Here is a 56764-nt window from a genome sequence, read left to right as displayed (position 1 = left end):
TCGGGCTCGTCGGTGACCGCGGTCAGCATGTCGAGCCGGTCCGCGGCTGACGGGTCCAGACAGCGTTCGGCCAGGCCCATCACCCCGCTGAAACTCCAGGGGTAGCTGCCCGCGTCCCGGGCGATGTCCAGGGCGTCGACGACCGCCCGGCCCAGCGGCTCGGACCACGGCACCGCGCAGACCCCCAGCATCCGGAACGCGTCGGCCAGACCGTGCGCCGCGATGAACCCCGCCACCCAGCGGGCGCGTTCCTCCGGTGGCAGGACGGTCAGCAGTTTCGCCGTGTCGCGGGACGAGCCGCACGGCGCGCCCCCGGGGTCCTCGGGCGCCGCCCCCGGAGCGCCCAGCAGGGCCCGCGCCCAGGCGGCGTTCCGTTGCCGGACCGCCGCGCGGCACCACGCGTCGTGCAGTTCGGTGCGCCAGCCGTCCGCCACCGGGAGGGCGGCGATCTCCTGCGGAGTACGCCCGCCGAACCGCTCGGACCAGCGGTGGAGTGGCGCCGATTCGACCAGCTGCCCCAGCCACCAGGCGCGTTCGCCACGCCCCGCGGGAGCCTTGACGGCCACTCCGTCGCGTCGCATGCCCTCGTCGCAGCTGCCCGGCGGCGTCACGACGAGGACCGGACCGGACCGTCCGCGACGGGCCGCACGGGGGGCCGCCCCCGGGGAGAGGGCGACACAGGCGTGGGCGCGGGCCGCCATCCGCGCGGCGAACGCGGACCCGGGCAGCGTGGAGAGGAGTTCGGCGGCGGTGGCGCGGACGGTGCGGCTGCGGTCGGACAACGCCCCTTCCAGGAAAGGCTCGTCGGCGGGCGAGAGGCCCTCGCGCAGGGTGTCGAGGAACAGCAGCCGGTCCTCGGCGTGCTCCGCCGACCAGCTGCCGGCCAGCAGCTCCCGGCCGGCGTCCGGCGCGTTCCGCCGCACCGAGGCCAGTAGGGCCACCCGCTCCGCGAACAGCCCTTCCTCCCACAGGCGCCGCACCGCGTCGGGGGCGTCCGTCCCCGGCGTCGCACGGGCACCGGTGCCACGGAGCGCGAACTTCCATTGGCTGTTCAGCTCCGCCAGCCAGCGGGCCCGCGGACCGGCCAGCGCCAGTGCCGCCGGACGCAGGTCGGTCCGGGCGCGGGCGGCGTCGAGCAGGGCGGGCAGCAGCGCCTCGGGGGCGCGGTAGCCGCGGGCTCCGGCGGCGGCCAGCCACTGGGGCAGCAACTCGGTGAGGTCGGGCGCGGTGCCGCGGCGGTTGTTCCCGCCCGTATGGCCGCGGTCCGCGAGCAGCAGTGCCAGACGGCGGCGGGCGGCCGGCGGTATCACCGGCCGCGGGTCGTCCGGGGCGGGTGCGGGGCGGTCGGCCGCGGGCGCGGGCCGCAGGGCGGCGCGGCGGCGCACCGTGCTGACGGCCGCCGCGTCCAGCAGCGCCGCGGCCGCACTCCGTCCGGGCCGCACCGCCACGGGCGGTGTCCGCCGCTCCGTCCCCAGCAACGCCGCGCTCACCAGGGCGGACCACGGGGCGGCCGGGGGCGGAGGAGCGGCAGGCCCGGCGGTGGTGGAGGTGCCGGTCGAAGGCGGTGCGTCCACGCTGGTGGCGGCGGCTCCGTCGCGCTCCGGTGGGATTCCTCGGGGCCTCGATCCGGGGGCGGGGCCAGGGGCGGTCGGTGCGGACGAAGAACCGGAATCGGTGGGTGTCATGCCGTACTCCAGGAGTCGTCGGGTGAGGGTGTGGGGCTGGAGCTGTCAGATGGGCGCAGGGGCCGGGGCGGGGCCGACCGTCCGGTGGATTCCTGGCGGTGTGCGGGTACGGGGTCCTTCCGGCGTACGGGTCAGGTGGGGTCAGGAGGTCGGAGTTCGGGGGGCGGGTGCTCAGGCCGTCCCGGGCTCGTACTGCTCGGTCGGGTGGGGCGACGGGGCGGGGCGGCGAGGTTGCGAGGGTTCGGCGCGGCTTCGGGGTGAGAGGCCCGGCCCAGGGGTGCCTGGGGCAGGAGTCCTGGCTCGGGTCGGCCTGGGCCCGGGAGGGCCCGGCCGGTGAGGCTCCGGCTGGCGAGCCCTCCGTACGGGGGCCGCCCGAGCGCAGGAGCCTCTGAGCGCAGGGAGTTTCAGGTGTCCGGGCCGCCTGTCCGGGCCTGTCCGGCCCGCGAGGCTTCTGGTCCGCGAGCCCTCGGCCCGGGACCGCCCGAGCCGGGGACGGCCCGGACATGCGCACTCCGGGCACCCAGGAGCCCTGTGTACCGCCCGGTTCGGCACAGCGAGCCTGCTCCGGGCGACCCGGCCGCGCTATTCGCGGCCCGCTCCGCCGAGCCCTCCTGGTCACAGGGAGACCGGGGTCGGGTCCCAGGTGGTCAGGGGGAGGAAGCCGCGGTGGCCGCAGGTGCCGAAGACCGTGAGGGGGCGGCCGCCGGATATCGCGGCCAGCCGCCACAGGCCCGGTCGGCGCAGGCCGCGCGGGTCCAGCGGCAGCGCGGATTCGCCGTCCGCGTCGGCCAGTTGCCACCCCGCCCCGTCGTCCACGGGAACCGGTACGACGTCCGCGAGCACCACCGGCCAGGAGCCCAGCCAGGGGTCGTCGCGGAGCGCCTCGCCGTACGCGCACAGTGCGGCGTCGACACCGCACCCCGGCGGCACCGTCCCCGGGAACGGTGGTGCGTGGTGTTCTCCCAGGACGGCCCGCAGAGGTCGGGACCCCGGGTGGAAGGCGAGGTCGGCGTCGAGCAGCAGTCCGGGCGGGAGCGTCGGCTCCAGAGGGCGGCCACCGCCGGAGAAGGAGAGGAGGAGTGCCATCCGGCCGGTCCGCTCGCCCCGCAGATGGATGCGGCGGGCAGTCAACCTGCCCTCGTCGGTGTCCTGTTGGGACAGCACCAGCCAGCGGTCGCGCACCGGCGCGGCCTCGGGACCGGTCAGCAGCTCGGCGGTGCTCGTCGTCAGGCCCACACGGGCCCGGACCGTCGCGGCGAGCGGCGGCGGCAGCCGCTCGACGGCGAGAAACCCCTGGTCGAGGAGGTGGAGCAGGGCGGACTCCTCCAGCAGGCGCGACGGCCAGTCGCCACCCGAGTGCGGCAGGGTGCCCAACTCCCTCACGATAGCGGCGAGTCCTGGAGCCTGGGCGTCCACCATGCGGGCGGCGGTCTCCTCCCAGGAGGTGTGGCCGGCGTCCTCCGTGGCGGCGAGCCCCGTGCTCAGCAGGTCCTCCAGGCGCTGCTCCAACTCCGTCGCGCCCGCCGCGATCCGGGCCGCCCGCCGTGCCGCGCGCCGAGCGGACTCCGTACCGTCGGACGTGCGCAACGGCTTCTCGCCGCCCGGCGGTGCGGCCGCCCGGCGGTCGGCCGGCTCCCGGCGGCCGGTCAGCCACTCCTCCGCCCAGGGCGGCGGTGTACCGGCCGGGACCGTTCCGCTCCCGGCGGACCAGAGCAGCAGCAGCCCCAGCGCGTGCTTGCACGGGAACTTACGGCTCGGGCAACTGCACCGGTACGCCGGGCCGGTGAGGTCCACGACGGCTCGGTACGGCGCCGGACCGCTGCCCTCGCACAGGCCCCATACCGCGTCGCCGCCGGTGCCCGCTCCCGACCACGGACCGGGCCCGGCGAGCCTGCCGCCCACCTTGCGTGATGTCGCGTCAGGCGCGAGCGCGAGCACCTGCTCCGCCGTCCAGCGTTCCCCCTGCTGATTCATGTCACCGACGCTACGGCCGACCACTGACAATCGGCCGGACAGCGTGGGAAAGCGCAGGTCAATAGCGGTTTCAGGGGCGTTGTCAGTGGTCGGGTGCAGAGTGGGATCCAGCAAGCGGCCGACGGCCTGCCGGGCGTCGGTGGCAGTTCGTTCGATGAGGGGGAGCCATGTCCGCGGACGGGTGGAAGACGGCGGAAGCAGCGGCGGCGCCGGAAGCCGGCGGGGGGCGCGCGACACCGCGTGAGCGGGCGGGCGGGCGCGCGGCGGACGGCGGGGGAGAGGTGCTGCGGCCGCACGCGGAGGAGACCTTCGCGGACGAACTCGCCGCGCTGGCCGCCGCCGACGACCGCCCGCGGCCGGAGCGCTGGCGACTGTCGCCGTGGGCGGTGGCGACATACCTCCTCGGCGGCACGCTTGCCGACGGCACGGTCGTCACACCGAAGTACGTCGGCCCGCGCCGCATCGTGGAGGTGGCGGTGACGACGCTGGCCACGGACCGCGCACTGCTCCTGCTGGGAGTGCCGGGGACCGCGAAGACCTGGATGTCGGAGCATCTGGCCGCCGCGGTCAGCGGCGATTCCACCCTGCTCGTCCAGGGCACCGCCGGCACCCCGGAGGAGGCGATCCGCTACGGCTGGAACTACGCCCGCCTCCTCGCCGAGGGCCCCGGACGGGAGGCGCTGGTGCCCGGTCCGGTGATGCGGGCGATGGAGCGGGGCGCGACCGCCCGTGTCGAGGAGCTGACCCGTATCCCGGCCGATGTGCAGGACACCCTGATCACCATCCTGTCCGAGAAGACGCTGCCCGTCCCGGAGCTGGGCGAGGAGGTGCAGGCGGTCCGCGGCTTCAACCTCATCGCCACGGCCAACGACCACGACCGCGGGGTCAACGACCTCTCCAGCGCCCTGCGCCGCCGCTTCAACACCGTCGTCCTGCCGCTGCCCGCCACCGCCGAGGCCGAGGTGGAGATCGTCTCCCGCCGGGTCGGGCAGCTCGGCCGCTCCCTGGACCTGCCGGCCGCCCCCGAGGGGCTGGACGAGATCCGGCGTGTCGTCACCGTCTTCCGGGAGCTGCGCGGCGGTGTGACCGCGGACGGCCGTACGAAGGTCAAGTCTCCCTCCGGGACGCTCTCCACGGCCGAGGCGATCTCCGTGGTGACCAACGGCCTGGCGCTGGCCGCCCACTTCGGGGACGGTGTGCTGCGCCCCGGCGATGTGGCCGCCGGGCTCCTGGGCGCCGTCGTCCGCGATCCGGCCGCGGACCGCGTCATCTGGCAGGAGTACCTGGAGACGGTCGTCCGCGAGCGGGACGGCTGGAAGGACTTCTACCGTGCCTGCCGGGAGGTGACGGTATGAGCGGGCCCCACGGACCGGGGGCGTCCGGTCGGATGAGCGGGCGCGGCTCCGGCGCCGCCGGTTCCACGGAGCCGGTGCTGCTCGGGGTGCGGCACCACGGGCCCGGTTCGGCGCGGGCGGTGCGCGCCGCACTGGAGCGGACCGCGCCGCGTGCGGTGCTCATCGAGGGGCCCCCGGAGGCGGACGCCCTGGTGCCGCTCGCCGGGCACCCCGGTATGCGACCGCCGGTCGCCCTGCTCGCCCACGTCCGCGACGCACCGGGACGGTCGGCGTTCTGGCCGCTGGCGGAGTTCTCCCCGGAGTGGGTGGCGCTGCGCTGGGCCCTGGAACGGCAGGTGCCGGTCCGCTTCATCGACCTCCCGGCCGCCCACTCCCTGGCGATGCCGGAGCCCGCACCCGAGCCCGTACCGGCGCGGGGCGGCGAGGCCCGGCCGGACCCCGCCGCCGGACGGGCGCCGGACGGCCACCGTCCGGGCGGGCCCCCGGACGCCGCAGAGACCCGGGGGGCCGTGCCGGGGCCGGCCGGAGACCCGTCCGCGACGGCCGCACCCGGGCCCCCGGGGCAGGGGAGCACCGGCGGTGAGGCCGCCCCGGGGGCGGCCGGCGACGCGCTCCGGACCGATCCGCTGGGCGCACTCGCCCGGGTCGCCGGATACGACGATGCCGAGGCGTGGTGGGAGGACGTCGTCGAGCACCGCACCGCGGACGGCGCCGGGGAGGCGGACGCCCTGGCACCGTTCGCCGCCGTCGCCGAGGCGATGGCCGCCCTGCGCGAGACGTACGGCGACGGCGGGCGGTCCGACGACCCGGTCCGCGAGGCCCATATGCGGCTGCGGATCCGGGCCGCCCGGCGGGAGTTCGGGGACCGCGTCGCCGTGGTCTGCGGTGCCTGGCACGTCCCGGCGCTGACCCGCCGCACGACGGTGGCCGCCGACCGCCGGCTCCTGACCGGCCTGCCCAAGGTCAAGGCCGAGCTGACCTGGGTGCCCTGGACCCACCGCCGCCTCTCCCGGCACAGCGGGTACGGCGCCGGTATCGCCTCACCCGGCTGGTACGGCCACCTCTTCCGGGCGCCCGACCGGCCCGTCGAACGCTGGCTGACCCGGGCCGCCGAGCTGCTCCGGGAGGAGGACCACGCCGTCTCCCCGGCGCACGTCATCGAGGCCGTACGTCTCGCCCAAGGGCTCGCCGCGGTCCGCGGCAGGCCGCTCCCGGGGCTCGCCGAGACCACCGACGCGATCCGCGCCGTGATGGGCGACGGCTCCGACGTCCCGGCCGCGCTGATCCACGACCGGCTCGTCGTCGGGGACGCCCTCGGGGAGGTGCCCGACGACGCGCCGGCCGTCCCCCTGCAGCGCGATCTGACCCGCACCGCACGCACCCTGCGTCTCAAGCCGGAGGCCGCCGAGCGCGAGGTGGAGCTGGACCTGCGCAAGGAGACGGACGCCGGGCGCAGCCGCCTGCTGCACCGGCTGCGCCTCCTCGGCATCCCGTGGGGCGAGCCGGTCCGGTCGCGCACCACCACCGGTACGTTCCGTGAGACCTGGCGGCTGCGCTGGGAGCCCGAACTGTCGGTGAAGGTCGCCGAGGCCGGGATCTGGGGGACGACCGTCCGGTCCGCCGCCACCGCCAAGGCCGAGGCGGACGCGTCCGCCGCCACCGTGCTCGCCGGGGTCACCGCCGTCGCCGAGAGCTGCCTGCTCGCCGGGGTGTCCGATGCTCTGCCGCAGGTCATGCGCGTGCTGGCGGACCGCGCCGCGCTGGACACCGACGTCGGACGGCTCGCCCAGGCGCTTCCCGCCCTCGTCCGGGCCGTCCGCTACGGAGATGTGCGCGGCACGGACGGCGCGGCGCTGCGTGAGGTGGCCGCCGGGCTGACCGAGCGGGTCTTCGTCGGACTGCCGCCCGCCTGCGCCGGCCTCGACGCGGACGCCGCCACCGAGATGCGCGGCCACCTCGACGCCACCCACCGGGCGGTCACCCTGCTGAACCGTCCGGAGGCCACCGGGGGAGGGGCCGGGGGCACCGGAGCCGACGAGGTACCCGAGGGGGGCAGGGGCACCGAAGCCATCGAGGGCACCGGACTCCCCGAGGGACCCGAGCGCGCCGACTCGAACGGGTCGGCCAAGGTCCCTGGCCTCAACACGGGACCCGCTTCCTCCGGACACGCAGGTACGGACGGAGTGCTCAACACCGCTGATATCAAGGTGAGTTCGAAGGCGGCCGGACACACCCGAGCGCCCGCACCCCTCACCGACCTCGCGCCCACTGCGGACACACTCCCCGTCGGGCCGTCCCCGGCCCTCACCGGGCCCGCCACCCCAGGTGTGGCCTCCGATGTGAGCCCCGGTGACCGGTGGGCGCGGGCGCTGCGGGCGGTCGCCGGGCGGGAGGGGGTGCCGGGGCTGCTCCGGGGGCGGGCGGCGCGGCTGTTGCGGGACGACGGGCGGCTCGGTGACGAGGGCGTGGCGCGGCTGATGGGGCTCGCCCTGTCGCCCGCCGCGCCTCCCGCGGACGCCGCCGGATGGATCGAGGGCTTCGCCGGCGGCGGGGACGGCGACGGCATGCTGCTGGTCCACGACGAGCGGCTGCTCGCCCTCGTCGACGACTGGCTGACGGGGGTACCGCCGGAGGCGTTCACGGACGTTCTGCCGCTGCTGCGCAGGACGTTCGCCGGGTACGGGCCCGGGGTCCGCCGCGCCCTCGGCGAGCTGATACGCCGGGGCCCCGCCGCCCTCGCACCACGAGCACCGGGGCGCGGCACGGGCCCGGACGACGCCGTACCGGTCCCCGGCTTCGGTCCCGGGCTCGACCGTGACCGCGCCGCCGCCGTCCTGCCCGTCCTCCATCTGCTGCTCGACTCCGCCCCGTACGCCGACGACCCTTTGGGGAGGGCCTGTTGAACGCCATCGAGCGCACCGATCCGGCTGCCACGACCACCAGCCCCACCATCCTCGGCCCCACCACACCCGGCCCCGCCGCGCTCGCGCCTCCCGCCCCGGCGGACGAGCGGCTGCGGCGCTGGCGGATGGTGCTCGGCGGCGGAGAGGGGGACGGCACCGGACGCGAACTGCGCGGACAGGACCGGGCGATGGACGAGGCGCTCACCGCCCTCTACGACCAAGGCGGTGCCGACCGGGACGGCGCCGGACGGGGCGCCGGCGGGCGGCGCGCCGCCGGACTCGGCGCGTCCGCGCCCGGCATGGCGCGCTGGCTCGGTGACATCCGCAGGTACTTCCCCACCCCGGTCGTCCAGCTCATGCAGCGGGACGCCATCGACCGGCTCGGCCTGTCCGCACTGCTGCTGGAGCCGGAGCTGCTGGAAGCGGTGGAGGCGGACGTCCACCTGGTCAGCACCCTGCTGACGCTCGGCAAAGCCATGCCCGGGACGACCCGGGAGAGCGCACGGGCCGTCGTCCGGAAGGTCGTCGCACAGCTGGAGCGACGGCTGGCGGCACGGACCCGCGCCACCCTCACCGGCGCGCTGGACCGCTCGGCCCGCACCGCCCGTCCCCGCCACCGCGACATCGACTGGGACCGCACCCTCCGCGCGAATCTCAAGAACTACCTGCCCGAGCACCGCACGGTCGTCCCCGAACGGCTGATCGGGTACGGCCGCGCCGCGCGGTCCGCGCGGAAGGAGGTGGTGCTCTGCCTCGACCAGTCCGGCTCGATGGCCGCGTCCGTCGTCCACGCCTCGGTCTTCGGCGCGGTCCTCGCCTCGATGCGGAGCCTCGACACCCGGCTGGTCGTCTTCGACACCTCCGTCGTCGATCTCACCGACCGGATCGACGACCCGGTGGACGTCCTCTTCGGCACCCAACTCGGCGGCGGTACGGACATCAACCGCGCGCTCGCCTACTGTCAGTCCCGCATCACCCGCCCCGCCGACACCGTCGTCGTCCTCATCAGCGATCTCTACGAGGGCGGCATCCGCGACGGGATGACCGGGCGGGTCGCCGCGATGAAGGCGGCGGGGGTGCAGTTCGTCTGCCTGCTCGCCCTGTCCGACGAGGGCGCGCCCGCCTACGACCGGGAGCACGCGGCGGCTCTGGCGGCCCTGGGCGTACCGGCGTTCGCCTGTACGCCGGACCGGTTCCCGGATGTCATGGCCGCAGCAATCGAAAAGCGCCCCCTATCCATAGCCGACATGCCGGAGCAACGGTGACGGGTCGTACGGACGGACCTTGCGGCCGGCCGCCGCTCCGGGCAAGGTCGCCGTATCGCCCACGACGTGAGCGGAACCGCGGCCCGCGCGCCGCGACCGTTTCTGTCCTCCCGCGGAGCACTCACCGTTCCGTCGTTCCGTACGCCCTGTCCGCGCACGGGCGGTGTCCGGGGGAGCGGCGCGGCGGGCGCGGCACACCCACACCCCGCACCTCCGGATTCGCCGGTTCCCGCCGCCAACGGGACGCCGGAGAAGCCCGGTTGTGCGCCTGAACCGTCGGCGCCGGGCTCTGCCGCGCGGGGCGGGTCAGGCCAGTTCGTCAATTCCAGAAGCGAAGGATTGTCACCATGCGCCATCCCGTTCGCCGTTCCCTGGCCGTGGCCGCCGCCGCAGCCGGTCTGCTCGCCTTCGGCGCCACCGCCGCCCAGGCCGACAGTGACTGGCGGGGTACTGACAAGATCGGCAGCCAGGTCTTCGCAGCCGCCGAGGACGGCGGCCGCGTGGTTCTGCCGCCGGTCGGCGACTGTGACGCCGGGCCCGGCGAGGTCTGCCGCACGTACCCGGAGCTCCCGTCCGGTTACTCCGTGGTCAAGCGGGCGTCGCTCCCGTCCGGCGACGAGGGCCAGGTCGTCCCCCGTCTTCCGGTCGAGGGTGGCGAGACCCCCCGCCTCCCCGCCGATCCGGGCGAGGCTCACTGCTTCCCCAGCCAGAGCGGCCGCGAGATCTGCTTGCCCGCCGGCTGACATACCGATCCGGTACGGCGGCGGCGTCCGCCGCACTCCCGTCGGCGTGACTGACGCGCCGACGCCCCGAAACCGCCGGGTGGTCCTCTGTGGGGGAGGATCACCCGGCCTCGGTGTTTCCGGTCCGGGCGGCACGGCCTCTGCCGCGCGGCAATTCCCCTGTGTGCATGAGGGATGGCCGTCGCCTGTTGCCGCTCGCCCCTCGGCCGGCCCGTACCTGCTGCGGGCCTCCGGTCCGCATACTGCTGCCAGCCCCTGACCGCGGCCCTATCCTCCGTTCATCATTGACGTACTGTCATGAACCCGACGGCGTGGGCATGGTCGCCGCATGAGGGAACTCGCGGCGCACATACACAAGGAACGCGCGTAGATCCCGAGGGAGATCGAGAAAGGCCGTGGGAGCCCCGGCCGAACGCCGCGCCTTACACGTATCGATCCCCCTGGCCGCGCCCCCGTTCAGCCTCCATTCCCCGGTAAATCGAAAGCCGTTCGTACGTCATACCGGACATGGCGGAGGAACGTGACAGGAGCGCCGAGGGGACTTGCGGGTGCCCTGGCCCCTCGTGCAAGGATCGGGACATCGCTTGATCACCCGTGACGAGAGCGACGCCGTGGCCCGTGCCCGGTGTCCCCGTCCTTCTGGGAAGGCCCCCTCCGTTGTCCGCTGTGTTCGCCGTGTCTGCCGCCGTGCGCCTGCCGCGCACCGTGGCCGTGCGGCGTGCGCTGCTGGCGGGGCTCTTCCTGGTGGGTTTCGTGGCCCTCGGCTTCGCCTTCGGCCCCGGCGCCCACGCGGACGACCGTACGCGGCTGCCGGGTCAGCTCTCCCCGGCGAACGTCGTCGCACCGACCGGTGATCAGCCGTCGGACCAGCCGTCGTCGCAGGTCCGGGCCGTGCCCGGGGGCCGCACGACGGCCTCGCCCGCCGAGGCCACGGCCGAGGCGGCGGCACCGGTCCGGGCCGCCACCCGGACCGCGTCGCCGGACCACCTGGAGCACTCCAAAACCGCGGTCACGCGGGAAGGATCCCGGGCGGGCGCGGCGACCGAACGCCGGGCACGGACCGCGGCCGGCGACCTCGCCGACGCCGTACGGCCCACCGCCGAGCGCACCGTCATCGACCCGGTGACCGGTCTCGTGCGGCGGCTGGGCGACACGGTGGACGCCACGCTGCCGCTGCCGTCCGGAACGCACCCGGGGCACCCCGGGGACGGCGGTCGGCCGCAGCACGGTGGTGCTCCGCACGGCACGCCGCAGAGCCCGGCGCACCGCGTCGGACCTGCGAAGAAGGCGAACCTGCCGCAGAACGGCGGGAAGCGGGCGCACGGCGCAGAAGGGGCGCGTGACGCCTCTCGTGCGCCGGGTACGCCGGGCCGGGACGGTGCGTCGGCGCCGCTCCCCGGGGTGACGTTCACCCCCGCCTCGCCGACCACGGGCGACGGCCACGGGCCCCGCGGTGATCAGCACGCCGCGTACGTGGCGGAGACCGCGTACACCGGGCGGGTGCCCGGCGGTACCCACCGGACGCCGGACGCGCCGACGCGTCACCGGCCCCACGACATCCTCGAATTCCCCGGCTAGGGCGGACCGTTCCGCGTCCTTGTGACCTGCCGCGCGGGGGCGGCACAGGTCTGCCCGTTCACTCCCCTGAATTCGAAGGATCCCTTCCCATGCGTATCGCCATCCGCCGTTCCATCGCCGTCGCCGCCACCGCCACCGGGCTGTGGGCCCTCGGCACCGTCGCCGCCAACGCCGCCGAACTGCCCGCCGTTCCGGAACTGCCCTCCGTCGGTTCGCTGTCCGACGCGGGCAAGAAGGTGACCGGCACCGTTCCCGCCCTGCCCGCCGAGAAGGGCCTGCCCGCCGGTCTGTCCGACGCGGCGGGGAAGACGCCGCACGTCATCCCGGCGAAGCCCCGCGTCCCGGCCGGTCTCTCCAAGGCGGCCAAGAAGACGACGCGTTCGCTCCCGCTGCAGCACGGCGCCCCGGCCGGTCTGTCGAACGCGGCGGAGAAGACCCCGCACGTCATCCCGGCGCAGCCCCGTGTCCCGGCCGTCCCCGGCCTGACCGACCTGGCCGACCTGACCGTCCTGTCGGGCGTTCCCGCGGTCCCGGCGCTCCCCGCCACCGACGCCCTGCCCGCCACCGACGGTCTGGGCCCGGTCCTCAACTCCCTGGGCGGCATCCACACCACGATCGCCGAGGGTGACCAGTACGGGCGCCTTCAGGAGGACCTCAGCCGTGCGGTTCCCGGTGCCGAGCTGACCGACCCCGCCAAGCTGACGAAGGTCGCCAAGGTTGCCAAGGTTGCCAAGGTGACCAAGATCGCCAAGGTGACGAAGCTGACCAAGGTCACCGAGCTGACCGACCTGGGCACGCCGGCGAACCTGACCGACCTGGCCCAGCTCACGGACCTGACCGACCCGGTTCCGTCCGTCCCGGCGCTGCCCACGACCCCGGCCGTCCCCTCGGTCCCGTCGATCCCCGCGCTGCCGGCGCACTCGACGGTGCCGTCCGTCCCGGCGCTCCCCGGTAAGCCCGCGCACGGCGCCACCGGCTCCCTCGTCAAGGGCGCGCTCGCCCTCGTCGTCCCGGTCACCCAGCAGACCGTCAACGGTGTCACCCCTGCCGCCGTGCAGAGCATCGTCGTGACGCTGCTGCCCGCCGGCACCGTGCCCACCGACCTGACCGACGCGGCCGGCATCCCGGCGCTCCCGGCCGGTGTCCCGGCCGTCCCGGCGGTCCCGGCCTCCGTCCCCTCCGTCCCGGGCATCCCGGCCGGTGACACGGTGCCCTCGATCCCGGCGCTGCCCGGTATCCCGGCCGGTGACACCGTGCCCTCGATCCCGGCGCTGCCCGGCGTCCCGGCCGGTGACAGCGTCCCCGCCATCCCCGCGCTCCCGACCCAGAGCGTCTGACGGCGGTGACTTCGCGACGCACCCCCTGCGCGGGTGACGTCGCGCCGTGAACAGCCGGGTGGCCCTCTGTGGGGGAGGGCCACCCGGCTTCTTCATGTTTCCGGCTGCCTGTGGGGCCGGGCCGACGGCGGCGGCCCGGCCCCACAGGCATGTCCGAAACCTCGCCCGGCGCACGTCCGGGGCCTCGCGCACGGACAGCCCCGGGCCCGGACGTCCGCCCCGGGTGACCGGCCCGCACGCGGACGTCCCTGACGCCGCGGCCGCCCGCCGTCCGTCGTGACCTCGCCCTACGACGCGGGGACCGCCAGGCGGTCCCAGCTGACCCGGCCGGGGATGCCGTCCGCGTCGTCGCCGGAGAATCCCAGCTTCCGCTGCCAGGCGGCGTACGACTCGCGGTCCGCGTCGGTCCACTCGGGGCCCGGACCCTGGCGGTAGCGGCCGCAGCCCTCCGCGACCAGGCGTTCGCCCATCGCCGTGATCACCGCGCTGCGGGTGCCGGAGCGGAAGAAGTCCCGCCCGGGGAACGGCTCGTGGGCCGAGGGGGCGTCCCCGCCGCCGTCCGTCCCGCCGCCCTCCGTCTCCCCGGCGTCGGCCGGACCCGCCAACCGGGCACGGATCCGGGCACGCAGCGCGTCCATGGTGAAGCCGCGCGGGTCGACCTTGCCCGGCTGCCACTCCAGATGGCCGATGACGGAGCGCTCGCCCCAGCCGTGGGCGCGGCACAGCGCCGCCGACGCCCGGACGATCGCCTGGAGTTGGGCCTCGGGCCACGGGTCGTCGCCGTCGCCGAGGTTGATGCATTCGAAGCCGTAGAAGTGCGGATTGCCGTCGGTGTCGGCCTCGTTGTCGTGCGGCGGCTTCTCCTCGGCGACGACGGCGCGCAGGACGTCGCCGTCGCCCGGCCCGGCGTGGTTGGCTCGGCCGTTGCCGACGAGGTGGATCTCGCCCTTCTTGTCGATCACGCCGTGGCAGAGCGGTCCGGGCAGGTCGGAGCGGCCCTCGTAGCAGAGCGCCACGGAGTTGTCGGTGCCCTTGGTGGCGGTGTGGTGGATCATCACGCCGTTCAGCGGGCCCCAGGCGCCCTGGGCGTTGCGGTTGTGGGTACGCCAGTCGCGTACCTCATGGACGGTCAGCCCCTCGTCGCGCAACGCCTTGAGCAGGCCGGACGCGGTGAGTGGTGTCGCCATCGGATTCCCCCATGCTGTCGTCGTGGCCGTCGCCGCCCGTCGTGGCGGAGCGGGACGGACGGTCCCGGCGGCCGCGCGCCGGTCGTCGTACGGACGGCGGACCGCGCGGGCACCCGGCCCCGGGCCGGGCACTCCCCTTGTACCCAGGTGGGCGGCGGGTAGTGCACCAGGTCGTCGTGCGCCGTGCACGGTGTCGTGCGCCGGTGCGCCCTCCGGGGCGGCGGGGGTGGCTGGAACGGTGCGCGGATTCCGTGGCGGACGGCCGTTCGGGCGGTGACGTGAGGCGTTCCACAGTGACGCCTCCGGCCGTGGCGAAACCCCCGGTCCAAGGCGTCCGTACGGGTACTGCCTGCGATTCTGTGACCGTAATCACCGCTCCAGCGTGAGCTGTGATTTAGGGCCGCACCGCCTGCGGCGATAACCTGCGAGACGGACATGCCGCGTATTCGGTCACCGTGTACGCCTCCCCTGTGACAGCGCCGTCACGTTGCCCTTCGCGGCACGCCCATCGCAGAGAACGACCCGCGATCACTACGGCGATTCTGAGAAGACAAGGGACGGACGCGCGTGGACCTGTTCGAGTACCAGGCGAGGGACCTCTTCGCCAAGCACGGTGTACCGGTGCTGGCCGGTGAAGTCATCGACACGCCTGAGGCAGCCCGCGAGGCGACCGAGCGTCTGGGCGGCAAGTCGGTCGTCAAGGCGCAGGTGAAGGTCGGCGGCCGCGGCAAGGCCGGCGGCGTCAAGCTGGCCGGCACCCCCGACGAGGCGGTCGAGCACGCGACCAACATCCTCGGGATGGACATCAAGGGCCACACGGTCCACAAGGTGATGATCGCGGAGACCGCTCCCGAGATCGTCGAGGAGTACTACGTCTCGTACCTCCTCGACCGTACCAACCGCACCTTCCTGGCCATGGCCTCCGTCGCCGGTGGCATGGACATCGAAGAGGTCGCGGCGACCACCCCCGAGAAGCTCGCCAAGATCCCGGTCGACGCCAACGAGGGCGTCACCAAGGAGAAGGCCCAGGAGATCGTCGCCGCGGGTCAGTTCCCGGCCGAGGTCGCCGACAAGGTCGCCGACGTCCTGGTCACCCTGTGGAAGACCTTCGTCGCCGAGGACGCGCTCCTCGTCGAGGTCAACCCGCTGGCCAAGGTCGCCTCCGGTGAGGTCATCGCCCTCGACGGCAAGGTGTCCCTGGACGCCAACGCCGAGTTCCGCCAGCCGGAGCACGAGGCCCTGGAGGACAAGGCCGCGGCGAACCCGCTGGAGGCCGCCGCCAAGGCCAAGGGCCTGAACTACGTCAAGCTCGACGGCGAGGTCGGCATCATCGGTAACGGTGCCGGTCTGGTCATGTCGACCCTGGACGTCGTCGCCTACGCCGGTGAGAACCACGGTGGCGTCAAGCCCGCCAACTTCCTCGACATCGGCGGCGGCGCCTCCGCCGAGGTCATGGCGAACGGCCTGGAGATCATCCTCGGCGACCCGGACGTCAAGTCCGTCTTCGTCAACGTCTTCGGTGGCATCACCGCCTGTGACGAGGTCGCCAACGGCATCGTCCAGGCCCTGGAGCTGCTGAAGTCCAAGGGTGAGAACGTCAGCAAGCCGCTGGTCGTCCGCCTCGACGGCAACAACGCGGAGCTGGGTCGCAAGATCCTCAGCGACGCCAACCACCCGCTGGTGCAGCGCGTGGACACCATGGACGGCGCGGCCGACAAGGCCGCCGAGCTCGCGGCTGCGAAGTAAGGGACGAGGTCAGACACCACCATGGCTATCTTCCTCACCAAGGACAGCAAGGTCATCGTCCAGGGGATGACCGGTGCCACCGGCATGAAGCACACCAAGCTCATGCTCGGTGACGGCACCAACATCGTCGGCGGCGTGAACCCCCGCAAGGCCGGCGAGAAGGTCGACTTCGACGGCACCGAGGTGCCCGTCTTCGGTTCCGTCGCCGAGGCGATGGAGCAGACCGGCGCCGACGTCTCCGTCATCTTCGTGCCGCCGAAGTTCGCGAAGGCCGCCGTCGTCGAGGCGATCGACGCCGAGATCGGTCTCGCCGTCGTGATCACCGAGGGCATCGCGGTCCACGACTCCGCCGCCTTCTGGGCGCACGCCAAGACCAAGGGCAACAAGACCCGGATCATCGGTCCGAACTGCCCCGGTCTGATCACCCCCGGCCAGTCCAACGCCGGCATCATCCCGGGCGACATCACCAAGCCCGGCAAGATCGGTCTCGTCTCCAAGTCGGGCACGCTGACCTACCAGATGATGTACGAGCTGCGCGACATCGGCTTCACCTCGGCCGTCGGCATCGGTGGCGACCCGGTCATCGGCACCACCCACATCGACGCTCTGGAGGCCTTCGAGGCCGACCCGGAGACCGAGCTGATCGTCATGATCGGTGAGATCGGCGGCGACGCCGAGGAGCGTGCGGCCGACTTCATCAAGGCCAACGTCACCAAGCCGGTCGTCGGCTACGTCGCGGGCTTCACCGCGCCCGAGGGCAAGACCATGGGCCACGCCGGCGCCATCGTCTCCGGCTCCTCCGGCACCGCCCAGGCGAAGAAGGAGGCCCTGGAGGCCGCCGGCGTGAAGGTCGGCAAGACCCCGTCGGAGACCGCCCGTCTGGCCCGCGAGATCCTCGTCGGCTGACGCCAAGCCTTCCGGCACCACCGGGCCCGCACCCTTTCAAAGGGTGCGGGCCCGGTGGCGTTTGCCCAGGTGGGCGGGGGACGGAGGCGCGGCCGGTGCCTGGTGCCCGGTGCGTGGTGCCTGGTGCGTACGGTGCCGCTCCCGGGCCGGCGGCCGTACGTGCGGCGGGGGCCGGTTCCGTACGGCGTCGGGTGCCGGGCCGGGCGTCAGCCGTGCGGGCCCGGGGCGGACGGGGGCCGGGCGGGTGGTGTGGCCGACGGGGCCGCGGGCGGGTGGACGGACCGGGGAGCGGCCGGGCCGCGGGTGGTGGGCGCCGGGGCGGGCGGGGCCGGGTGGGGCGAGGCGCCCGGTTTCCGCGGCGGGTCGGTGGCGGGGGCGGTCCGCGGCGGGGCGCCCGGGGCTGTGTCCGGTGCGGGCCGGGGGCCGGGGTGGCCGCCGCCCGGGGTGGGGCGGGCGGGCTTGCCGTCCTCGTCGTCCCCGCCGTCGTCCGCCGGGTCGGGGCCGTAGTCCTGGCCGGACGCGTCGCTGCCGGGGTCGTCCCGGTCGTGCGCCGGGCCGGTGCCGGGTGACGGGCTGTCGTGGGCGGGCCCGGCGGCCTCCCGGGGCGGGCGGTGGCTGCTCGGGGCGGTGGCGGGACGGGCGGGCGTCCGGGGGTGTTCCGGGGACGCGGGCTGTTCCGGCCACACCGCGGTGACCAGCGCGAAGACGGTGGTCGCGGCGAGCAGTCCGGTCAGCCCGAGCGCCCCGTAGGTCAGCCGGCGCACACTCAGGTCGCTGCCGCCGCGCACCTCGTCGGCGGGGGGCGGCGCCACCGGCTGCGCCGCGGCGAGCCTGGCGAGCCGGTCGTGCAGGATCGCGCCCTGCCGCTCCGGGGACGCGTCGGACAGCTCCAGTTCGGGCATCCGTTCCGCGACCGTCGCCCGCGCGTGGGCCAGCCGCCCGGTCGCCGCCCGGGTACTCGCCTCGACCTCCAGGGCGGTCGCGCCGAGCCCCAGCCCGACGCCGTCGTGCAGCAGCAGCACCCGCCGGTAGGGGGCGGGCAGCTCCAGCAGGGCGCCCAGCAGCGCCCGGTCGCCGGGCCCGGTGGGCGGCGGCGCGGGCGCGGTGGGCGTCGGGCGCTCCGCCGTCCGGTGGCCCGCGCGCAGTCCGTGCCACGGCGACAGGGCGTACTCGTGGGTGGCGGCCCGTACCCAGCTCACCGGGTCCGGGGCGCCGGCCGCCTCGGGCCAGCGCTGCCACGCCAGCCGGAACGCCCGCTCGACCGCCTCCTGGGCGCGCCGGGGCCGCCCGGTGAGCAGGTACGCCTGCCGGATCAGCGCCGGTGCGTGACGGTCGTACAGCGCGTCGAACGCGGCGACGGCGGCGGCGCCGGGGTCCCGCACCGGGCCCGGACCGGTCCGGACGCCGGGCCGTGGCGGGGCGATGGTGACGACCGGGATCTCCATGGTGTCGGCGGGGTCCCCGGCGAGGACCGGCAGCTCGGCGGTGTCGTCGAGCGAGGTGTCGCGGGGCGGGGCGGGGCGCCCGGAGGCGGCGCCCCGGTGGTGGCCGGGCCGGGCGTCCGCGGGGGACGGCGCCGGACCGGGCCGCGGGTGGTGGTCCGCCGGTTCCGGGCCCGCCCCGGGCGCCGCGTCCGTCCCGTGGGGCGGCGGGGCCGGGGTCCGCCGCGTCCGGGGGCGCCGGGCGGGGGGCTCGGGGTGCCGTCGGCGTGGGTGCTGTCGTTTGCGGTGACTCATGCCGTCCTCTCCACGCGGCCCCGGCGCCCCGGCGGTACGCGGCCCGTCCGGGCCGGTATGCGGTGCACCGGATTCGCCGATCGAAGTCGCCTCGGGGTCGCTCAGGGGATCGTGCGTAATCCGGAACACAAGACAGTGTGAAAAACCAGATAAGCGGATCATGTGCGACACGTCGGTCATTTGGTCACTACGCGAAGGAATCGGGTGTTGTTGGCAGCATGGCGCCGTGAGCGAGCTGACCGACCGTGGCCCCGGACCGTTCCCGACCGGCCGCCCCGCCGCGCGCCGCCCCTCCGCGATCGGCGCGGCCTTCTTCGGCGGGGCGACGGCCGCCGGGCTCGGCCTCGGCGCGGTCACCGTCGTCGTCCTCCTGCTCTGGATCGCCTCGCCCTACCCCGGCGGTGACCCGGAGGAGGCCCTGCACCTCGCCGCCGGTCTGTGGCTCCTCGCGCACGGCGCCGACCTCGTCCGCACCGCCACGCTCGGCGGGGCACCGGCCCCGGTGGCGCTCACCCCGCTGCTCCTCGGCGTCCTGCCCCTCTGGCTGCTCCACCGGGCCGCCCGCCACGTCCTCGCCGGACCGTACGGCGACGGCCCCGCATCCGCCCCGCCCGCACCGTCCGACGCCTCACCGGGCGCCCGGCTGACCGCCCTGCTCACCGGATATCTGCTGGTCACCGCCGGTGCCGTGGCCTATACGTCGACGGGCCCGCTGCGCGTCGACCCGCTCAGCGCCGCGCTCTGGATCCCCGCCGTCACCACCGGCACACTGGCCCTCGGCGCCTGGTACGGCTACGGGTTCCCGGAGACCGCGCCCCGATGGCTGCGGGCCGTCTCGGGGGGCGCGCGCGGGGAGGCGGTGCGCCGTGCGGCCACCGCCGCGACCCTCGCGCTGCTCGCCTCCGGGGCGGTGCTCACCCTCGTCGGCCTGGTCCTGCACGCCGGCGACGCCCGGCGCGACCTGCTCACCCTCGCACCCGACTGGGTCGGCCGCGGCACCGTGCTGCTGCTCTGCCTCGCCCTGCTCCCCAACGCGGCCGTCTGGGGCGCCGCGTACGGCCTGGGCCCCGGCTTCACCGCGGGCGCGGGCGCCCTCACGAGCCCGCTGGGCACCTTCGCGCCCACCGCCCTCCCGCACGTCCCGCTCCTCGCGGCCCTCCCCGAACCCGGCCCCGGCACACCGCTGACCTGGAGCGTCGCGGCCGGGCCGGTCCTCGCGGGCATCCTGCTCGGCCGGTACGCGGCCCACTTCGCGACCCGGCCGGACGCCGCGGCACCCTGGCGGCGCCGGACCACCCTCGGCGTGGCGGCCCTCGCCGCCCTCGCCTGCGGCGCCGCGACGGCGGTCCTGGCCGCGCTGGCGGGCGGCGCCCTGGGCACCGGACGCCTCGCGCTCTTCGGCCCGTCCTGGTGGCTGACCGGCCTCGCCGCCACCGGCTGGACCGCCCTCACGGGCCTCCCGTCCGCCCTCCTGCTCCGCGCCTGCCGCCACCACTCCCAGCGCAAGCGCGCCCGCACGCGCCCCGGGTACGGCACACCGGACGCACCGGGAGCCGAGGGGCGTACGACGGGAACGGAGGGCGCGGACGGCTCGGCGAGCGCTCCGGCGCCGCCCGGACCGGAGGGGGACGTCACCGCACCACCCCGGCCGGCCGGCCCCGGCACGGCACCCGCGCTCCCGTCGCCCGCCGGACCGGACGGCGCCGGGGTGCCCGCGCCCGCCCGGAGGCGCCGGTCGCACCGTACGGGTGACGGGGCCGGCACCCGGCGGACCCGGGACACGGGAGGGGCCGGGCGAACGGGGCGGACGGGACGGGCCGGAGCCGCGGAGCCGGAGCGCGGGGCGGACGGGCCGAAGCGCAAGGCGACGAGGGCGGAGCGGAGAGCCGCCAAGGCGGAGCGGAGAGCGGCGCGGGCGGCGCGGTCCGGCGGCGGGCGGCAGGACGCCGACCGGGCGTCGTCCGACGAGTACGGGCTCGACATCCTCCTCCACCGCTTCGACCCCTGGCACGAGGACGGCACCCGGGAATCCCGCTGGGCGGAGCTGCGGTCCCGCGCCGACGACGGCCTGCCGGAACAGGGCGGGGAGACCGCCCCGCCGGCCCCCGGAGAGCCTGTGGAAACGGGCGGCCGCCGCCCCGCAGGGGACACCGGATCCCTCGGCTGAGGGGGGCGGCCGCTCCGCCACGCCGCCGGAGAAGCCGCGAGCCCCCCGGCGCGACCGCCGGGTCCGGCGGCCGGGCCAGGGGGCTCGGGTCGTACGCGAGGTGCGGGGGCCGGGGGGGGCCGCCGGTACCCGGACGGTCAGTCCTGGGAGCCCAGCAGCGGGCGGAACTCCTTGGGCAGCAGCTTCTCGCAGGACTGGGCGGAGGCGCGGGTCAGGGCGTCGTCGACGCAGGTGAAGTAGTCGCGGTAGGCGAGCTTCACGAAGAACGTCGCGGCCACCATCAACAGCGCCAGGGATGCCGTGACCAGGCCGCTGATCGCCGCCGTGGTCTGCGGACGGGTGGACGCCGGCGCGGACCGGTCCGCGCCGGAGGGGGCGCCGGGCGGTGCCGGGCGGCCCTCCATGGCCGCCGTCGTCGCCGCGGCGGACGGCTTCCCGGCGCGCGGTTCGGCCCGCAGCGAGCTGATGCCCCAGTAGAGGGCGAGCGCGCCGAGCAGCAGCGCGACCTCCGGGAGGCTGAAGAGCGCGAAGAAGAACGCCCACATCCCGGCGAGCAGGGCGTACCGGGCGCGCCGCTGGGCCGGGTCGGTCGGGTCCCAGCGCAGCCCGCCGGGGCGCCCCTCGGGGCCGCCCTGCCCGGTGGGGCGCCCGGGGCGGTTGCCGAAACCGCCGCTCTGCCGCCCCGGCTGGCGGCTGCTCCACTGGCTGCCCCAGGCCGGCGGCCCGTCCTCGCCCCGGCCGCCCTCGGGGTGCGCCCCCTGGGCGCCGTCGTGCCCCGCGCGCCGCCGCGGCCGCCACTCCTGGTCCGGCGCGCCCTCGGGCGGCGGCGCGAAGGGATTGCGCTCCCGCCGGCCGGGATCGGAGCCGTCGCCGGTTTCCGGCGCCGTCCCGGAGCCGTTGTCCGTGCCGTCGGCCGGGCCGGAGCCCGTGCCGGAGCCGGTCTCCGGACCCGTACCCGGGCCGCCCCCGGAGCCGGACCCCGTACCGTCCCCGGGCTCCCCCGACCGCAGCGCGAGGCCGCCGTCGGGGCGGCGCGGGCCGAGGGCGGCGGGGAGCCGCAGGGAGCGCGGGGAGGAGGAAGCAGCGGCGGTGCGGAGGGGGCCTCCGCCCGGCAGGCGGGCCGCGCCGGGGGCCGTCGCGGGCAGCGGGAGGAGGGGGGCCGCGCGGCGGCGTCGGTCCGGCATCTGGAGTGAGTCTTCCCTTTGTCTCGGCCGCCCTTCCGGCCGGGGCCGGGGGGACGAGCACCGTGAACTGCGTGCGTTCCTGCGCCCGACGCTACCTCCCGTGCCCGCCCCCGTCCCGTGGGGGCCGCTCGGTGTGCCGGTATCGTTGCTGACGGTCGGCGCCTTCGTAGGGTTCCCCGTATTCACGCGACCCATGGCTTCGTACGACCGCACAAACGCCGGACAAGGCCGTCGGGCGGCGGGTGCGGGCACCGGCCCGCAGCACCCCGCCCACCGCACCGCAGCAGCACCACGCGAGAGAGACCCGCACCGTGGATCCCCTTCTCCCCCCGCGCCGCCCGGACGCCGAGGCGTCCCCGGTCCGGCTCGTCGTCCTCGTCTCCGGATCCGGCACCAACCTCCAGGCGCTGCTGGACGCCATCGACGAGGCGGGGCCCGACGCGTACGGCGCGCGGATCGTCGCCGTCGGCGCCGACCGTGACGCCATCGCCGGTCTGGAGCGCGCCGAGCGCGCCGGACTGCCGACCTTCGTCTGCAAGGTCCGCGATCACGCCTCGCGCGCCGAGTGGGACGCCGCCCTCACCGAGGCGACCGCCGCCCACGCCCCGGACCTCGTCGTCTCCGCCGGATTCATGAAGATCCTCGGGCCGCGGTTCCTGGCCCGGTTCGGCGGCCGGGTGGTCAACACCCACCCCGCCCTGTTGCCCAGTTTTCCCGGGGCCCACGGCGTCCGCGACGCGCTCGCGTACGGCGCGAAGGTCACCGGGTGCACCGTCCACTTCGTCGACGAAGGCGTCGACACCGGGCCGATCATCGCGCAGGGCGTGGTGGAGGTCCGTAACGAGGACGACGAAGCCGCGCTGCACGAGCGCATCAAGGAAGTCGAGCGCACTCTGCTCGTCGAGGTCGTGGGGCGTCTGGCCCGTCACGGCTATCGCATTGAGGGACGAAAGGTACGTATCTCGTGACCGCCACCGCCGAAGACAGCAAGCGGCCGATCCGCCGCGCCCTGGTCAGCGTCTACGACAAGTCCGGTCTGGAGGAGCTGGCGCAGGGGCTGCACGCGGCCGGTGTCCAGCTGGTGTCGACCGGCTCGACCGCCGGGAAGATCGCCGCCGCCGGTGTGCCGGTCACCAAGGTCGAGGAGCTGACCGGCTTCCCCGAGTGCCTGGACGGCCGGGTCAAGACCCTCCACCCCAAGGTCCACGCGGGCATCCTCGCCGACCTGCGGCTGACCGAGCACCAGAAGCAGCTCGCCGACCTCGGCGTCGAGCCGTTCGACCTGGTGATCGTCAACCTCTACCCGTTCCGGGAGACCGTCGCCTCCGGCGCCACCCCCGACGAGTGCGTCGAGCAGATCGACATCGGCGGCCCCTCCATGGTCCGCGCCGCCGCCAAGAACCACCCGTCGGTCGCCGTCGTCGTCAACCCCGCCCGCTACGGCGAGGTCCTCGACGCCATCGGACAGGGCGGCTTCGACCTCACCGCCCGTAAGCGGCTCGCCGCCGAGGCGTTCGGGCACACCGCCGCCTACGACGTGGCCGTCGCCTCCTGGTTCGCCGCCGACTACGCCGCCGCCGACGACTCCGGCTTCCCCGACTTCCTCGGCTCCGCCCTGGAGCGCAAGAACGTCCTGCGCTACGGCGAGAACCCGCACCAGGGCGCCGCGCTCTACCTCGACCCGGCAGCGCAAGGCGGCCTCGCCGACGCCGAGCAGCTGCACGGCAAGGAGATGTCGTACAACAACTTCACCGACACGGACGCCGCGCGCCGTGCCGCGTACGACCACGACGAGCCGTGCGTGGCGATCATCAAGCACGCCAACCCCTGCGGCATCGCGATCGGCCAGGACGTCGCCGAGGCGCACCGCAAGGCCCACGAGTGCGACCCGCTCTCCGCGTTCGGCGGCGTCATCGCCGTCAACCGCCCGGTCAGCAAGGCGATGGCCGAGCAGGTCGCGGAGATCTTCACCGAGGTCATCGTGGCCCCCGGCTACGAGGACGGCGCGCTGGAGGCGCTGACGAGGAAGAAGAACATCCGCGTTCTGCGGGTGCCCGGCGCCCCGTCCGCGCCCGTCGAGGTCAAGCCGATCGACGGCGGTGCGCTCCTCCAGGTCACCGACCGGCTCCAGGCCGACGGCGACGACCCGGCCAACTGGACGCTGGCCACCGGCGAGGCGCTCTCCGACGCCGAACTGGCCGAGCTGGCCTTCGCCTGGCGCGCCGGCCGCGCGGTGAAGTCCAACGCGATCCTGCTCGCCAAGGACGGCGCCACCGTCGGCGTCGGCATGGGCCAGGTCAACCGCGTCGACTCCGCCAAGCTCGCCGTCCAGCGCGCGGGTGAGGAGCGGGCGCGCGGCGCGTACGCCTCCTCCGACGCGTTCTTCCCCTTCCCCGACGGCTTCGAGGTGCTGGCCGAGGCGGGCGTCAAGGCCGTGGCGCAGCCCGGCGGTTCGGTCCGTGACGAACTGGTCGTCGAGGCCGCCGAGAAGGCCGGCGTGACGATGTACTTCACCGGGACCCGGCACTTCTTCCACTGAGCCGCCGCCCCTTACGGGGCATGCCGACGGGCCGTGCGTCGTCCTTTGTGACGGGGCGCGGTCCGTTCGCGCGTCTGAGGGGCGGGGCCCCGGCGTCTTTTTCCACTCGGGTGAAGCGGTCCCGAAGCACCTCTGCGCGGACGAGTCGGGAACCGGCCGCGGCCGGTCCACCCGTCGTAATCCGCGGAACTGCTCGCCGTCCGCGCCGAGTTCTGCTGAACTCGCTGCTCGGGATGGTGAGCCCCGCGTAAGCGGGGATGCCCCCGTGGCGACCCCATGGTGTGTCGCGGATTTCGGTTGTGCCCTGCGGAGGCAGGGATGGCCCCGTGAAAGTGATCGCCTCGTTTCCGGTCTCGATCCGTGCCCGCGTGGGCGGGAGGCCGGGGCGGGCGAGGGCGCCGGCCTTCGCCGGACGGGCCGGGCTCCGGCACCATCCCGTCAGGCGGAGGCCCCCGGAACGGCCGCAGGCCCCCTCGCGCGGTGCGGAGGGGGCCTGCGGACGGGCGGTACGGGGTCAGTACCGCGGGCGGTTGAACCACGCCTTGCCGTCCTCCTTCGAGGTGAAGGCGATGATCAGGATGCCCATCACGGTGTGGATCAGACCGAACGGGAAGACGCAGAAGCTGACCACCAGGGTCGCCGCGCCGAAGACGGCGGCGCCGACCCGGACGCCGTTGCCGCCGTTGGCGAACTGCAGCGCCAGGACGACGGCCAGCACCGTGAAGATCGCGATGACCACGATCAGGAAGATCAGCAGGCCCTTGCCGACGGCGGTCGTGTCACGGCTCTGCCCCATGGCGGTGCGCGCCGCCCGGCTGACCGCGCCGAGTCCGGCCACCGCCAGGCACAGACCGATGAGGTTCATACCGGCGAGCACGAACAGCAGCACCCGGGCGGCCTTCACCCCGCCGGGCATGCCGGTGAGCGGCGGCTGCGGTATGCCGCCCGGCGGCATCCCGGGCGGCATGCCGCCGCCCTGGTAGGGCCCGTAGGGTCCGGGCTGCTGGGCGGGGAAGCCGTACCCCGGCTGGGGCGCGGGCGGCTGGCTGTAGGGGTTCTGGTTCGGGTAGCTCACGAGCGGTCCTTCGGGCGGGGTGGCCGGACGAGCGGGACGGTGGCCGGGTCCTCATGGCGCCGCGAAGGCCCCCGGCCGCGGTGCGGCGAGGGCCTTCACAGGACGCGGGGACCGGCCCCGCACCGGCTCACTGGGTCTTGACGACGACCGAGCTGACGATCTTGTCGGCGAAGGTCTGGGACTTCTCGTCCCACAGCGGCCACAGGTAGCCCAGGCTGCACAGCATGCTGTCCACGGCGTGGCAGATCTTCCGGAGGAAGGCCATACCGAAGCCGAGCGGCTGACCGGTCGCCTCGCTGACGAGCTTGATGTGCAGCGCCTTCTTGCCGGGCGTCTGACCGGTGCTGCCTTCCTTGGCGATCAGGAAGATGCCACCGCACAGCGCGGCCAGACCCGCCAGGACGATCAGCAGGATCGCGAAGACCGGCATACCGGCGGAGGCGGAGTTGGAGACGTCGTTGACGCACTGGAGGTCGCCCGGCGCACAGCTGTTGAGGTCCGACTGGACCGAGCTGGCCGACGAGGCGGCGACGATGATCGCGATGATGTAGAGGATCATCGGCACGACACCGACGATCAGACCGTCGATCAGGTACGCGCCGACGCGGGCGCCCCAGCTCGCGTAGCCGGTCGGCATACCGGGCACACCGGCCTGCTGCGGGTAGCCGTAGCCCTGCTGCGGGACCTGCTGCTGCGGGTAGCCGTAGGGCTGCTGCTGGGGAGCGGCGGGCTGCTGCGGGTAGCCGTAACCGGGCTGGCCCTGCGGCGGGACCGGCGGCTGCTGGCCGTACGGGGCCTGCTGCGGCTGCTGGCCGTACGGGTTGTTCGGGTCGCCGAAGCTCATGTGGTGTTTTCCTCCGTTGGGTCAGTGGGGGACGACGCGGCGCGACTTCGGAGGAATACAGGTTGTTTCACTTGGCTTGCCCCCGATGATGCCTGCGGCACTGGCGGGCAATCCTTCTAGTTGTCGATGAACGTTGTCCAGTCGCGGTGGGAAGGTGTTGTGCAAGTGCAATGATCAACTTCCGTTTTCTCGGCATTGAGCAGCCGGAACGCCGAGCGGCGGGCCCGATTGGTACGCGGCCGCCCCCATCCGGGAGGATGGGGGTATGAGCGCCCAGATTCTCGATGGCAAGGCCACCGCCGCCGCGATCAAGTCCGAACTGACCGAGCGGGTGGAAGCGCTGAAGGCCAAGGGTGTCCAGCCCGGTCTCGGCACCGTCCTGGTCGGCGACGACCCCGGCAGCCGCTGGTACGTCAACGGCAAGCACCGCGACTGCGCCCAGGTGGGCATCGCCTCCCTCCAGCGTGAGCTGCCCGCGAGCGCCACGCAGGAGGACATCGAGGCGGTCGTCCGGGAGCTGAACGACAACCCCGAGTGCACCGGCTACATCGTCCAACTCCCGCTCCCCAAGGGCATCGACACCAACCGCGTCCTCGCGCTGATGGACCCGGCCAAGGACGCCGACGGCCTGCACCCGATGAGCCTGGGCAAGCTCGTTCTCGGCGAGACCGGCCCGCTGCCCTGCACCCCGTACGGCATCGTGGAGCTGCTGCGCCGCCACGGCGTGCAGATCAACGGCGCGCACGTCGTCGTGGTCGGCCGGGGCATCACCATCGGGCGCCCGATGCCGCTGGTGCTGACCCGCAAGTCGGAGAACGCCACCGTCACGCAGTGCCACACCGGCACCCGTGACCTGTCCGCGCACCTCAAGCAGGCGGACATCATCGTCGCCGCCGCCGGTGTGCCGCACCTCGTCAAGCCCGAGGACGTCAAGCCGGGCGCGGCCGTCCTCGACGTCGGCGTCAGCCGGGACGAGAACGGCAAGATCGTCGGCGATGTGCACCCCGGCGTCGCCGAGGTCGCCGGCTGGGTCGCCCCCAACCCGGGCGGCGTCGGCCCGATGACCCGCGCCCAGCTGCTGGTCAACGTCGTCGAGGCGGCCGAGCGCGCGGCCGGCTGACCGGCGCGGGCGACCATCCACGACCCAGGACGACGGACGGCACGAATGAACACGGAGGGACAGGCGGCCATGGGCGACGCAGCGCACCCGGACGGCGCGTCCGGGCCCCGGCGCCTGACGCGCCGCTTCCCGCAGCTGACGAGGGACACCGCACGCCCGCAGGGCGGCGGCCGGGCGGCGCCGGGCGACCACGCGGCACCGGTCCGCCAGTGGCCGCTGCTCTCGGTCATGGGCGGTGTCGGCCTCGGGCTGCTGCTCGTCGCGGTCGATGTGTTCCGGATCGGCTCGATCGTGATCGGTCTGGCCCTGCTGGGCGGCGCCGCGCTGCGCTGGGCGCTGCCCTCGGTCGGCATGCTGGCCGTCCGCTCCCGCTTCACGGACATGCTGACCTACGGCGTGCTCGGCTTCGTGATCGTGATCCTGGCGCTGATGGTGCAGCCCAAGCCGTGGCTGCACCTGCCGTTCCTGGACGACCTGGTGCATCTCACGGTCCGGTAGCCGGACCGGGTCCCTGACGGCGGGCCGCCCTCTCCTTTCGGGGAGGGCGGCCCGCCGTCGTTCTCCGTGCGGGCGGTGCCGGGCCCTCGGCTCCGGGGCGGGCGACGGTCCGCCGTTCCCGGTGCGGGCCGTCGGGGCGGACGGTCCGCCGTTCCCGGTGCGGGCGGCCCGGCCGGATCGTCCGGGATCGTTCAGCGAGGCTTCCTGAAGGCTGCTCCGTGCCGTCCGTGCCGTCCGTGCCGTCCGTGCTGTCCGTGCTGTCCGTGCTGTCCGTGCCCGACGGTGACGGTGACGGGGCGGGGCGGGCACCGGCCATCAGTCCGTACGTACCGGCCGGTGGTTCCGGGCCGGGTGGTGTCCGGGGTGCGGTGCGGCGCCGGCCTGACGGGACGGTGCGGGCGGGGTGCGGGGTGCGGGGCGCGGTGGGCGCGGGTCGCGGGGGAGGGAGCGCGGAGCGCGGGCGCGGGGGCCCTGTACGCGCCGGGGAGGCCCTCGCCGCCCCTGTTTCCGCCGCTCACCGGGGGCCGGAACCTTGGTATCTGTAGGCAGATCGAGGCGCCTCCTTGCCGGGAGACACCGCATGCCTATGGGGTGAACATGGCACGTTGGCAGGAACTGCCCGTCCCTCCGGACCACCGGGTGCGACACCTCGCGGTACGGATGCGGACGTTGAAGCGCCGCAGCGGGCTGAGCCTCCTCACGCTCGCCGCCCGGACCCCGTACGGCCGCGCGTCCTGGGAGCGGTACCTCAACGCCGAGGAACTGCCGCCGCGCGACGCCGTCGAGGCGCTGGCGCGGCTCTGCGCGGCCGATCCGGTGCGGCTGCTGGCGCTGTGGCGGTCGGCCGCCGAGGCGTGGGAGGAGCGGCGCGCGCAGCCGGTCACCCGGCGCGCGGCGGTGCCGGAGCGCCCCGTGGTCCCGGCCCAACTGCCCCGCCCGGGGGCGCCGCAGCCGCTCGACGGCGGTGAGGACGGCGGCCCCCGGACCAAGGTGGTCGGGGTGCTGGGCGGCGTGATGCTGGCGACCTTCGTCGCTGGACTGCTGGCGGGCCGCCCCTGGCTGGGCCCGGAACCGGTCGACGCGGCCCAGGGCGTGTTCACCGTCCGCCGTGGCCAGGAACGCGGCTGTGTGCTGACCCGCAGCGGCGGCTTCCTGTACGCCGGGCACAGCCGCACCGAGGTCCGGCTGCTGGGCACCGGCAGCACCGGCTGGGCGGTCGTCGAGGCCCAGTGCCTGCTGCGCCACCACGGCTACGACCCGGGTGTCGCCGACGGCGTGTACGGCCTACGGACCGAGCGCGCGGTCCGCGCCTTCCAGAAGGCGGCGCGACTGGCCCGGGACGGCGTCGTCGGGCCGGACACCTGGGGGGCGTTGCGGCGATGAACATGATCACGCTTCTCCCCGGGGGTGTGGGAGCGGGGTGCCGTGCGACGCGGCGCCCGAGGACGGCGTACCGGTGGGAGGCGCCTGCGGCGCGCCGTCCGCCGGTGCGTCCGGAGAGGGGGCCGGCACCGCGTCCGGTGCGGCACCGGCCCCCTCGGCGGGGCCGGGGCCGGGCCCGGCCCCGGGGCCCGGTCGTGGAGGGCGGCCGGGCCCGCGGGGGAGGCGCGGTGCCGCCCCGTACGGCACCGGGGCGGCCCGGCCCCGGTGCCGTACGGGGCCTCCCCGCAGGGATTCCGTACGCGGCGGGCGCGTGGGATGACCGTGGGCGCCGGGGGCGTGCGCGGGTGGCGGGAGCGCCTGGTTCGATGGGGCGGGGGATCGGTGGAACGGCCGGTGCCGGTGGGCGGCCCGGGGACGGACGGCGACCGTACGGCGTGATGTACGCGTACGGGGGAGAGGGGGAGGCATGCCGCGCTGGCGGGCGCTTCCGGAGGAACTGGAGCCGGAGATAAGGGAGTTCGTCCGGCAGTTGCGCGGGGTCGTGGACCGTGGCGGGCTCAGCGTGTCCGACGTCGCCGAGCGGACCGGCACGCCCCGCGCCGATTGGGTGCGCTACCTCGACGGCCGGCAGCCACCGCCGCGTACCGCGCTCGACGGCCTCGCCCGAGCGGCGGCGGTCCCCGCCGAACACCTCGCCGCCATGGGCAAGGAGGCGGAAGCCGCCTGGCACCGCCGGGCCGAGCGGAGCGACGGCCCGCCGGGGGCGCCCGGAGACGCGGGGAAACCGGGTCAGGCCGGCACACCGGGGGCGGCCGGGGCGGAGGGAGTGCCCGGCGCGCCCCGGAGCGGTGTGCGGGGTGTCCGGCGCCGCCGGGCCGTGCTGGCGGCGGGCGCGGGCGGCGCGCTGCTGCTGGTCGCCGCCGCCGTACTGCTGGTCCGGCCCGGCAGCAGCGACGCGGCACCCCGGAGACCCACCGCCACGGCGACGGCACAGCGGAGCGCCCGTCCCGTCCCGCCCCCGGGCGTACAGTGCACGGCCGACGGCTGCATGGGGCGCGACCCGGAGGCGTCCGGCTGCGCCGCGAAGGCGGTCACCACCGCACGGGGCACGGCCGGTGGCGTACTGATCGAGGTGCGCTACAACGCGGACTGCCGGGCCGCCTGGGCACGGATGGTGGGCGCCGACCCCGGCAGCCAGGTCAGCGTCAGTGCCCACGGGCACAGCGCCCGCGCCGCGGCGGGCCGCTCCGGCGCCGCCCTCACCCCCATGGTCACCGTGCCCGGCGCCCCGGGCGCCGCCACCGCCTGCGGCACCACCGCCCACGGCGCCCAGGGGTGCGCCCAACCGCTCGCCTCACCGGTACCGGTGACGGCGCCGGGCTCGGGCTCGTAGAAGCCAGGGGCGCGCGGCGGCCCGGCGCGCGCCCCTGAACCCGCCCCGTACGGGCCGCCCGTCCGGCCCCGGCGCGGGACACGCCCCGGGCTCCGAGGCCCGAGGCCCCGGCCCCCCGCAGTGCCCCGGGCAACAACGACGAGCGAGGGCACCGGCCAGGAACCCGGCCACCCGGGCAGCACTTCGTCCCGTAAATCCGGTGCCGTCACGTGAGAGGGCCGGGGCACCGCGCCCCGGGGTACTCCCGCGGCTCCCGGACCCGCCCGCCCCGCGAGGAGAACCGGTCTTCGCACCACGCGACCCACGGAGGGGGGAGAGCCCGGCGCACACGTCATGCGCAGGCGCGGGCACACGGGCGCCCACGCGACCCGCCTGGAGGGAGAACCCGGCCCGCGTCCCGTCGCATCCCGGCCGACCCGTGTGCGCCTGGTAGCGCATCAGAAACCCGCGCCCCGCGATGATTCCCCAGGTACCGGCGGTGCGCGGTCGGGTGACGGGGCGCGGGCGGCCCCCGGTGAACTGGCCGGTAATGACCGGAGGGGCCGGTGTGGTCCGTGTCGTGAGGCATGCCGTCGTTCATCCCGGGCAGGCGGACGTCAACCCCCCACGGGTGTGCACAACCCGGCGGCCGCCCGCGCCCCTCCACCAGCGGGCGGCCGCCGCGTCGTGCGGACGGGGCCACGGACGCCGGCGCGCGGACCGGACCGGTACGGACCGGAACGGATCGCGCGGACCCCCACGGCACCCGGGCCCGCCCCGTACGGGCCGGCCCCCCACCGGCCCGTACGGCGCACCCGGGGAGAGCGTCCCGGCACTCTTGAGGGGGACAGGCGCGCAGGGGCGCGCGCCGGTGGATGTGCCGCACCGGCCCCGGCACCCGGGTGAGGCCGGTGAGCCGCGCCACACCGGCCCGGCGCCGGGCGCGGGACGGGGTCCGATAGCCTGACGGACAGGTCTCTCGATACCAAGAGACTCGTCGAGAGTCGTCGATGAGACCTCGAAAACGGGCAGACACCCACCGCCACCCAAGGTGGACCGGGGCTTGCCCCCGGAACACATCGCGCAGGAGATCGCCATGACCCGCACTCCCGTCAATGTCACCGTCACCGGCGCCGCCGGCCAGATCGGTTACGCCCTCCTCTTCCGCATCGCCTCCGGTCATCTGCTCGGCGCGGACGTGCCGGTCAAGCTGCGCCTGCTGGAGATCCCCCAGGGCCTGAAGGCCGCCGAGGGCACCGCCATGGAGCTGGACGACTGTGCCTTCCCGCTGCTCCAGGGCATCGACATCTCGGACGACCCGAACGTCGCCTTCGACGGCGCCAACGTCGCCCTCCTCGTCGGCGCCCGCCCCCGCACCAAGGGCATGGAGCGCGGCGACCTGCTGGAGGCCAACGGCGGCATCTTCAAGCCGCAGGGCAAGGCCATCAACGACCACGCCGCGGACGACATCAAGGTCCTCGTCGTCGGCAACCCGGCCAACACCAACGCCCTCATCGCCCAGGCCGCCGCGCCGGACGTACCGCGTGAGCGCTTCACCGCGATGACCCGCCTGGACCACAACCGCGCGCTCTCGCAGCTCTCGAAGAAGACCGGCACCCCGGTCTCCGAGATCCGCAAGCTCACGATCTGGGGCAACCACTCCGCCACCCAGTACCCCGACATCTTCCACGCCGAGGTGGCCGGCAAGAACGCCGCCGAGGCCGTGAACGACCAGGCGTGGCTGGCCGACGAGTTCATCCCGACCGTCGCCAAGCGCGGCGCGGCGATCATCGACGCCCGCGGCGCCTCCTCCGCCGCCTCCGCCGCCAACGCCGCCATCGACCACGTCCACACCTGGGTCAACGGCACCGCCGCCGGCGACTGGACCTCCATGGGCATCCCCTCGGACGGCTCCTACGGCGTCCCCGAGGGCCTCATCTCGTCGTTCCCCGTCACCACCAAGGACGGCGCGTACGAGATCGTCCAGGGCCTGGAGATCAACGACTTCTCCCGCGCCCGCATCGACGCCTCCGTCAAGGAGCTGTCGGAGGAGCGCGACGCCGTCCGCGGTCTCGGCCTGCTCTGACCCGCGCCGCCGGGCCGCCGCCCCGACCGGGGCCGACGGCACCGGCGCGGCCATCCGGCGTACGGCCACGGGCCCGCGCGGTCCCCAACGGATCGCGCGGGCCCGGCCGTTGCCCCGTCCGCCCGTCGAACGCGCTGGCCCGAAGCGGGCGGCTCCCCTATGCTGCCGCTCCGTAGAACGCGCGGCGGAGGGGCCGACAGGGCCCGAACCACGGCTCCGGGACGCGCCTTGGGGGAAGAGCGGTGAGTCAGACGAACGTGCCTGCCCAGCCCGGCGACCACGACAACCACATCTCCTTCGGCAAGGGCCGGGCCGCGCCTCCGCCGCCCGCGGCGCCGCCGTCCTCCGCCGTCCCGCCCGCCGCCAGCGAGGCCACCCGCCTGCTGTGCGCCGGCACCTACCTGGACGACACCTTCCGTGACGCCGTCATCGACGAGCTGTACGTCCACGAGGAGCGGTTCACCGCCCCGTCCCTGGGCATCGACGCGGCCCGCGTCCTCGCCCACGCCCTGCGCGCCCGCCGCCTCCAACTGGGCTGGGCCGCCGCCCTCCTGGGCCTGTGGCTCATCTCCGTCCCGATCTCGTTCGGCCTGAGCGGGCTCTACGTCTGGCCGGTGCTGCTGCTGGGCCTGGGCCGGTTCGTCCGCCGGCTGCGGCTGCTGCCGTTCTGGCTGGCGGCGGGGGGCGCCTTCCTGCTCCGCTGGTACGGACGGATCACGGCGGCGATGATCGTGGTGTTCCTGGCGGCCGGCGCGTTCGGCTCCACCGCGTCGATGCTCGACTGGCTCGTCCCGGGCGTCTCCGACGACGGGTACTCCACCTATGCGGGCGACGGCGCCGACGCCACCGGCTGGGCCGGCTCCGGCGGACTCGACGGCGGTTCCTCGTCCGGTCCGGGCGTGGTGCAGATGTGGACGGCGCTGATGCTGCCCGTCGCCACCGCCGTCCTCGTCGCCCTCCAGCGGCGCCGCGTCGCCCGCGTCCTGCGGGAGGAACTCTCCCGCAGCCGCTTCCCCGACCTGCGCCGCGACCCGGCCGAGGCACACACCGGCGCCCGCTTCCAGCGGCTGCGCGACCGCGTCCGCACCGAACAGCACAGCCGGCTCGCGATGTACCGGCCCGGCGAGCCGTTCCGCGGCGCCGGGGAGGCGTACGGCACCTGGTCCCTCTCGGTGGAGCTGCGGCCCCGTACGGACACCGAGGTCCGGCCGCTGGACAACGCCGCGTTCCTGGAGCGCATCGTCCCGCTGGTGCAGGCGCTGCGGGTGCCCTCGGCGCACCGCTCGCCGCAGGCGCGGTCCGCGGTCCGCGACCGGCTGCGGGAGCTGGAGACCGACGAATGCGTCTTCCTCCCGGCCGACGGCCTCCCCTCGCGCGCCGCCGCGCCGTACGCCCCCGCGGAACTGGCCCGGCACCTCGCCGACGCCGTCGAGGAGGGCGGCGAGACCCGGCGGCACTTCCTGCGCATCCGGGTCGGCGGCTGGCACGAGGGCGTCGTCACGACGCTGTTCGTCCGGGTCCACACCCAGGGCGGCATGCTGATGCTGGAGGTCGCGCCGCATGTGCTGTGGCCGCTGCGGCAGGACTTCCAGGACGCCGACCGCTTCGCCCACCAGGAGGCCCACCTCCACCCCGTCGTACAGGGCCTGCGGGCGCTGACCGGGACGTCGCGGGCGTGCGCGCACGCGGTCACCGGCGTCGCGCGGTGGCTGCGCTCCGGATGGCGGATGGCCATCGGCGGCCACGGGACCGCGCTGCCCGAGGGCCCCGCCCTCGCGGTGCGGGAACTGGGCTCGTACGGCGACGCCTCGCTCTTCCAGGGCATGGACGCCGCCCGGTACCTCAAGACCGTGCAGCAGCGGGTCGCCGCCGGGGTGACCACCGCGCTGCACGAGGCCGGGTACGTCACCGAGGAGTTCGAGCGGCGCGTGATCAACGTCGCCGAGGGCGGCGTCTACGTCGAGTCCGCCCAGGGCGCGGTGGCCATCGGCGACCGCAACACCGTCACTCACAACGACCGGCGCACCGGCGCGCCCGGAGAAGGGGCCACCCGTGGCAACAACTGACGACCAGGGCAGCGGCATCCGCATCGGCACGGTGAACGGTGCTCTCGCCATCGGCAACCACAACACCGTCACCCAGAACACCGGCGGGGGTCCGGCCACCGACCCGGCGCACGCGGAGCTGCTGCGCGCCGTCCGCGCACTCCGCGAGGACCTCGCCCGCGCGGTCACCACCCCGCAGACCGAGGCCCTGGGCGGAGAGCTGGCGGACACCGAGACGGAGATCGAGGACCGGGGCGCCGCGGGCCCCCGGCGCCTGGAACGGCTGCGGACCGCGCTCACCGACGCCGGTTCCGTCGTCGGACTGCTCTCCTCCGGTACGGCCGTCGTCGAGGCCGTCGCCGCGCTGGTGGGCGGATGACCGCACACGGCGGTGGCCCCGCCCGTTGGAACAGCGACACCCAGCGGTGGGAGGACGGCGCCCCGCCGCCCGCCCCGTACACGGGTCCGCCGCCGCCCCGCCCGGCCTGGACCCCGCCGCCGGCGGCCCCGTCCGCCGCACCGGCGGCCGGGCAGAAGGCGGGCGGCTCCGGCGCGTCCGGTGCCGCGACCGCACCGGACGAGGCCGCTCCGGTCGCCGCGCCCGGGACGCCGCCGCCGTCCGCGCCGGAGCCGGCGGCGGCCCCCGCGCCGTACGCCGGTCAGGCCGCGCTGGACGCGTTGCCGGGGAGCATGACGTGGGACGAGCGGCCGACGGTCGCCGGGCGCCGCTCGCCGCGCCGTACCGCCGTGCTGGTGGCGGGCGCCGCGGTCGCCGTCATCGGGCTGGGCTTCGGCGGCGGCTGGCTGCTGTGGGGCAGCGGCGCCGCACCCGACCCGGGACCGGCGCCCGCACCGACCGCCGCGGCGAACGGCGGCCCGACGTCGCACCTGGAGCTGCCCACCGAACCGGCGGAGCCGACGCCGACCGGCACCGGCCTGCCCGAGGGCTTCCATCTCGTCCACAACACCGACAAGGACTTCACCCTCGCCGTACCGGAGGGCTGGCAGCACAGCTCCCGTACGGACGGTGAGTTCTACACCTCGCCGGACGAGCGGGGGCTGGTGCAGGTCTTCGAGATCAGCGACCCGGACGAGACGCCCCGCCACTCCCTGGAGACCGCCTCGAAGAGTCTGGCGGGCAACCCCGGCTACACGGAGATCGAGCGCGGCGCGTTCGGCGACGGCGCGCCCTCGTCGGACGCCGCCAAGCTGGTCTACGCCTACGACAGCGCGCAGCTGGGCGAACGCGTCCAGGTGGTGGACTGCGCCTTCAGCACCCCCGACGGCCGCCAGTTCGCGGTTCTGGTCCGCGGCCCGGTCACCGACTGGCCCCAACAGGAATCCACCCTGCGCGCGGCGCTCAACGCGTTCGTCCCGCACGCGTGAGGAGAGCGGGGCGGGGGCTGCCGGCCCCGGAGCGGGCGGGGGCCTGACGCCGGATCGGGGCGCGGCCCGGTGACCCGGGACCTGAGCGGCCGTCAGGCGCGCTCCGGGCCCGGCCCCGTCGCCGGATGCCGGCGGTCCCGGTCCCGGCCCGTCACCGAACGCCCCGGGCCCCGGGCGCCGCGCCGCTCACCCGCCGGGGCGGGCCCCACCGCCCCGGCGGTACAGGCACTCACCCCGGCAGTTCCGTCCGTTCCCACCACTCGTAGACCGGGAGCCGGCCCTCGGGCGTCTCCTCGTGGCGGCCGGTGGCGCGGAAGTGTTCGTAGCCGTTGCGCCAGGCGATCTTGATCTCCGGTCCCGGTGGCTCGATCGGCACGATCCGCTCCGGGAAGTCGGCGGGTCCGCCGCTCAGCACTGCCTTCGTCTCGGTGTCAGCCATGTCCGGATTGTCGTCCCGGGCCCGCCGTCGCCGGGCGGCACCACGCCGACGCGGTACGCGCCGGGGCGGCGACGGGCGCACGGACGGCGGACGCATTCCGGCCGGGCCCCCGCGCCACCCCCACAGGTGGTTTGCCCGCCGACCCGACGACCTACGGGCGGGCCGCTGCCCAGACTGCGGACATGACGGAACACGGCGAGGAAGTGCCCGCGTACCGCACCATCAGGGTCACCGCTCAGGACGGCCCGGTGGCGGAGTTGTCCGAGGAGGAGGCGTGGCGGGCGCGGGAGCGCTACCCGGAGCTTCTGGGCACCGGCGGGCCGGTCTTCGGCGCCGCGCGCGAGCGGGAGCAGGGCGGCTGGGAGGTGTGGTGCTTCGGCGGCAGCGGCCCGCAGACCGCCCGTGACGCCCTGGCCGCCGAGTTCCGGCGCCGGGCCCGCCGCTCCGCCCGTACCGGGCAGGCCCCCGCGTTCCTCGCCGCCGCCGCCCGGCTGGAGCGCGAGCGGCCCGACGACCTGACCGTCCTGGGGGCGCGCTACCGCGTCGTGCGCTGCGAGGAGTTCGTCCGGATGGGCCCCGACGGACCGGAGCCGCCGCGCCCTTCGGACCCGGACCCGGCGCGGTACGGCGATGCCTGTCACCCGGGCCGGACGCAAGGTTTCGTCATCGACCCGGCGGCCGGTACGGGTATGGCGGACGGCGTCCTCAAACTCGATCTGCTGCAGTTCGTCCGGGTGGCGGGCTCGGCGCCGCCGGACGTCGAGCGGGACGAGCGGCGGGCGGCCGTCAGCCACCCGGGCGGGGTGCTGCTCCCCGCGGCGTTCATGGTCGCCGAACGCACCGGCGGCGAATGGCAGGCCCACACCGCCTCCTGCGACACCCCGCAGGACGCCCGCGACGCGCTGACGATGTGGCTGCGCGTCCTCGCCCCCGTCACCCTCAAACTCGCCGGTGCGGAGCGGGCGGCGTACGAGCGGGCCGGCGACCGGCTGGCCCGGCGCCCCGGCAACGACATCCGCGTCGAGGGCCACCCGGGCCGCTGCTTCAAGGTCGTCCGCGTCGAACGGCTGGTCCGGATCGGTCCGGACGGCCCCGAGGGCCCGCGTCCCTCCGACCCGGACCCGGACGCCCCGTCCGCGGACCGCGCCCGGCGCCGCGACGGTGCCCCGGAACGCGGCCAGAGTCATGGATGAGATGTGCCGGATGAATCAACTGACGTGCAGTGAAGGGGAGTTGGGGGACCCGGCGCGCGGAGCGACGGCCGGGCGGCCCGTGTCGCGGCCCCCGCATAGGGTGTGGGCATGAACACGCCCACCCCACCACCGTCCGGCAAGGGCGACGCCCACGCCCGGATCGCCGCCCTGGAGGAGAGCCACCGGCGCATGGCCGCCGAGATCGAGCGCCTGGAGGACGAGGTCCGACAGCTGCGCCGCCCCGGCCTCGGGTTCATCGCCCGGGTCGGTGTCGGTCTGATCGTGCTGGTGATGGCCGTGCAGATCGCCATCCCGATGACGCTCGCCCTGGCCTCGGCGGTCTTCGGCCGCGCCGCCCCGGCGGTCGTCGGCCTGACCCTGACCGCCCTGATCGTCGCGGGGCTCCTCACCTACACGGTGCGTCGGGGCCGGGCCAAGAGGGCCTGAGAGGGGTGCCTCCGGACGGTCAGTCGCGGGGGAAGTCCTCGGTGGCGAGCGTGATGCCGACGATCGTGCCGGTCAGGTCGACGGGCTCGCCGTACGCGAGGGTGAGATCGCTCTTGTAGTCGCCGCCCTCCGGGTGGGTGAAGACCCGGCAGCGGGCGGTGTACGGATCGGCGATCAGGTACACCGGCACCTCGGCCTGTGCGTAGGCGGCCTTCTTGGGGCCGTAGTCGTTGACCCCGGTGCCGCGGGCGACGACCTCGGCGACGAATTCGATGTCCTGGTGGCGCCAGCGGCCGTGGGTGTCCTTCTCGGCGTCGGCGGCGAGCGCCACCACGTCGGAGGCGAAGCCGTTCATGTGACCCGGGAAGTCGATCCGGACGTCGGACTTCACGCGGTTTCTCGGGTAACGGTCCCGCAGCGCCTCGATGATGATGAGAATGATCTCCCAGTGTGTGTCCCGCTGCGGTGACATGAAGACGTTCCCCTCGACGATCTCGACCTTGTAACCCTCGGGGACTGGCATCTTCTCCAGGCGCTCGAACAGGTCGTCCAAGCTGAGGTCGCCGTTCTCGGGCATGTCGATCCTGTCGGTCTCGATTACGTCGGTCCGTACGAGGCTGATGGTCATCGTGCCGCTCCTCCCCGCTGCCGCGCGGCGCGGGCAGCCGCGTGGTCCAACGATACGCGCGGGGAGGCGTTACGTGCGTACGTGCGAAAAACATTCCTGTTTGCGTACCGCGCACGGGAGTTGGTGTCGCTGCCGTGTCCCTGGCCTCACGTCTCCTGGGAGGGCGGTTTCGCGCCCGGGAGCTGGTCCTCGACCTCGGAGATGTCGAGGCTCTGGGCGGGGGTCGGGGTCTTGGACGGGACGTGGGCGCCGTAGTTGCTGAGGAGGATGGTCGCGGTCTGGTGGTCGACCTCGGCGGTCATGCGGCGGGGGACGTGTTTGCCGTCGATGGCGACGTAGAGGGTCTGGCTGGCGTTGCCGCGGGTTTTGAGGACGGGCAGGACGCGGGTGCCCTCCTGGACGGTCGGTTTGCCCTTGCGCAGGGTGAGTTTCGGCTCGGGGGAGGAGCCGGGCGGGGGCGGGGTGGGGGACGCGGAGTCGCCGGAGCCGGCGGTCTGTTTCTGGAAGGCGGCCAGGTCGCAGGCGGCGGCGATGCTCGCGGGGAGCGGGTCGTCGGTGGTGCCGTGCAGGTAGCGGCCCTTGACGCGGGCGATGACGGAGGCGGCGGCGTCCGCGGAGAGCTGGCCCTTCCAGAACGCGTCGTCCGGCTTGAGCCAGATCTCCCGGCCGTGCTTGATCAGCTCGACCTTGCCGTAGCGGCCCTTGCTGATGGCGCCGGCGCAGTCGCCGGAGCGGTCCATCGTGAGGTCGAGGCGGGTGGCGTCGACGCTGGTGCTGGTGCGCAGCCGCAGGGAGGTCGCGGCGAGGAGTTCCTTGCGGGCCAGCTCCGAGATCTGTTCGGCGGACTTCCCAGCCAGATCGCCCTCGTCCCCGGAGTCGCCCGCGCGGGCGGGCGCGGTCCCCGCGAACCCGCCGAGAAGGGCTGCGCCGCAGGTCAGGGCGGTGAGGGTGGTCGCGGTTCGGCGTCTGCTGCTCATCCGTGGGCACCTCCGCACCAAAAGGGGCGTACGTGGGGACGTACGGCTATTCAGGGTACGTATGCAGACATTCGGCCGCACATTGAGTGACTCGGGCCACTTTCGACGAATGGTTGGGCATAGCTGTAGAGGTTTCGGGGAGGGGTCCCCGTTGCTGGTGTGAACCAGTGGAACAAATCGGTAACGGAAGGCAGAACAGACGTGTCGGCAAGCGAGACCATTCACGTAGACGGGGTGTGGCGCGCCGCCGCATCCGGCGCCACGCGGGAGGTCCTCGATCCCGCCGACGCCACGGTCATCCAGCTGGTGGCCGAGGGCGGCGCGGAGGACACCGACGCGGCGGTGGCCGCGGCCCGCCGCGCCTTCGACGACGGCACCTGGCCCGCCACCCCGGTCGCCGAGCGCGCCGCGCTGCTGCGCCGCGTCGCCGACCTGCTCCAGCGGGACCGCGAGGAGATCGCGCTCATCGAGAGCCGCGACACCGGCAAGACACTGGAGGAGGGCCGCGTCGACGTCGACGACGTCACCAACGCCTTCCGCTACTTCGCCGACACCGTCATGAACGAGAGCGGCGGCCGCGTCGTCGACGCCGGCTCCGCCGATGTGCACAGCGTCGTCGTCCACGAGCCGGTCGGCGTCTGCGCGCTGATCACGCCGTGGAACTATCCGCTGCTCCAGGCCAGCTGGAAGGTCGCCCCGGCGCTCGCCGCGGGCAACACCTTCGTCATCAAGCCCAGCGAGGTCACCCCGCTGTCGACGGTGCACCTGGTGAAGCTGCTGGTCGAGGCCGGTCTGCCGGACGGCGTCGCCAACATCGTCACCGGCGCCGGGGTGCCGGTCGGGCAGCGGCTCGCCGACCACCCGGACGTCGACCTCTTCTCCTTCACCGGCGGTCTGGTCTCCGGCACGAAGGCGGGCGCCGCCGCGGTCGCCGGCGCCAAGAAGATCGCCCTGGAGCTGGGCGGCAAGAACCCCAACGTGGTCTTCGCCGACGCCTGCGCCACCGAGGAGGGCTTCGACACCGCCGTCGACCAGGCGCTGAACGCCGCGTTCATCCACAGCGGCCAGGTCTGCTCGGCCGGCGCCCGGCTGATCATCGAGGAGTCCGTCAAGGACCGCTTCGTCACCGAGCTGGCCCGCCGCGCCGAGAAGATCAAGCTCGGCCGGGGCACCGAGGACGGCGTGGAGTGCGGTCCGCTCGTCTCCCAGCAGCAGCTCGACAAGGTCGAGGCGTACGTCGCCTCCGCGCTCGCCGAGGGCGCGAAGCTGCGCACCGGCGGCTCGCGCCCCGAGCCCAGCGACATCCGCCCGGCGAGCGGCTACTTCTACTCCCCGACCGTCCTCGACGGCTGCCACCGGGAGATGAAGGTGGTCCGCGAGGAGACCTTCGGGCCGATCCTCAGCGTCGAGACCTTCACCACCGAGGACGAGGCCGTCGCCCTCGCCAACGACACCGAGTACGGCCTGGCCGGCGCGGTCTTCTCCGGCGACTCCGCCCGCGCCCGCCGCGTCGCCGCCCGGCTGCGCCACGGCACCGTGTGGATCAACGACTACCACCCCTACCTCCCGCAGGCGGAGTGGGGCGGCTTCGGCAAGTCCGGCATCGGCCGCGAGCTGGGCCCGTCCGGCCTGGACGAGTACCGCGAGTCCAAGCACATCTACGAAAACCTCCGGCCCGAGCCGGTCCGCTGGTTCGGCGGCTGACCGCGCCGCACGGCGGGCGGCGCCCCTGACCGCCGCCCGCCCCGCCGGGGCCCGGAGCCCCGGCCGCCCGGGGCCGCCCCGCGCCCCGCACCGCCGCCGGACCCCCGCGGCCCCGCCCCACCCCGCAGCAGCTCAGGCACTGTGCACGAAGGAGTACCCGTATGCCCCCGTCTTCCCCCGCACCGCGCACCGTCACGGCCGACTACGTCGTCGTCGGCGGCGGTACCGCGGGTTCGGTGATCGCCTCCCGGCTGACCGAGGACCCGGACGTCAGCGTCGTCGTCATCGAGGGCGGCCCCACCGACATCGACCGCGAGGACGTGCTGACGCTGCGCCGCTGGCTCGGTCTGCTCGGCGGCGACCTCGACTACGGCTACACCACCACCGAGCAGCCGCGCGGCAACTCCCACATCCTGCACAGCCGCGCCAAGGTCCTCGGCGGGTGCTCCTCGCACAACACGCTGATCTCCTTCAAGCCGCTGCCGTCCGACTGGGACGAGTGGGAGGCCGCGGGCGCCGCCGGCTGGGGCGCCGCGAAGATGGACCCCTACTTCGGCAAGCTCCGCAACAACATCGTGCGGGTCGCCAAGAAGGACCAGAACGCCATCGCCACCGACTGGGTCGAGGCCGTCAAGACCGCGCTGGACGTGCCCGAGGTCGTCGGCTTCAACGACCAGCCCTTCGACGAGGGCGTCGGCTTCTTCGACCTCTCGTACCACCCGGAGAACAACAAGCGCTCCTCCGCCTCCGTCGCCTACCTCCACCCGCACATCGAGGCCGGGGACCGCCCCAACCTCACGCTGCTGCTGGAGACCTGGGTCGACAAGCTGGAGCTGGACGGCACCCGTGCCACCGGCGTCCACGCCCGGACGAAGGACGGCGAGGAGCTGTTCGTCGAGGCCGGGCGTGAGGTGCTGCTCTGCGCCGGCGCGGTGGACACCCCGCGGCTGCTGCTGCTCTCCGGCATCGGCCCGAAGAAGGACCTGGAAGCGCTGGGTATCGATTGCGTCCTGGACCTGCCGGGCGTCGGCGAGAACCTCATCGACCACCCCGAGTCGGTCATCGTCTGGGAGACCAACGGGCCGCTGCCCGACAACTCCGCGATGGACTCCGACGCGGGCCTGTTCATCAAGCGGGACGCCGACCACAAGGGTCCTGACCTGATGTTCCACTTCTACCAGATCCCCTTCACGGACAACCCGGAGCGGCTGGGCTACGAACGCCCCGAGCACGGCGTCTCGATGACCCCGAACATCCCCAAGTCCCGCGCCCGCGGCCGCCTCTACCTCACCTCCGCCGACCCCGAGGTCAAGCCCGCCCTCGACTTCAAGTACTTCGAGGACGACGAGGACTACGACGGCAAGACCCTCGTCGACGGCATCAAGCTGGCGCGGAAGGTCGCCGAGGCCGAGCCGTTCAGGAAGTGGCTCAAGCGCGAGGTCTTCCCCGGCCCCGAGGTCACCGACGACGCGGAGATCAGCGAACTGGTCCGCAAGGCCGCGCACACCGTCTACCACCCCGCCGGCACCTGCAAGATGGGCGCCAAGGACGACGAACTCGCCGTCGTCGACCCGGAGCTGAAGATCCGCGGTCTGTCGCACGTCCGGATCGCCGACGCCTCCGTCTTCCCGACGATGCCCGCCGTCAACCCGATGATCGGCGTCCTGATGCTGGGGGAGAAGGCCGCCGACCTGCTCCGCGAAGCCCCGGCCCAGGGAGGTGAGGCCTGATGTCCGCCTCCGCCTCCGGCACCTCCGGCATATCCGCCTCCGGCACCTCCGCGGCCGACGGGAACGGCACCGGGGCCCCGGCCCCGGCCGTCCCGGCCCCCGCCGCGAGCCCCGAGGACACCACCGCCCGCGACGTCGTGTTCTCCGCCCGCAACCTGTGGAAGGTCTTCGGCCCCAAGGCCGACCGCATCCCCGGCGACACCTCCCTGACCGGCCTGAGCGTCCCCGAGGTGCGCGAGCGCACCGGCTGCACGCCCGCCGTCCGCGACGTCTCCTTCGACGTCCGCAAGGGCGAGGTCTTCGTCGTCATGGGCCTCTCCGGCTCCGGCAAGTCCACCCTCGTCCGCTGCCTGACCCGGCTCATCGAACCGACCGGCGGCACCCTGGAGATGGACGGCGAGGACGTCCTCGGCATGGACCGCGCCGCCCTGCGCGACCTGCGCCGCCGCCGCGCCGCCATGGTCTTCCAGCACTTCGGTCTGCTGCCGCACCGCACCGTCCTCGACAACGTCGCCTACGGCCTGGAGATCCAGGGCGTCGGCAAGGCCGAACGCCGCGAACGGGCCGCCGAGATGGTGGAGAAGGTCGGCCTCGCCGGACTGGAGAAGCGCCGCCCCGGCCAGCTCTCCGGCGGCCAGCAGCAGCGCGTGGGCCTGGCCCGCGCCCTCGCCGTCGACCCCGAGATCCTGCTGTTCGACGAGCCGTTCAGCGCCCTCGACCCGCTCATCCGCCGCGATATGCAGGAGGAAGTCGTCCGCCTGCACCGCGAGGAGGGCCGGACGATGGTCTTCATCACCCACGACCTGGCCGAGGCGCTGACCGTCGGCGACCGCATCGCCCTGATGCGCGACGGCGAGATCGTCCAGCTCGGCACGCCCGAGGAGATCGTCGGCTCCCCGGCCGACGACTACGTCCGCGACTTCGTCCGCGACGTCCCGCGCGAGCAGGTCCTCACCGTCCGCCGCGCCATGCGCCCGGCCGAGGGCGACGAGGCCGAGCAGGGGCCCGCGCTGGCGCCGTCCACCCTCATCTCCGACGCCATCGAGGCCGTCGCCCGCTCCGGCGGTGCCGTCCGCGTCGCCGAGGACGGCCGCTGCCTGGGCATCGTCGACCACGCCTGCCTGCTGAACGTCGTCGCCCGGGTGGACGTGGCGCGCACCGAGGTGGCCGCCTGATGTACCCCGCCACCCCCCACGGCGTCGCCCTGCGCGGCACCCGCGTCCACCGCACCCTCGTGCTGCCCCGGCTCCGCGCCGCGCTGCGCCGCCACTGGCGGCAGGCGCAGCGCGCCGCCGCGATGAACGTGCCCGCCGGCACGGTGAAACGGGGCCGCGCATGAGTGCCGCCACCGCCACCACCGCCGTGCCCGACGCCCCGTCCGCCGGCCCGCTGCGCGCCCTGCTGCGCCGCCGTGGCCTGGCCAAGCTGGTGCTGCTCGCCGTCGCCGCCGCGGTCCTCGTACCGCTGCTGCACGCCAAGTGGTCCGGCGGCCTCTGGCCCGAGGCGCTGACCGTCGACGTGTCGAAACCGCTCGGCAGCGCCAGCGACTGGATCATCGACAACCGCGACAGCCACCCGCTGTTCGTCTACTTCCTCGGCCACCTCTCCAACGCCGTCGTACTCTCCGTCCGCGGCGTCTACCTGGCGCTGCTCGCGCTGGGCTGGACGGGTGTCACCGTCGGTGTCACCCTCGTCGCCTGGCGCGTCGCCGGCCGCCGCATCGCCGCTGTTGCCCTGGTGTCCTTCCTGGTCAGCGGCGTGCTGGGGATATGGGTGCCGACGATGCAGACCCTCGCCCTGATGATCGTCGCGGTCATCGCGTCGGTCGTCGTCGGCGCGCTCCTGGGTCTCGCGGGCGGCCTGTCGGACCGGATGTTCCGGCTGCTGCGCCCGGTCCTGGACACCATGCAGGTGCTCCCGGCCTTCGCGTACCTGCTGCCCGTCGTGCTGATCTTCGGCATCGGGGTGCCCGCCGCGCTGCTGGCCACCGTGGTCTACGCGGCGCCGCCGATGGCCCGGCTCACCGCCCTCGGGCTGCGCGGCGCGGACGCCGGTGTCCTGGAGGCCGTCACCTCGCTCGGTGCCACCGGACGGCAGCGGCTGCTGACCGCCCGCCTGCCGCTGGCCCGTAAGGAACTGCTGCTCGGCCTCAACCAGACGATCATGATGGCGCTGTCCATGGCCGTGATCGCCTCGATGATCGGCGCCGCCGGTCTCGGCGACCGCGTCTACCAGGCCCTCGCCTCCGTCGACGTCGGCGCGGCCCTCGCCGCCGCCGTCCCGATCGTGCTGCTCGCCATCGTCATGGACCGCACCACCGCCGCGGCGGGCGAGAAGGCCGGAGGCGCCCGCGCCGCCGGGCCCGCCCTGCTGCGCGGCCGGCGCGGCTGGGCCGGCGTCGCCGTCGCGACCGCCGTGGTCGCGGTGGCCGGCCGGCTCGCCGGTTCCGCGGTCTGGCCGACCGGCGCGACCGTCGCCATCGCCCGGCCCGTCAACGACGCCAAGGAGTGGATGGTCGACCATCTCTACTCCGGCATCCCCGTCGTCGGCGGCACCGCCGACTGGGCCGCGCACTTCACCAACTGGGTCCTCAACCCGCTGCGCGACGGTCTGACCGCGCTGCCCTGGTACGCCACACTGCTCATCGTCGCCGCGCTGGCCTGGCTGATCGGCACCTGGCGCACCGCGCTGACCGCCGTCCTCGCGATGGCCGTGATCGGCGTGCTGGGCGTGTGGAAGCCGTCGATGAACACCCTGTCGCAGGTGCTCGCCGCCCTCGTGGTGACGCTGGTCATCGGCGTCGGCACCGGCATCCTCGCGGCCGGCAGCAGGCGTCTGGAGGCGATCCTCCGCCCGGTCCTGGACGTCATGCAGACCATGCCGCAGTTCGTCTACCTGATACCGGTCGTCGCGCTGTTCGCCGTGGGCCGCGCCCCGGCCGCCGCCGCTGCCGTCGTCTACGCGCTGCCCGCCGTCATCCGCATCACCACCCAGGGCCTGCGCCAGGTCGACCCGGCGGCGATGGAGTCGGCGACCTCGCTCGGCGCGACCCGCTGGCAGATCCTGCGCCAGGTCCAGCTGCCGCTGGCCCGCCCGGCGCTGCTGCTCGCCGTCAACCAGGGCGTGGTCCTCGTCCTCGCCGTCGTCATCATCGGCGGTCTGGTCGGCGGCGGCGCTCTCGGCTACGACGTCGTCACCGGCCTCGCCACCGGCGATCTGGCCCTCGGCCTCGTCGCGGGTGTCGCCATCGTCTGCCTGGGCCTGATGCTCGACCGGGTCACCCAGCCGACCGAACGCCGCGCCGCGAAGGGAGCCTGACCCATGTCCCGTACCCGACGGATCGGTACCACCGCCGGAGCCTCGCTGCTGGCCGGGGCGGCGCTGCTGGCGCTGTCCGGCTGCGGCAAGGCCGACATGACCAAGCAGGCGTCGCCGTTCGCCGCCGCCAAGGGCACCAAGTCCGTGACGCTGTCCGTGCAGACCTGGGTCGGCGCGCAGTCCAACGTCGCGGTCGCCAAGTACCTCCTCGAACACGAGCTGGGGTACCACGTCGACACCGTCCAGGTGGACGAGATCCCCGCCTGGGACGCGCTCAGCCAGGGCCGCGTCGACGCGATCCTGGAGGACTGGGGCCACCCGGACCAGGAGAAGCGCTACGTCCAGGACAAGAAGACGATCACCGACGGCGGCGGCAACGGCGTCACCGGCCACATCGGCTGGTTCGTCCCCAAGTACTGGGCCGACGAACACCCCGAGGTCACCAGCTGGAAGAACCTCAACACGTTCGCGAAGCAGCTCCGCACCCCCGAGAGCGGCGACAAGGGCCAGCTGATGGACGGCTCCCCGTCCTACGTCACCAACGACAAGGCGCTGGTCGACAACCTCAAGCTGGACTACCAGGTGGTCTTCGCCGGCTCCGAGGCCGCCCAGATCACCCAGATCCAGCAGTTCGCCAAGGAGAAGAAGCCCTTCCTGACGTACTGGTACGAGCCGCAGTGGCTCTTCAACCAGGTCCCGATGGTCGAGGTGAAGCTCCCGAAGTACACCGACGCGTGCGCGGAGAAGGGCGCGAAGGACCCGGCGACCGTCGACTGCGCCTACCCGACGACCCCGCTCAAGAAGTTCTTCAACACCGACTTCGCGAAGAGCGGTAGCACCGCCGCGTCGTTCCTGAAGTCCTTCCACTGGACGAAGGACAATCAGAACGAGGTCTCCGAGATGATCGCCTCCCAGGGCCTGACCGCCGACGAGGCGGCCGAACGCTGGGTGAAGAAACATCCGGACGTGTGGAAGCGGTGGGTGCCGCAGAAGTGAGGCACCGAAAGGGCGGGGCGTTGGCACCGAGGCCACCGCCCCGCCCTTTCTCATGCGCCGCGCAGGGCCCGTGCCTCGGCGGTCACCGTGGCCAGCGCCCGGCGTTGCTGCCAGGGGCCGAACGTGACCCGGGTGGCACCCAGGGCGCCCAGCTCGTCCGGGGAGGGGCCGTCGGGTACGGCGAGGGCGTTGAGCGGCAGGCCGATGGCGTCGGCGAGGGCCGCCAGCTCCTCCGGGGGCGCCAGGATCGGGTAGAGGCAGTCCGCCCCGGCCGCGGCGTAGAGCCGCCCGCGCCGCACCGTCTCCGCCGTTCCGCCCGCCCCGCGGACGTGGGTGTCGATGCGGGCGTTGATCACCAGCGCGTCGCCCGCCGCGGCGCGGACCTCCGCCAGCCGCTCGGCCTGTCGCTCCGCGTCGACGAGTCCGCCGGTGGCGCGGTCGCCGTCCTCCAGGTTGCAACCGACCGCGCCCGCCTCGGCCAGCCGCTCGGTCAGCTCCCGGGCGCCGAGCCCGTAGCCGTCCTCGACGTCCGCCGTGACGGGGATGTCCACGGCGCGGGCGATCCGGCCGATCGCGGCGAACATCTCGTCCGGCGGCACCGCGCCGTCCGCGTACCCGAGGGCGGCGGCCACCCCGGCGCTGGGCGTGGCGAGCGCCGGGAACCCGGCGTCGGCGAACGCCTTCGCGCTCGCCGCGTCCCACGGGCCCGGCAGCACCAGCGGCAGCCGGGGCCCGTGGTGGAGGGCGGCCAGCGCGGCGGCGCCGGTCAGCACGGCGCCCCGCCCGCCTGTGCGGACGTCAACGTCGCGGGCACCGAAATCACACCCGGCCCGGGGCCATCCGGGTGGTCACCGCGAAGCGGTTCCACGCGTTGATGGTGGTGATCAGCGCGATCAGCTGCGCCATCTCGGCGTCGTCGAAGTGCGCCGCGGCCCGCGCGTACACCGCGTCCGGGACGAAACCGTCGGTCAGGACGGTCACCGCCTCGGTCAGCGCCAGCGCCGCCCGCTCCTGCTCGGTGAAGTAGCCGGCCGCCTCCTCCCAGGCGCTCAGCAGGTAGATCCGCTCCTCGCTCTCGCCGTTCTTCCGGGCGTCCTTGGTGTGCATGTCCAGGCAGAACGCGCAGTGGTTCAGCTGCGAGGCGCGGATCTTGACCAGCTCGGCCAGGGTCGGGTCGATGCCCTTACGGGCCGCCGCGTCCAGCGCGATCATGGACTTGTAGACCTCGGGCGCAAGCTCCGCCATCCGCAGACGGGGAGCGTGCTCGGTCGCGTTCGGGGTGGTGTCGTTCGTCGTCATGCCACCGAATCTACGACCGTGGTGGCACCCGCGTATGGTCCACTTCCATGGACAATTCCTGGGCCACTTCCTGGGACGCCTTCGGCCGTGACCTCCATCTGGACCTCGCCGGACCGGGCGGGCTGCGCCTCTCCCTCATACGGGCGCTGCGCGAGGCGGCCCGCACCGGACGCCTCGCCCCCGGCACCCGCCTGCCGTCCTCCCGCACTCTCGCCGCCGACCTCGGCATCGCCCGCAACACCGTCGCCGAGGCGTACGCGGACCTCGTCGCCGAGGGCTGGCTCAGCGCCCGCCAGGGCTCCGGCACCCGTATCGCCGACCGCACCCCGCCGCGCCCGGTACCGGCCCGCCGCACCCCGCCGGGCCGCCCCGCGCCCCGCTTCGACCTCACCCCCGGCACCCCGGACGTCTCCGCCTTCCCCCGCGCCGCCTGGCTGACCGCCGCCCGCCGCGCGTTGCACGCCGCCCCGTACGACGCGCTCGGCTACGGCGCCCCGCAGGGCCGCCCCGAACTGCGGGCCGTCCTCGCCGACTACCTCGCCCGCGTCCGCGGGGTCCGCGCCGACCCGGACCGTCTCGTGATCTGCGCCGGGTTCATGCAGGGCCTCGCCCTCGTCGCCCGCGCGCTGACCGCCGTCCGCGGCCCGTCCAGTACCGCGCCCGCCGTCGCCACCGAGGGGTACGGCCTCGGCTTCCACCGCGACGTCCTCGCCCGCGCCGGACTGCGCACCGTCCCCCTCCCCGTCGACGCGCTCGGCGCCCGCACCCCGGAACTCTCTTCATACGAAGGGGTGTTGGCGGCGCTGCTCACCCCGGCGCACCAGTTCCCCACCGGCGTCCCGCTCCACCCCGACCGCCGCGCCGCCGCCCTCGACTGGGCCGTGGCGCACGACGGCTGGATCCTGGAGGACGACTACGACGGCGAGTTCCGCTACGACCGGCAGCCGGTCGGCGCGCTCCAGGGTCTCGACCCGGACCGGGTGATCTACCTCGGCACCGCCAGCAAGAGCCTCGCCCCGGCGCTGCGGCTGGCCTGGCTGGTGCTGCCGGACCGCCTCGTCGATCCCGTTCTCGCCGTCAAGAGCGGCGGCGAGTGGCAGTCCGGCGCCCTCGACCAGCTCACCCTCGCCGAGTTCATGGCCGGCGGCGCGTACGACCGTCATGTGCGCGGCAGCCGGCTGCGCTACCGGCGCCGCCGTGACCGGCTGGTCGCCGCGCTCGCCGAGCACGCCCCGCACATCGAGGTCTCCGGTATCGCCGCCGGGCTCCACGCCGTCCTCGAACTCCCGCCCGGCACCGAGCGGTCGATCATCGAGGCGGCCCGCTGGCAAGGTCTGGAACTGAACGGTCTGCACGCCTTCCGCGATCCGGCGGCCCGCGCGATGCCCGCCCGCGACGGCCTCGTCGTCCCGTACGGCAGACCCCCGGAACACGCCTTCACCGGCGCCCTGGAGGCCCTGTTGCGGGCCCTGCCCCCTGACCCGTCCGCGGGAACCGTCTAGGGTTGGCATGTTCCTGCAACTGCTCCACGGGGGAGACGGAAGATGGCCGAAAAAGCACACCGCCGGCTGCGCTCGGGCACGGTGATCCTCGGCGGTATGGGCGTCCTCGCCGCGACACTGACCGCCTGCAGCTCGGAGCCCGACAAGCGCTGCGTGGACCGCAACAGCTACGACGCCACCCGCGGCTACCGCGTCGTCGACGCCAAGTACTGCCGCCCCGGCGGCGACACCTCGCACACCGGCACCGGCCGCACCGGCAACAGCCGCACCGGCAAGAAGTCCGTCCTGGGCCAGTGGTACTACGGCCCCGGCAAGTCCGGCTCGTACGCCGACGGCGGCTCGTTCAGCAAGGGCGGTTCGGTCAGCCGCGGCGGCTTCGGCCACTCCGGCTCCAGCGGCGGGTGACCGGCCCGTGGAACGCCACACCCTCACCCCGCGCCCCGGCTGGCAGCAGACCGTCGAGGCCCAGGGCCTGATCTACCCGCTCACCCGCTACCCGGATGGTGAACTCCGCCCGTACTGGGACGAGAGCGCCTACTACTCCTTCACGCTCCCCGAGGTCGAGGCGCTGGAGGAGACGGTCGAGGAACTGCACACGATGTGCCTGGCCGCCGCCGACCACCTCGTCACCCGAGGCCGCCTCGCCGACCTCGGCGTCCGCGACCCGCGGCTGGCCGAGCTGATCTGCGAGTCCTGGCACCGCCGCGCCGAACTGCCGTCCCTCTACGGCCGGTTCGACCTGCACTACGACGGCACCGGCCCGGCGAAGATGCTGGAGTACAACGCCGATACGCCGACGTCGCTGGTGGAGGCGGCGAGCCCGCAGTGGTTCTGGATGGAGGAGCGCTTCCCCGGCGCCGACCAGTGGAACTCCCTCCACGAACGCCTCGTCGACGCCTGGAAACGGCAGGCTCCGCTGCTGCCGCCCGGCGCCCCGCTGCACTTCGCACACTCCACGGGCGATGAGCTGGGCGAGGACCTGATGACCGTCGCCTACCTGGAGGAGACCGCCCGCCAGGCGGGCCTGGAGACGGTCGCGATCCCCGTCGAGGAGATCGGCTGGGACGGACTGACCGGCCGCTTCGTCGACCAGCGGCTCCGCTTCATCCGCGCCTGCTTCAAGCTCTACCCCTGGGAGTGGCTGGCCACCGACGCCTTCGGACCGCACGTCCTGGACACCCTCGACAACGGCGGCGGCACCGGCACCACCCTGTGGATCGAGCCGGTCTGGAAGATGCTGCTCTCCAACAAGGCGCTGCTCGCCATCCTCTGGGAGCTGTACCCCGGCCACCCGAACCTGCTGCCCGCCTACCTCGACGGCCCCCGCGAGCTGGCCGGCACCGCCGGTTACGCCGCCAAACCGCTGCTGGGCCGCGAGGGCGAGGGCGTCACCCTCCACCCGCCGGGCAGCCCGGCGGCCCCGCGCGGCCCCGAGGACCCGTGCTGCTACCAGCAGTTGGCGCCCCTGCCGGACTTCGACGGCAACCGCGTCGTCCTCGGCGCCTGGGTCGTCGAGAACGAGGCGGCGGGCCTGGGCATCCGCGAATCCTCCGGCCTGATCACCGACGAGTACGCACGGTTCCTGCCGCACGTGATCCTCTGAGGACCACGTGATCCTCCGGGGACGGAGACGGAGACGGGGCCCCGGGGTGGGGCCGGGGAGCCGGGCGCGGTGGCGGGCCGTACGGCCCGCCCCGGCCTCACCCGGGTCCGCACCGGTCCGCCCCGCCGTGCTCCGGTGCGCGACCCGCTCCGCCCGGCGCGCGCCCGGCGGCCTCCGGCGCGTGGCACCCGCGCCCGCCGTCCCGGGCCGCGCGCCCCGGGTGCCGCCGCCCACGGGCGACCTCGCGTGGGGGAGCTCCCCGGACCTGAGACAATCGACGGCATGGCTCTCGAACTCCCGCGGGTGCTCTCCGGCATCCAGCCCACCGCAGGCTCGTTCCACCTCGGCAACTACCTCGGCGCCGTCCGCCAGTGGGTGGCGCTCCAGGAGTCCCACGACGCCTTCTACATGGTCGTCGACCTGCACGCGATCACCGTGCCCCAGGACCCCGCCACGCTCCGGCAGAACACCCGCGTCGCGGTGGCCCAGCTGCTCGCCGCCGGGATCGACCCCGACAAGTGCACCCTCTTCGTGCAGAGCCATGTGCCCGAGCACACCCAGCTCGGCTGGGTGATGAACTGCGTCACCGGCTTCGGTGAGGCGTCCCGGATGACGCAGTTCAAGGACAAGTCCGCCAAGCAGGGCCAGGACCGCACCACCGTGGGCCTGTTCACCTACCCCGTGCTGATGGTCGCCGACATCCTGCTCTACCAGGCCGACCAGGTCCCGGTCGGTGAGGACCAGCGCCAGCACCTGGAGCTGACCCGCGATCTCGCGGACCGCTTCAACACCCGCTTCGGCGACACCTTCACGGTCCCCAACCCGTACATCGTCAAGGAGACCGCGAAGATCTTCGATCTTCAGGACCCGGCGGTGAAGATGAGCAAGTCGGCGTCCTCGCCGAAGGGCATCATCGACCTGCTCGACGACCCCAAGGCCACCGCGAAGAAGATCAAGAGCGCCGTGACGGACACCGACACCGTCATCCGCTTCGACCGCGAGGCCAAGCCCGGCGTCTCCAACCTCCTCACCATCCTCTCCACCCTCACCGGCACCGCCGTCCCCGAGCTGGAGAAGGAGTACGAGGGCAAGATGTACGGCGCCCTCAAGACCGACCTCGCCGGCGTCATGGTCGACTTCGTCACACCCTTCCGCGACCGTACGCAGGAATACCTCGACGACCCCGCGACCCTCGACGCGATCCTCGCCAAGGGCGCCGGGAAGGCCCGCGCGGTGGCCGCCGAGACCCTGGCCACCGCCTATGACCGGCTGGGATTCCTCCCCGCCGCACACTGACGGCACCCCGCCGGGCCGGTCACCGACCGGCCCGGCGGCCCCCGGGCGGGCCACCCGAAGCGGCCCCGCCGGCCGCCCCGGCCCCGCCCGCCCGGGGCCCGCACCGCCGCCGGGCGGTGCCACACGCGTCACACTGGTAACGGTGTGGCGCCTCGGACGAAGCGGCGCACCCGCCCGTGCGGCCCCCGAAGGGGCGGTCGCCCGGCACCGCGCACACAGTGGAGGGAGAACACAGTGGGGACCGTAACGCTGGGCGTTTCGATCGCGGTCCCGGAGCCTTACGGCAGCTACCTCCAAAGGCAGCGCGAAGGCTTCGGTGACAGCGCCGCACACGGCATCCCCACCCACATCACGCTGCTCCCACCGACCGAGGTGGACCGCGCCGCGCTGCCCGCCGTCGAACGGCACCTCGCCGAGGTCGCCGCGGACTTCCGGCCCTTCCCGCTGCGCCTGGAAGGCACCGACACCTTCCGCCCGCTGTCGCCCGTCGTCTTCGTGAAGGTCGCCGAGGGCGAGGAGGGCTGCGCCGCCCTCCAGGCCCGCGTCCGCGCCCCCGGCGGCCCCTGCGCCCGTGAGCTGCAGTTCCCGTACCACCCGCACGTCACCGTCGCCCACCACCTCGACGACGCCGCGATGGACCGCGCCCAGCACGACCTCCGCGACTTCCGCGCCACCTGGACCATCGGCGGCTTCGCCCTCTACGAGCAGGGCCCCGACGCCGTCTGGCGCCTGGAGCGCGAATACCCCTTCGGCCCCCACCCCGCCGCCGTCCCCCGCCAGGCCGACCTGACCCGGCCGCCCGCCCCGACCCGCTGAGCGTCCGGACGGCCGCAGGGCCGTACGGACAGCCGTACGGGCGGGAGGCGCGGGCACCGGGGCTTTCCGGAGCCCCGGCCCGGTACGGGGCGCCGGTGTGACGGTCGGACTTCTGACCGGACCCCGTGACGGCACGACGCGCGGGCGCCTGGGCTTTTGGGGCTCGGGCTTCCGGAGCCCGGGGACGGACGGACCACGAGCCCGACGGCCGGAAGCGTTAAGTCCGCTGTTCCGAGGGGCAATTGGCCCGCAAGGGGGCCGCCGAACCCCTACGGGATCACCCGTACGGGCCCGGCCCTGGCCCGCCCCCCGGCCCCGCCCCGTGCACGACGCCCGCGGAACGCTGGGCGGGCGCCCTCAGCACCCGGTTCCGGCCCGCCGCCGCGCGGTGGCTACAGCGCCAGCCGCCGGAACGTCCGCCGGGGGACATGCCGCAGCGCCGCCATCACATACCGCAGCTTTCCCGGCACCCACACCACCTCCGACCTGCGGCGCAGCCCCGTTTCGACGGCCTCGGCGACCTCCTCCGGGGTGGTCACCAGCGGCGCCGGCGACAGCTCCGGCGTCATGCGCGTGCGCACCCGGCCGGGCCGGACCACCATGACGTGCACCCCGGACCCGTGGAGGGCGTCGCCCAGTCCCTGCGCGAACGTGTCCAGGCCCGCCTTGCTCGACCCGTAGAGGAAGTCCGAGCGCCGGGCCCGCTCGCCGGATGCGGAGGACAGGACGACCAGGGAGCCGCCGCCCTGGTGCCGCAGCTCCTGGCCGCAGATGAGCGCGGCGGAGACGGCGCCGGTGTAGTTGGTCTGCGCGAGCCGTACCGCGTGCCGGGCGTCGCGTTCGTCGCGCGGCTGGTCCCCGAGGACGCCGAACGCCAGCAGCACCATGTCCAGCTCACCCTCGGCGAAGACCGCCTCCAGCGTCCGGCGGTGGCCGGCGGTCTCCAGCGCGTCGAAGGCGACGGTCCGCACCTCCGCGCCGTACGCCCGCAGCCGGTCCGCCGCTTCCTCCAGGCCCGGCGACGGCCGTCCGGCCAGCCAGATCGTCCGGGTGCGGCGGGCGGCCAGCCGCTCCGCGGTGGCCAGCGCGATCTCGGAGGTTCCGCCGAGCACCAGCAGCGACCGCGGGCTCCCACAGGCGTCGTTCATGCGGCGACGGTAAACGGTGTGACATCCCTATTAGCGGCCCGAACCGCCCGCCGCGACCACGTCTCGCCCGAACGGGTGGCCGCCTCCGCACGACGGCCCGGCCCGGCACCCGTACAACGCCCGGTTCCGGGGTACGCGGACGCTAAGGTTCCGGATCACCCGGGGGACGGAACACCGGGCGTACGACGCGCGACGAGGGGAACGCCATGGACTGGCTGAGCAGGCTGCCGCTGATCGGACCGGCGGTGACCTGGCTGATGACCACTCACCTGTGGCGGGCCTGGACCCGGATACAGCGGGCACACTGGACCCGGCTCGCCGCCGCGATCACCTTCACCAGCTTCGTCGCGCTCTTCCCGCTGATCACCGTCGGCGCCGCGATCGGCGCCACCGTCCTCGACAAGAACCAACTCCACACCCTCGAAGGCCGCCTGGCCGCCCAGATCCCCGGCATCTCCGGACAACTCGACCTCGGCGCGCTCGTCGACAACGCCGGGACCGTCGGCCTCATCGCGGGCGCCGCCCTGCTCCTCACCGGCATCGGCTGGATCCAGGCGCTCCGTGACTGCCTCCGCGCCGTCTGGGAGAAGCCGGACGACGACACCAACTTCTTCCTCGGCAAGCTCCGCGACGGCGCCGTCCTCATCGGTCTCGGCGGCGTCGCCCTGCTCTCCGTCGCCTGCTCCGCCTTCGCCTCCGCCGCCGTCGGACGCGCCGCCCACAGCGTCGGACTGGCCGGCGGCGGCATCGGCGGTGCCCTGCTGACCGCCGCCGGCTTCTGCATCGCCGTCCTCGCCGACTTCCTCCTCCTGGTCTACGTCCTGACCCGGCTCCCCGGCGTCCGGCCCCCGCGCCGGGCCGTCCTCACCGCCGGACTCATCGGCGCCGTCGGCTTCGAAGCCCTGAAACTGCTGCTCAGCGGCTACCTCCAGGGCGTCGCCTCCAAGAGCATGTACGGCGCCTTCGGCACCCCCATCGCCCTCCTGCTGTGGATCAACTTCACCGCCAAACTCCTGGTCTTCTGCGCCGCGTGGACGGCCACGCAGGAACCGGAGGACGGGACGGACGAGGCGGGGAACGAACGGGACGCACCGGGGCACGGGCCGGGGACGAGCGGGAGCTCACGGGAGGGGACCGGGCGGGTGGGGTGAGCCTCCCCCGCGCCCAGCCTCCCCGCCCCTCCTACTTCTTCCGCCGCCGTACCGCCTCCGGCAGCGGGCGGCGCCGGCGCACCACGAGGGTCACCGCGCCCACCACGACCAGCGCGCCGCCGGCGACCCCGACCGCCGTCCACGCCCCGCTCGACGAACCGTCCGCCTCCGGCGCGGCGGCGTCACCGCCCCGCCCGGCCCGGTCACCGGACTTCGCGTCGTCGCCACCGGCGCCGCCGTGCCCGGCGGCCGTCGCGTCGCCCTCCTCGCTCCGCGGCCCGACCAGCCGCCCGACCGGCTCGACCTTGCCCGCCGCCGCGAACCCCCAGTCGAAGAGCGCCGCGCTCTCCTTGTACGACTCGTTGGGCTCGTTCTTCGCCGGATTCATGACGGTGACCAGCAG

General features: G+C 74.6%; 47 protein-coding genes (2 of these 47 cut by a window edge). 33 read left to right on the top strand and 14 right to left on the bottom strand.

Annotation, left to right across the window (positions count from 1 at the left end; all coding sequences use genetic code 11):
• Positions 1-1685: the 5' portion of a DUF5691 domain-containing protein gene (locus tag ACZ4M8_RS09255; RefSeq protein ID WP_467604788.1), read on the bottom strand. It extends 199 nt beyond the left edge of the window; the window shows 1685 of its 1884 coding nt (coding positions 1-1685); its start codon is at positions 1683-1685; the stop codon falls past the left edge of the window.
• A 615-nt stretch (positions 1686-2300) separates the two neighbouring features.
• Positions 2301-3659 (bottom strand): SWIM zinc finger family protein, encoded by a 1359-nt coding sequence (locus tag ACZ4M8_RS09250; RefSeq protein ID WP_467604787.1) that lies wholly within the window; start codon positions 3657-3659, stop codon positions 2301-2303.
• Between the two features lie 167 nt (positions 3660-3826).
• Between ACZ4M8_RS09250 and ACZ4M8_RS09245 the strand changes: the two genes are divergently transcribed.
• From ACZ4M8_RS09245 to ACZ4M8_RS09220, 6 genes are all read left to right on the top strand, one after another.
• Complete coding sequence (locus ACZ4M8_RS09245; RefSeq protein WP_467604785.1) at positions 3827-5014, top strand: ATP-binding protein; 1188 nt, start codon at positions 3827-3829, stop codon at positions 5012-5014.
• A gap of 32 nt (positions 5015-5046) precedes the next feature.
• Positions 5047-7917 carry a DUF5682 family protein gene (locus ACZ4M8_RS09240; protein ID WP_467605333.1) on the top strand — a complete coding sequence of 957 codons (2871 nt, stop codon included), beginning with the start codon at positions 5047-5049 and terminating at the stop codon, positions 7915-7917.
• A 125-nt stretch (positions 7918-8042) separates the two neighbouring features.
• Positions 8043-9182: a VWA domain-containing protein gene (locus tag ACZ4M8_RS09235; RefSeq protein WP_467605331.1), complete on the top strand. Its 1140-nt coding sequence runs from the start codon at positions 8043-8045 to the stop codon at positions 9180-9182.
• A gap of 347 nt (positions 9183-9529) precedes the next feature.
• Positions 9530-9925 carry a hypothetical protein gene (locus tag ACZ4M8_RS09230; protein ID WP_467604782.1) on the top strand — a complete coding sequence of 132 codons (396 nt, stop codon included), beginning with the start codon at positions 9530-9532 and terminating at the stop codon, positions 9923-9925.
• 675 nt (positions 9926-10600) lie between these two features.
• Complete coding sequence (locus ACZ4M8_RS09225; protein ID WP_467604781.1) at positions 10601-11503, top strand: hypothetical protein; 903 nt, start codon at positions 10601-10603, stop codon at positions 11501-11503.
• Positions 11504-11592: 89 nt separating this feature from the next.
• Positions 11593-12840, top strand: coding sequence for a hypothetical protein (locus ACZ4M8_RS09220; RefSeq protein WP_467604778.1), 1248 nt, complete (start codon positions 11593-11595; stop codon positions 12838-12840).
• Between the two features lie 287 nt (positions 12841-13127).
• Here ACZ4M8_RS09220 and ACZ4M8_RS09215 read toward each other — a convergent pair whose 3' ends face one another.
• The gene (locus ACZ4M8_RS09215) at positions 13128-14027 is read right to left on the bottom strand and encodes a peptidoglycan-binding protein (protein WP_467604776.1); all 900 of its coding nucleotides are present in this window, start codon (positions 14025-14027) and stop codon (positions 13128-13130) included.
• 567 nt (positions 14028-14594) lie between these two features.
• On the opposite strand from ACZ4M8_RS09215, the gene sucC reads away from it, so the two are divergent.
• Together sucC and sucD are read left to right on the top strand one after the other, a co-directional pair.
• On the top strand, positions 14595-15773 hold the full coding sequence (gene sucC, locus ACZ4M8_RS09210) for an ADP-forming succinate--CoA ligase subunit beta (protein WP_399086954.1): 1179 nt from the start codon (positions 14595-14597) through the stop codon (positions 15771-15773).
• Between the two features lie 21 nt (positions 15774-15794).
• Entirely contained in the window at positions 15795-16679 is an 885-nt protein-coding gene (sucD, locus tag ACZ4M8_RS09205; protein WP_399086952.1) for a succinate--CoA ligase subunit alpha, read from the top strand.
• A gap of 206 nt (positions 16680-16885) precedes the next feature.
• Here sucD and ACZ4M8_RS09200 read toward each other — a convergent pair whose 3' ends face one another.
• Positions 16886-18415: an RNA polymerase sigma factor gene (locus tag ACZ4M8_RS09200; RefSeq protein ID WP_467604773.1), complete on the bottom strand. Its 1530-nt coding sequence runs from the start codon at positions 18413-18415 to the stop codon at positions 16886-16888.
• 226 nt (positions 18416-18641) lie between these two features.
• Between ACZ4M8_RS09200 and ACZ4M8_RS09195 the strand changes: the two genes are divergently transcribed.
• A complete protein-coding gene (locus tag ACZ4M8_RS09195) occupies positions 18642-20582 on the top strand; it encodes a cell division protein PerM (protein ID WP_467604772.1) in 1941 nt (646 codons plus the stop codon).
• A 137-nt stretch (positions 20583-20719) separates the two neighbouring features.
• Here ACZ4M8_RS09195 and ACZ4M8_RS09190 read toward each other — a convergent pair whose 3' ends face one another.
• Entirely contained in the window at positions 20720-21766 is a 1047-nt protein-coding gene (locus tag ACZ4M8_RS09190; protein ID WP_467604769.1) for a hypothetical protein, read from the bottom strand.
• A gap of 311 nt (positions 21767-22077) precedes the next feature.
• Here ACZ4M8_RS09190 and purN point away from each other — a divergent pair, with 311 nt between their 5' ends.
• Positions 22078-22734, top strand: coding sequence for a phosphoribosylglycinamide formyltransferase (purN, locus tag ACZ4M8_RS09185; protein ID WP_467604767.1), 657 nt, complete (start codon positions 22078-22080; stop codon positions 22732-22734).
• The gene (gene purH / locus ACZ4M8_RS09180) at positions 22731-24305 is read left to right on the top strand and encodes a bifunctional phosphoribosylaminoimidazolecarboxamide formyltransferase/IMP cyclohydrolase (RefSeq protein ID WP_467604765.1); all 1575 of its coding nucleotides are present in this window, start codon (positions 22731-22733) and stop codon (positions 24303-24305) included. The genes purN and purH overlap by 4 nt, the downstream gene beginning before the upstream one ends.
• A gap of 514 nt (positions 24306-24819) precedes the next feature.
• On the opposite strand, the gene ACZ4M8_RS09175 is transcribed toward purH, so the two are convergent.
• A complete protein-coding gene (locus tag ACZ4M8_RS09175; protein WP_467604763.1) occupies positions 24820-25380 on the bottom strand; it encodes a hypothetical protein in 561 nt (186 codons plus the stop codon).
• A 127-nt stretch (positions 25381-25507) separates the two neighbouring features.
• Complete coding sequence (locus tag ACZ4M8_RS09170) at positions 25508-26224, bottom strand: RDD family protein (protein WP_467604760.1); 717 nt, start codon at positions 26222-26224, stop codon at positions 25508-25510.
• A 265-nt stretch (positions 26225-26489) separates the two neighbouring features.
• Here ACZ4M8_RS09170 and ACZ4M8_RS09165 point away from each other — a divergent pair, with 265 nt between their 5' ends.
• From ACZ4M8_RS09165 to ACZ4M8_RS09130, 8 genes are all read left to right on the top strand, one after another.
• On the top strand, positions 26490-27344 hold the full coding sequence (locus ACZ4M8_RS09165; protein WP_467604759.1) for a bifunctional methylenetetrahydrofolate dehydrogenase/methenyltetrahydrofolate cyclohydrolase: 855 nt from the start codon (positions 26490-26492) through the stop codon (positions 27342-27344).
• A 45-nt stretch (positions 27345-27389) separates the two neighbouring features.
• Positions 27390-27842 (top strand): DUF3017 domain-containing protein, encoded by a 453-nt coding sequence (locus ACZ4M8_RS09160; RefSeq protein ID WP_467604757.1) that lies wholly within the window; start codon positions 27390-27392, stop codon positions 27840-27842.
• A gap of 597 nt (positions 27843-28439) precedes the next feature.
• The gene (locus ACZ4M8_RS09155) at positions 28440-29225 is read left to right on the top strand and encodes a peptidoglycan-binding protein (protein WP_467604754.1); all 786 of its coding nucleotides are present in this window, start codon (positions 28440-28442) and stop codon (positions 29223-29225) included.
• 466 nt (positions 29226-29691) lie between these two features.
• The gene (locus tag ACZ4M8_RS09150; RefSeq protein WP_467604753.1) at positions 29692-30618 is read left to right on the top strand and encodes a helix-turn-helix domain-containing protein; all 927 of its coding nucleotides are present in this window, start codon (positions 29692-29694) and stop codon (positions 30616-30618) included.
• 1075 nt (positions 30619-31693) lie between these two features.
• A complete protein-coding gene (locus ACZ4M8_RS09145; protein WP_467604751.1) occupies positions 31694-32683 on the top strand; it encodes a malate dehydrogenase in 990 nt (329 codons plus the stop codon).
• Positions 32684-32925: 242 nt separating this feature from the next.
• Positions 32926-34749, top strand: coding sequence for a hypothetical protein (locus ACZ4M8_RS09140; RefSeq protein WP_467604749.1), 1824 nt, complete (start codon positions 32926-32928; stop codon positions 34747-34749).
• Positions 34736-35107, top strand: a complete 372-nt coding sequence (locus ACZ4M8_RS09135) for a hypothetical protein (protein WP_467604747.1) — start codon at positions 34736-34738, stop codon at positions 35105-35107. Before ACZ4M8_RS09140 ends, ACZ4M8_RS09135 begins: the two co-directional genes overlap by 14 nt.
• Positions 35104-36114, top strand: a complete 1011-nt coding sequence (locus ACZ4M8_RS09130) for a hypothetical protein (RefSeq protein ID WP_467604745.1) — start codon at positions 35104-35106, stop codon at positions 36112-36114. Before ACZ4M8_RS09135 ends, ACZ4M8_RS09130 begins: the two co-directional genes overlap by 4 nt.
• Before the next feature lie 229 nt (positions 36115-36343).
• On the opposite strand, the gene ACZ4M8_RS09125 is transcribed toward ACZ4M8_RS09130, so the two are convergent.
• Entirely contained in the window at positions 36344-36553 is a 210-nt protein-coding gene (locus tag ACZ4M8_RS09125; RefSeq protein ID WP_467604744.1) for a DUF5988 family protein, read from the bottom strand.
• A 182-nt stretch (positions 36554-36735) separates the two neighbouring features.
• Between ACZ4M8_RS09125 and ACZ4M8_RS09120 the strand changes: the two genes are divergently transcribed.
• Together ACZ4M8_RS09120 and ACZ4M8_RS09115 are read left to right on the top strand one after the other, a co-directional pair.
• Positions 36736-37746: a DUF5954 family protein gene (locus ACZ4M8_RS09120; RefSeq protein WP_467604741.1), complete on the top strand. Its 1011-nt coding sequence runs from the start codon at positions 36736-36738 to the stop codon at positions 37744-37746.
• Between the two features lie 108 nt (positions 37747-37854).
• Positions 37855-38193 (top strand): hypothetical protein, encoded by a 339-nt coding sequence (locus ACZ4M8_RS09115; RefSeq protein ID WP_467604739.1) that lies wholly within the window; start codon positions 37855-37857, stop codon positions 38191-38193.
• Between the two features lie 19 nt (positions 38194-38212).
• Here the strand turns inward: ACZ4M8_RS09115 and ACZ4M8_RS09110 are convergent, their stop codons facing one another.
• Both ACZ4M8_RS09110 and ACZ4M8_RS09105 read right to left on the bottom strand, forming a co-directional pair.
• Positions 38213-38821: a Uma2 family endonuclease gene (locus tag ACZ4M8_RS09110; RefSeq protein WP_467604737.1), complete on the bottom strand. Its 609-nt coding sequence runs from the start codon at positions 38819-38821 to the stop codon at positions 38213-38215.
• Between the two features lie 146 nt (positions 38822-38967).
• A complete protein-coding gene (locus ACZ4M8_RS09105) occupies positions 38968-39798 on the bottom strand; it encodes a hypothetical protein (RefSeq protein WP_467604736.1) in 831 nt (276 codons plus the stop codon).
• A 201-nt stretch (positions 39799-39999) separates the two neighbouring features.
• Between ACZ4M8_RS09105 and ACZ4M8_RS09100 the strand changes: the two genes are divergently transcribed.
• From ACZ4M8_RS09100 to ACZ4M8_RS09075, 6 genes are all read left to right on the top strand, one after another.
• Positions 40000-41502 (top strand): aldehyde dehydrogenase family protein, encoded by a 1503-nt coding sequence (locus ACZ4M8_RS09100; RefSeq protein ID WP_467604734.1) that lies wholly within the window; start codon positions 40000-40002, stop codon positions 41500-41502.
• Positions 41503-41663: 161 nt separating this feature from the next.
• Positions 41664-43232, top strand: coding sequence for a GMC family oxidoreductase (locus ACZ4M8_RS09095; protein ID WP_467604733.1), 1569 nt, complete (start codon positions 41664-41666; stop codon positions 43230-43232).
• On the top strand, positions 43232-44407 hold the full coding sequence (locus ACZ4M8_RS09090) for a quaternary amine ABC transporter ATP-binding protein (protein WP_467604732.1): 1176 nt from the start codon (positions 43232-43234) through the stop codon (positions 44405-44407). The genes ACZ4M8_RS09095 and ACZ4M8_RS09090 overlap by 1 nt, the downstream gene beginning before the upstream one ends.
• The gene (locus ACZ4M8_RS09085; RefSeq protein ID WP_467604730.1) at positions 44407-44571 is read left to right on the top strand and encodes a hypothetical protein; all 165 of its coding nucleotides are present in this window, start codon (positions 44407-44409) and stop codon (positions 44569-44571) included. Before ACZ4M8_RS09090 ends, ACZ4M8_RS09085 begins: the two co-directional genes overlap by 1 nt.
• Complete coding sequence (locus ACZ4M8_RS09080; protein ID WP_467604729.1) at positions 44568-46550, top strand: ABC transporter permease; 1983 nt, start codon at positions 44568-44570, stop codon at positions 46548-46550. The genes ACZ4M8_RS09085 and ACZ4M8_RS09080 overlap by 4 nt, the downstream gene beginning before the upstream one ends.
• 3 nt (positions 46551-46553) lie before the next feature.
• A complete protein-coding gene (locus ACZ4M8_RS09075; protein WP_467604728.1) occupies positions 46554-47546 on the top strand; it encodes an ABC transporter substrate-binding protein in 993 nt (330 codons plus the stop codon).
• Between the two features lie 50 nt (positions 47547-47596).
• Here the strand turns inward: ACZ4M8_RS09075 and ACZ4M8_RS09070 are convergent, their stop codons facing one another.
• Together ACZ4M8_RS09070 and ACZ4M8_RS09065 are read right to left on the bottom strand one after the other, a co-directional pair.
• Complete coding sequence (locus ACZ4M8_RS09070; RefSeq protein ID WP_467604726.1) at positions 47597-48319, bottom strand: isocitrate lyase/PEP mutase family protein; 723 nt, start codon at positions 48317-48319, stop codon at positions 47597-47599.
• 46 nt (positions 48320-48365) lie between these two features.
• Positions 48366-48845 carry a carboxymuconolactone decarboxylase family protein gene (locus ACZ4M8_RS09065; RefSeq protein ID WP_467604724.1) on the bottom strand — a complete coding sequence of 160 codons (480 nt, stop codon included), beginning with the start codon at positions 48843-48845 and terminating at the stop codon, positions 48366-48368.
• 47 nt (positions 48846-48892) lie between these two features.
• On the opposite strand from ACZ4M8_RS09065, the gene pdxR reads away from it, so the two are divergent.
• From pdxR to ACZ4M8_RS09040, 5 genes are all read left to right on the top strand, one after another.
• The gene (gene pdxR / locus ACZ4M8_RS09060; RefSeq protein WP_467604722.1) at positions 48893-50347 is read left to right on the top strand and encodes a MocR-like pyridoxine biosynthesis transcription factor PdxR; all 1455 of its coding nucleotides are present in this window, start codon (positions 48893-48895) and stop codon (positions 50345-50347) included.
• 42 nt (positions 50348-50389) lie between these two features.
• Positions 50390-50752 (top strand): hypothetical protein, encoded by a 363-nt coding sequence (locus tag ACZ4M8_RS09055; protein ID WP_467604720.1) that lies wholly within the window; start codon positions 50390-50392, stop codon positions 50750-50752.
• Positions 50753-50759: 7 nt separating this feature from the next.
• Positions 50760-51950, top strand: a complete 1191-nt coding sequence (locus ACZ4M8_RS09050; protein WP_467604717.1) for a glutathionylspermidine synthase family protein — start codon at positions 50760-50762, stop codon at positions 51948-51950.
• A gap of 282 nt (positions 51951-52232) precedes the next feature.
• Entirely contained in the window at positions 52233-53246 is a 1014-nt protein-coding gene (gene trpS, locus ACZ4M8_RS09045; protein WP_467604716.1) for a tryptophan--tRNA ligase, read from the top strand.
• A 234-nt stretch (positions 53247-53480) separates the two neighbouring features.
• Positions 53481-54062, top strand: a complete 582-nt coding sequence (locus tag ACZ4M8_RS09040; protein ID WP_467604714.1) for a 2'-5' RNA ligase family protein — start codon at positions 53481-53483, stop codon at positions 54060-54062.
• Positions 54063-54454: 392 nt separating this feature from the next.
• On the opposite strand, the gene ACZ4M8_RS09035 is transcribed toward ACZ4M8_RS09040, so the two are convergent.
• Positions 54455-55210, bottom strand: coding sequence for a decaprenylphospho-beta-D-erythro-pentofuranosid-2-ulose 2-reductase (locus ACZ4M8_RS09035; protein ID WP_467604712.1), 756 nt, complete (start codon positions 55208-55210; stop codon positions 54455-54457).
• A 206-nt stretch (positions 55211-55416) separates the two neighbouring features.
• Here ACZ4M8_RS09035 and ACZ4M8_RS09030 point away from each other — a divergent pair, with 206 nt between their 5' ends.
• A complete protein-coding gene (locus tag ACZ4M8_RS09030) occupies positions 55417-56361 on the top strand; it encodes a YihY/virulence factor BrkB family protein (RefSeq protein WP_467604709.1) in 945 nt (314 codons plus the stop codon).
• A 31-nt stretch (positions 56362-56392) separates the two neighbouring features.
• Here the strand turns inward: ACZ4M8_RS09030 and ACZ4M8_RS09025 are convergent, their stop codons facing one another.
• On the bottom strand, positions 56393-56764 hold the 3' portion of the coding sequence (locus ACZ4M8_RS09025; RefSeq protein ID WP_467604707.1) for a D-alanyl-D-alanine carboxypeptidase family protein. The gene runs 1122 nt beyond the window's last position; 372 of the gene's 1494 nt are visible here — the last part of the coding sequence; its start codon lies beyond the right edge, outside the window; it ends in the stop codon at positions 56393-56395.

The sequence above is a fragment of the Streptomyces sp. NPDC027185 genome (genome assembly GCF_055567035.1).
This window is presented reverse-complemented; position numbering and strand designations above follow the sequence as displayed.

Excerpts from the sequence above, each read along its gene's own strand:
- ACZ4M8_RS09250 (WP_467604787.1), bottom strand. The coding sequence starts at position 3,659 with ATGAATCAGCAGGGGGAACGCTGGACGGCGGAGCAGGTGCTCGCGCTC.
- ACZ4M8_RS09245 (WP_467604785.1), top strand. The coding sequence starts at position 3,827 with ATGTCCGCGGACGGGTGGAAGACGGCGGAAGCAGCGGCGGCGCCGGAA.
- ACZ4M8_RS09240 (WP_467605333.1), top strand. The coding sequence starts at position 5,047 with ATGAGCGGGCGCGGCTCCGGCGCCGCCGGTTCCACGGAGCCGGTGCTG.
- ACZ4M8_RS09235 (WP_467605331.1), top strand. The coding sequence starts at position 8,043 with ATGGTGCTCGGCGGCGGAGAGGGGGACGGCACCGGACGCGAACTGCGC.
- ACZ4M8_RS09230 (WP_467604782.1), top strand. The coding sequence starts at position 9,530 with ATGCGCCATCCCGTTCGCCGTTCCCTGGCCGTGGCCGCCGCCGCAGCC.
- ACZ4M8_RS09220 (WP_467604778.1), top strand. The coding sequence starts at position 11,593 with ATGCGTATCGCCATCCGCCGTTCCATCGCCGTCGCCGCCACCGCCACC.
- ACZ4M8_RS09215 (WP_467604776.1), bottom strand. The coding sequence starts at position 14,027 with ATGGCGACACCACTCACCGCGTCCGGCCTGCTCAAGGCGTTGCGCGAC.
- sucD (WP_399086952.1), top strand. The coding sequence starts at position 15,795 with ATGGCTATCTTCCTCACCAAGGACAGCAAGGTCATCGTCCAGGGGATG.
- ACZ4M8_RS09200 (WP_467604773.1), bottom strand. The coding sequence starts at position 18,415 with ATGAGTCACCGCAAACGACAGCACCCACGCCGACGGCACCCCGAGCCC.
- ACZ4M8_RS09190 (WP_467604769.1), bottom strand. The coding sequence starts at position 21,766 with ATGCCGGACCGACGCCGCCGCGCGGCCCCCCTCCTCCCGCTGCCCGCG.
- ACZ4M8_RS09170 (WP_467604760.1), bottom strand. The coding sequence starts at position 26,224 with ATGAGCTTCGGCGACCCGAACAACCCGTACGGCCAGCAGCCGCAGCAG.
- ACZ4M8_RS09165 (WP_467604759.1), top strand. The coding sequence starts at position 26,490 with ATGAGCGCCCAGATTCTCGATGGCAAGGCCACCGCCGCCGCGATCAAG.
- ACZ4M8_RS09160 (WP_467604757.1), top strand. The coding sequence starts at position 27,390 with ATGAACACGGAGGGACAGGCGGCCATGGGCGACGCAGCGCACCCGGAC.
- ACZ4M8_RS09155 (WP_467604754.1), top strand. The coding sequence starts at position 28,440 with ATGGCACGTTGGCAGGAACTGCCCGTCCCTCCGGACCACCGGGTGCGA.
- ACZ4M8_RS09150 (WP_467604753.1), top strand. The coding sequence starts at position 29,692 with ATGCCGCGCTGGCGGGCGCTTCCGGAGGAACTGGAGCCGGAGATAAGG.
- ACZ4M8_RS09145 (WP_467604751.1), top strand. The coding sequence starts at position 31,694 with ATGACCCGCACTCCCGTCAATGTCACCGTCACCGGCGCCGCCGGCCAG.
- ACZ4M8_RS09130 (WP_467604745.1), top strand. The coding sequence starts at position 35,104 with ATGACCGCACACGGCGGTGGCCCCGCCCGTTGGAACAGCGACACCCAG.
- ACZ4M8_RS09125 (WP_467604744.1), bottom strand. The coding sequence starts at position 36,553 with ATGGCTGACACCGAGACGAAGGCAGTGCTGAGCGGCGGACCCGCCGAC.
- ACZ4M8_RS09120 (WP_467604741.1), top strand. The coding sequence starts at position 36,736 with ATGACGGAACACGGCGAGGAAGTGCCCGCGTACCGCACCATCAGGGTC.
- ACZ4M8_RS09115 (WP_467604739.1), top strand. The coding sequence starts at position 37,855 with ATGAACACGCCCACCCCACCACCGTCCGGCAAGGGCGACGCCCACGCC.
- ACZ4M8_RS09110 (WP_467604737.1), bottom strand. The coding sequence starts at position 38,821 with ATGACCATCAGCCTCGTACGGACCGACGTAATCGAGACCGACAGGATC.
- ACZ4M8_RS09105 (WP_467604736.1), bottom strand. The coding sequence starts at position 39,798 with ATGAGCAGCAGACGCCGAACCGCGACCACCCTCACCGCCCTGACCTGC.
- ACZ4M8_RS09095 (WP_467604733.1), top strand. The coding sequence starts at position 41,664 with ATGCCCCCGTCTTCCCCCGCACCGCGCACCGTCACGGCCGACTACGTC.
- ACZ4M8_RS09090 (WP_467604732.1), top strand. The coding sequence starts at position 43,232 with ATGTCCGCCTCCGCCTCCGGCACCTCCGGCATATCCGCCTCCGGCACC.
- ACZ4M8_RS09085 (WP_467604730.1), top strand. The coding sequence starts at position 44,407 with ATGTACCCCGCCACCCCCCACGGCGTCGCCCTGCGCGGCACCCGCGTC.
- ACZ4M8_RS09080 (WP_467604729.1), top strand. The coding sequence starts at position 44,568 with ATGAGTGCCGCCACCGCCACCACCGCCGTGCCCGACGCCCCGTCCGCC.
- ACZ4M8_RS09075 (WP_467604728.1), top strand. The coding sequence starts at position 46,554 with ATGTCCCGTACCCGACGGATCGGTACCACCGCCGGAGCCTCGCTGCTG.
- ACZ4M8_RS09065 (WP_467604724.1), bottom strand. The coding sequence starts at position 48,845 with ATGACGACGAACGACACCACCCCGAACGCGACCGAGCACGCTCCCCGT.
- pdxR (WP_467604722.1), top strand. The coding sequence starts at position 48,893 with ATGGACAATTCCTGGGCCACTTCCTGGGACGCCTTCGGCCGTGACCTC.
- ACZ4M8_RS09055 (WP_467604720.1), top strand. The coding sequence starts at position 50,390 with ATGGCCGAAAAAGCACACCGCCGGCTGCGCTCGGGCACGGTGATCCTC.
- trpS (WP_467604716.1), top strand. The coding sequence starts at position 52,233 with ATGGCTCTCGAACTCCCGCGGGTGCTCTCCGGCATCCAGCCCACCGCA.
- ACZ4M8_RS09035 (WP_467604712.1), bottom strand. The coding sequence starts at position 55,210 with ATGAACGACGCCTGTGGGAGCCCGCGGTCGCTGCTGGTGCTCGGCGGA.
- ACZ4M8_RS09030 (WP_467604709.1), top strand. The coding sequence starts at position 55,417 with ATGGACTGGCTGAGCAGGCTGCCGCTGATCGGACCGGCGGTGACCTGG.